We start from the raw sequence: 54,838 nt of genomic DNA on the forward strand, positions 1-54,838 counted from the left end.
CTCAAACGCCGGCGAGGCTGAAGGTGGACGGCGGGGGTTAGGGATTGAGCGCTGCCCCGGACCCGGGCCTCGCGCCTCAAACGCCGGCGAGGCTGGGGGTGGCCCGCAGGGTTTGGGGCGCCCTGGGGGACTCGGGGGGTGTCCCGTGGTGGGGGCTCCGGGGGTGGGGGGTTAGGGCCAGTGGGTGGGGTGGGTGAGGGTGGGGGGGAGGTGGGTGGATTGGTTGCCGCGGGCTGCGTTCAGTTGGGGTTGGGTGAGGAAGACGGCGGCGCGCAGGTCCGCGCCGCGGAGGTCGGCGTCGCGGAAGTCCGCGCCGATCAGGTCGGCCCAGCGCAGGTCGGCGCGGCTGAGGTCGGCGGCGATCAAGTAGGCGCCGCGGAGGTTCGCGCCGCGCAGGTCCGCGCCGGAGAGGCGGGCGCCCATCAGGTCGGCGCCGCGGTGGTTCTTCTTGCGGCCCGGCACCTTCGCCCGTACCAGCTCGCTCGTCTTGAGGAGCAGGGTGTTGATGTCCTGGCGCAGGGCGCCGATGTCGAGGTCCGCGAGCGCCTGTGCGTCGGCGCGGGTCCATGTCTCGGTCTCGGTGAGCGCGCGGCGCAGGTCCGGGTGGACCGGGGCGGCGGCCGGGAGGGTGAGCGCCTCGGTGATGTAGAAGAGCAGCTCGTGCAGCTGGCGCATGACGGGGAAGACGTCGTACATCCGGCGGGCCGTGCCGGGGTGTCGCCGCCAGTCCCGGCCGCCGAAGGTGACCTGCGAGACCTGTTGGCCCGCGCCGAAGCAGTCGAAGACGGTGCAGCCCTGGAACCCCTTGTCGCGCAGCGCGGTGTGGATGCCGCAGCCGAAGTCCTGCCGGAGGTTCTTGCAGGGGGTGCCGGCGGGCTTGTCCACCGCGAAGTCGTTGGACTTGGCGAACGGGAGCGCGACGCAGCACAGCGCGAAGCAGTTCTCGCAGTCGGCTCGCAGGACGGGGAGGGGGACGGGGGGAGAAGGGGACACGCCTCCCATTGTCACCGGTGGGGTGGGGTGGGTTGGGGTGAGGTGGTGTGCTCCTGCTGATGGGGCTCGCCGGCCGCTCCTTCGCGCCGGTCTCGGGGAGGCGCTCGGTACGGGCACGGCGCTGGGGGGCGGCAGGTGCGGATGCGGCCGGGCCGGGTTGATTCGGGGGCGGCCGGGGGTGAGCATCGCCGCATGACAGAAGTGATCGCGGTAGCCGTCATCACCCTTCTCGCGGTGATCAGTCCGGGCGCCGATTTCGCCATGGTGGTCCGCAACAGCTATCTCTACGGGCGGCCCACCGGGCTGTGCGCGGCGGCCGGGGTCGCGGCGGGGGTCCTGGTGCACGTCTCCTACACGATGTTCGGGGTCGGCCTGCTGATCGCCTCCTCCACCACCCTGTTCACCGTGATCAAGCTGGCGGGCGCGGCCTATCTGGTGTGGATCGGCGTACGGACCTTCCGGGCCCGCGCCGATCTGGTGGTGGACCTGGAGTCGAAGCGGCGGCTGACGGGGGCGGCGGCGATGCGGTCGGGCTTCCTGACCAACGTGCTCAATCCGAAGACGACCCTGTTCGTCGTGTCGACCTTCACCCAGGTGGTCAACCCGGGGACGCCGCTGTGGCAGCAGGCCGGGTACGGGCTGTTCATGTCGGCGGCGCACCTGGTGTGGTTCGGGGCGGTGGCGTTGTTCTTCTCCACGCCCCGGCTGCGGGAGCGGATGCTCAGGGCGCAGAAGACGTTGAACCGGGCCATCGGCTCGGTGCTGGTGGGTCTGGGGGTGGGCCTGGGGTTCGCGCGCTGAGGCCGGTCCGGGCGGGGTGCCGGGGCTGGTGAAGCCCGTTACCAGTCGGTAGCGTGCGGGGCATGGGCGCTGGCGAGGGGTTCTTCGAGCGGATCGACACGGGCCGGTTCCTGGCCACCGAGCACACGCGCGGGCCGTGGGACCCCGGTTCGCAGCACGCGGGCCCGCCGGCCGCGCTCCTCGGGCGGGCCGTCGAGGAGCGGCCGGGGGCGCGTACGGACATGCGGCTCGCCCGGATCACGTACGAGATCCTGCGCCCGGTGCCGATCGGCGAGCTGGAGGTGGCCGTCCACGTGGTGCGGGCCGGGCGGAGTACCGAGGTGGTCGAGGCCGCGCTCACGCCGGCCGGCGGGGCGGCGCCGGTGATGCTCGCGCGGGCCCTGCGGATCAGGGTGGCGGGGGAGGCCGTGCCGGCGGTGGTGCCGGGGCCGCAGCTGCCGCCGCCGGGGGAGGTGGAGGTGACGCCGTTCTTCCCGGTGCCGTGGGAGACGGGGTACCACGCGGCGATGGAGACCCGCTTCACGGAGGGCGCGTTCGTCGAGCTGGGGCCGGGGACCTGCTGGATGCGGATGAAGGTGCCGCTCGTGGCGGGGGACGAGCCGAGGGCGTTGGACCGGGTGCTGGTCGCGGCCGACTCGGGCAACGGCATCAGCGCGGCGGTGGACTTCGGCCGCTACGTGTTCGTGAACGGGGACCTCACCGTCCACCTGCACCGACACCCGGTGGGCGAGTGGGCGTGCGTGGAGGCCCGTACGAGCGTGGACGCGGCCGGGATCGGGCTGGCGGACGCGGTACTGCACGACGAGAAGGGGCCGATCGGCCGGAGCGCGCAGAGTCTCTTCGTCGCGCCGAGATAGCGGGCCGCCGGTCGGCGGCCCGCCGCGGCCGTCGCGGCCGTGCGTACGCGGTCGCTTTCGGGGCGGGCGGCCGTTCGCGGAGGGCCGGGGGGACTGGACGGTGTCTTGTGTCGCGTCGAGGATGGGTCCGGTACGTACGCGGGCATTGCCCGCGCCGGTTCGGCGTGGCGCACCGGGGGCGCGTAGCAAGTGGGCTAGTAGGACAGGCGACACGGGCAAATCGCGCCGGAAAGCCGTGGGGATGGGGGAGGGTTGACGGGTGCGCAGATTCTGGATGGCCGGCGGGATCGGGATCGGGCTCTGCTTGAGCTTCCTCCTGTTGCTCGTCGTGGGGACGTACTCGGCCGCGGCGGGTCTCGTGGGTGCGGGGGCCGGCGGCCGTGCGGTGGGGCTGGTGAAGGGGGCCGTGCCCGCCAAGTACCAGGCGCTGGTGGAGAAGTGGGGCAACCTGTGCCCGGCCATCAACCCGGCGCTGCTCGCCGCGCAGCTGTACTCGGAGAGCGGTTGGAACCCGAGCGCCGTCAGCCCGGCGGACGCGCGCGGCATCGCGCAGTTCATCCCCGGTACCTGGGCGGGCCACGGGATCGACGGGGACGGGGACGGGGACCGGGACATCTGGGACCCGAACGACGCGATCCCGTCGGCCGCCTCGTACGACTGCCTGCTGTCCAAGGACGTGGCGAGCGTGCCCGGGGACGCGACGGCGAACATGCTCGCCGCGTACAACGCGGGTGCCTACGCGGTCATCAAGTACGGCGGGGTGCCCCCGTACAAGGAGACCCAGGGCTATGTGAAGACCATCACGACGCTGGCGCGCAGTTTCGCGAAGCCGGTCGGGCGGGTCGCGCCGTCCCAACAGGCCGCGGGTGCCATCTACTTCGCGCAGAAGCAGCTCGGTACGCCCTATCTGTGGGGCGGCAACGGGACGCCCGACCAGGACGGCCGGTTCGACTGCTCGGGGTTGACCAAGGCGGCGTACGAGACGGTGGGGATCACGCTGCCGCGCGTGGCGAACGACCAGTACAACGCCGGGCCGCACCCCTCGCGCGATGAACTCCTGCCCGGAGACCTCGTGTTCTTCTCCGATGATCTGACGAACTCTCGGGACATCCGCCACGTCGGCCTGTACGTGGGCGGCGGTTACATGATCAACGCCCCGTTCACCGGCGCCGTGATCCGCTTCGACAGGATCGACACCCCGGACTACTTCGGGGCGACGCGGGTGACCAAGGACGGCGCGGAGGCGCTTCCGGAGCGCCCGGCGGGGGTCCCGGCCCCTTAGCAACTCTCTGTGAAGCCAAGGCCCTGAGCTGCGACGATGAGTCACTCTTCGATAACGTTGGAGTGATCATTCGGTGGAGAGTGGAACGTAGTCGCCAGAACGGGCGTTCCATGGACGGAGAGTGTGATCACGCAGGGGGTCAGGGGCGCACACCGGCGTGTGCCCGCAGGGGAATCACGGCAAGAGCAAGGGGCCGCATCACCATGGCTGGACTCACGAGTGGTGGGCCGAATGCGGATGTCAGCCTGCTGTACGGGATCAACGGACTGGCCCGGCAGGTCCCGCCGCTGGTGGACCGGGTCGTGGCCCTGATCGGTGAGTACGGGATCCTGCTGGCCCTGGTGCTCCTGGTCCTGTGGTGCTGGCGGGGCGCCCGCCGGCAGGACGAACCCACCGCCGTCGAGTCGTTCGCCGCGCTGGTCTGGGCTCCGCTGGCCGCCGCGCTGGCCCTCCTCGTGAACGTGCCGCTGCGCGAATTCGTCGGCCGGCCGCGGCCGTTCCACGCGCACGAGGGGCTGCGGGTCGTCGATCCCGGCTTCGGCGCGGGATTCGCCGAGACGGACTTCTCCTTCGTCAGCGACCACTCCACCCTCGCGATGGCCCTGGGCATCGGCCTGTTCGTGGCCGACCGCCGACTCGGCTTCATCGGGATCGGGCTGGCCCTCGCCGAAGGCTTCTCCCGCGTGTACCTGGGTGTCCACTACCCGACCGACGTGATCGGCGGCTTCGCCCTCGGCACCGCCGTCGTGCTGGTGCTGGCGCCGCTCGCGATGGCGCTGCTGACCCCGGTCGTACGGGCGGTGGCCCGCTCACCGCGCCTGGGATGCCTCGTGCGGGCCCGCGGGCGGGCGGTTCCGCTCCCGGTGGACCTGGCCCAGGCCCCGACGCCGCCGGCCGACCGGACCCGCGAGAGCGACCTCGCCGCCTAGCCCGTCCCGGGTGGTGGCGTCGTCAGGGGCGGGGCTGTCGTCAGGGGTGGGCGTACGAGTCCCAGAGCGTGAGCAGTACGGCCCCCAGCAGGCACAGCGCCGCCGCGCCGAAGCACAGGCGTACCGCCGGGGGGCGTGGGCGCGGGGTCAACGGTCGCCGCTCTCGGTGCCCCGGTTGTCCGCGGCCCCACGGCGGTAGCGGGAGCGCAGCCAGAAGCCGGTGGCGGCGGCCGCGGCCACGGTGAGACCGATGGCCAGGGCCACGTCCCCCGCGCCGTCCGCCGACCCCGCGGACCGGGCCCAGGCCGCGGCGGCCGGGGTGAAGGTGAGGAGCAGGGCCCAGAGGAGGGCGGTCAAGCGCGCTGCGGGTCCTGGCATGAGACAAGGGCACCCGCTGCACCGGACCCGGGCCAGCCGGGCCGTCCGATCGGGTGAGCGCCCCCGGGCCCGCCCCCGGGGGGCGGTCTGGTCAGTCCGCCGTGTGGCGGGCGGCGTCCCGGCGGGCCAGGTCGCGGGAGCGGCGGGCCGGGCCGGACCAGCCGCAGGAGCAGACGGCCAGGCAGAACGAGCCGCGTTCGGCGGTGGACGTGCTGTGGCCGATGCCGGTGTGCCCGATCCCGGCGTTGCCGATCCCGGGGTGTCCGACGCTGCCGTGCCCGACGCCGGCGCTGCCGTGGCCGATCCCGAAGTGCCCGTCCGGCGGCGCGGACTGCGGCCGGGGCGGCGGTCCGGCGGTGAGCGGAGGAAGCGGAGCGAGCGGGGTCGCTGCGGTGTGCGGTTCCACGCCTCCACGGTACCCGGGACGGGCACCGGCCGGGGAGGGTCCCGGACCGTGACGGGAAACCCCTGACCTCGTTAACCGGAGCGGGTGGGGCCTCGGGCAAACAGCGGTCACGCGTTGGGGGTTGGCAGGCGATGGTGGTGCACCAGCACAGGCGGCGGCGCGGGCGTGCGGGTGAGGCGGTGCTCGCCGCCGGCGTCGCGCTGGCGGTCACGGCGATGAGCGGGTGCGCGGGCACCGGCGGCGACGACCGGCCTCCCGCGGCGGACCCGGCGGCGGTGGTCCGCGGGGCCGCCGACGTCCTGTCGCGGACCGGCAGCGCCCGGGCCCGTACGGCCATGGAGATGGCCACGGGCGGGACCCGGGTCACGATCCGCGGCGAGGGCGGGGTCGACTTCAAGACCCGCATGGGACAGCTGCTGGTGATGCTGCCGGCCGATGTGACCGGCAAGCCCGGCCACCGGCCCATCACCGAGCTGCTCGCTCCCGGCGCGCTCTACATGAAGAACCGGGGCGCGGGGGTGCCCGCCGACAAGTGGGTGCGGGTGGACACGACCACCCTGGCCGACGGGAACCTGGTCACGGGCGGGGCGACCGACCCGATGACCGCGGCCGAGCTGCTGCGCGGCGCGCAGGAGGTGGTGTACGTCGGGGAGACCGAGGTGGCGGGCACCAAGGTGCGGCACTACCGGGGGACCACCGACATCGGGCGGGCCGCCCGGAGCGCCTCGGCGGAGGTGCGGGGGGCGCTGGAGGCGGCGGCGAAAGGGTTCAGCACGGACACCGTGCCGTTCGACGCGTACCTGGACGAGCAGGGGCGGCTGCGGAAGGTCCGGCATCGTTTCACCTACGTGAACAATGGCGTGATCGATGTCTCGTCCACGACGCTGCTGTACGGGTTCGGGACGCCGGTGACCGTCGTATTGCCCCCGAGCGGGGACATTTTCGCCGGAAAGATCGCCGAGTAGCCGTGCGCACGGAGGCGGAGGGGCGCCATCGGGCCACGGGCCGGTATCCGGAAATGGTCCATCCGTGTCATGCGCGGGGCGGGGGGCGCTCCCTACGCTGAGAGCGGAGTGGCGCGGGGTGGTCCGGACCGCGTCGGACGGCAGACCGGTGACGGCAGATCGAGGTGACACGCGTGACTCCCGCAGGCGGTACGACGGTGCAGGACCACGTGGCTCTCGCCGAGATCGAGCTGTGCGGTGAGCTGATCATCGCGGCTTCGGCGGCGGTGGAGGACCGGCTCAGCCAGGACCGGATCGACGAGGTGCTGATGGGCATCCGGTCCGGTTGACGCCCGCCGGCGCTCCGCGCCGCAGACCTGCGCCTACCTGCGATGAACCCGCCCCTACGTGCGCAGGAGGCGGGCGATGGCCTTGGTGGCCTCCTCGACCTTGGCGTCGATCCCGGTGCCGCCCTTGACCGCCGCGTCCGCGACGCAGTGGCGCAGGTGCTCCTCCAGGAGCTGGAGCGCGAAGGACTGGAGGGCCTTCGTGCTCGCGGAGACCTGGGTGAGTATGTCGATGCAGTAGACGTCCTCGTCGACGAGCCGCTGGAGGCCGCGGATCTGGCCCTCGATCCGGCGCAGCCGCTTGAGGTGCTCGGCCTTCTGGTGGTGGTAGCCGTGGACGGGGCCGGTCGGGGCGGCCTCGGTCGCGGGCGTGCCGGAGTCGGCTCCGGAGCCCTCGGCCTCGATGGTCGTCATGCGTCCTCCCGTGGTCCGGATCGAGGGATGCATACCCCTCGTGGGTATAGGGTACTGGGCTGAGTCGGGAGGGGCAGGGGTCCGTGGTCCCTCACCCTGCCCGATGGAGGACACTGGGGAACGGCCGGTTAGCCGTGGCCGGGGGATGCGCCTAGCATCAGCCTGACCGAATCCAATGCACCCCGAGGACCTCACGTGCGATTTCGTCTGACCCCCAGGGAGACGAGCTTCTACGACATGTTCGCCGCATCCGCGGACAACATCGTCACGGGCTCCAAACTCCTCATGGAACTGCTCGGAGCGGATCCCTCCGCCCGGGTCGAGATCGCGGAGCGGATGCGGGCGGCGGAGCACGCGGGAGACGACGCGACCCACGCGATCTTCCACCAGCTGAACTCCTCCTTCATCACGCCGTTCGACCGCGAGGACATCTACAACCTGGCCTCGTCGCTCGACGACATCATGGACTTCATGGAAGAGGCCGTCGACCTGGTCGTCCTCTACAACGTGGAGGAGCTCCCCAAGGGCGTCGAGCAGCAGATCGAGGTCCTGGCCCGGGCGGCCGAGCTGACCGCCGAGGCCATGCCGCACCTGCGGACGATGGACAACCTCACCGAGTACTGGATCGAGGTCAACCGCCTGGAGAACCAGGCCGACCAGATCCACCGCAAGCTGCTCGCCCAGCTCTTCAACGGCAAGTACGACGCCATGGAGGTGCTCAAGCTCAAGCAGATCGTCGACGTGCTCGAAGAGGCGGCCGACGCGTTCGAGCATGTCGCGAACACGGTGGAGACCATCGCGGTCAAGGAGTCCTGAACCTCGTGGACACCTTCGCTCTGATCGTGACCATCGGTGTCGCGCTCGGTTTCACGTACACCAACGGCTTCCACGACTCGGCGAACGCCATCGCGACCTCGGTCTCGACCCGCGCGCTGACCCCGCGCGCGGCGCTGGCGATGGCCGCGGTGATGAACCTCGCCGGCGCCTTCCTGGGCAGCGGGGTCGCCAAGACCGTCAGCAAGGGCCTGATCGAGACGCCCCACGGCAACCGGGGCATGTGGATCCTGTTCGCGGCGCTCGTCGGCGCGATCGTCTGGAACCTGATCACTTGGTACTTCGGCCTGCCCTCGTCCTCCTCGCACGCGCTGTTCGGCGGCATGGTGGGCGCGGCGCTGGCGGGCGGCATCGGCGTCCTGTGGGACGGCGTGGTCGACAAGGTCGTCATCCCGATGTTCATCTCGCCGGTCGTCGGCCTCGTGGCCGGCTACCTGGTGATGGTCGTCATCCTGTGGATGTTCCGCCGGGCCAACCCGCACAAGGCCAAGCGCGGTTTCCGTATCGCGCAGACGGTGTCGGCGGCGGCCATGGCGCTGGGCCACGGCCTCCAGGACGCGCAGAAGACCATGGGCATCGTGGTGATGGCTCTGGTCATCGCCGATGTGCAGTCGGCCGACGCGGCGATCCCGATCTGGGTCAAGGTCGCTTGCGCGGTGATGCTGTCGCTGGGTACGTACGCGGGCGGCTGGCGCATCATGCGCACCCTCGGCCGCAAGATCATCGAGTTGGACCCGCCGCAGGGTTTCGCGGCCGAGACCACCGGTGCCTCGATCATGTTCGGCTCGGCGTTCCTCTTCCACGCGCCGATCTCCACCACCCACGTGATCACCTCGGCGATCATGGGCGTGGGCGCCACGAAGCGGGTGAACGCGGTCCGCTGGGGCGTGGCGAAGAACATCATCCTCGGCTGGTTCATCACGATGCCGGCCGCGGCCCTGGTGGCCGCGATCAGCTTCTGGATCGTGAACCTCGCGTTCGTGAGCTGACGGGCGTACGGATACGGAAACGGGCCGGCTCCCCCCACCCAGGGGGAGCCGGCCCTTCTTTTTCCGCCGTGCGGTGGCACCGCCATGCAGCACCGCAGGACGTCCTGCTCACGCGGCGGGGCCGCGTGACGTCGTATCCGGCCCGGGCCGACAGGATCCGGGAGGCAGGGCCTAGCCGAAGCGGCCGGAGATGTAGTCCTCGGTCGCCTGCACGGACGGGTTGGAGAAGATCCGGTCCGTGTCGTCGATCTCGACGAGCTTGCCGGGCTGGCCGACGGCCGAGAGGTTGAAGAAGGCGGTGCGGTCCGAGACGCGGGCCGCCTGCTGCATGTTGTGCGTCACGATGACGATCGTGAAGCGCTCCTTGAGCTCGCCGATCAGGTCCTCGATGGCGAGGGTGGAGATCGGGTCGAGGGCCGAGCAGGGCTCGTCCATCAGCAGGACCTGGGGCTCGACCGCGATGGCGCGGGCGATGCACAGGCGCTGCTGCTGGCCGCCGGAGAGGCCGGAGCCCGGCTTGTTCAGGCGGTCCTTGACCTCGTTCCAGAGGTTGGCGCCCTGGAGGGACTTCTCCACGATGTCGGCCAGCTCGGACTTCTTGAAGCTGCCGTTCAGGCGCAGTCCCGCCGCCACGTTGTCGAAGATCGACATGGTGGGGAAGGGGTTGGGGCGCTGGAAGACCATGCCGACGGTGCGGCGGACCGCGACCGGGTCCACGCCGGCGCCGTACAGGTTCTCGTCGTCCAGCAGCACCTTGCCCTCGACGCGGCCGCCGGGGGTGACCTCGTGCATGCGGTTGAGGGTGCGCAGGAAGGTGGACTTGCCGCAGCCGGACGGGCCGATGAAGGCGGTCACGGAGCGGGGCTCGACGGTCATGGAGATGTCGTCGATCGCCTTGTGGGCGCCGTAGAAGGCGGAAAGGCCGCTGACGTCGATTCGCTTGGCCATGGGGGTCACTTCTCTTTCATACAAGTCTCACGCGGCCGGAGCCGCACGTCGATGCTCTAGCGACCGGTCTTCGGAGCCTTCCAGCGGGCGATGCCGCGGGCCACCAGATTGAGGATCATCACGAAGGCGATCAGGACGAGCGCCGCGGCCCAGGCCCGGTCGTAGGAGGCTTCACTGCCGACCTTGTACTGCTCCCAGATGTAGAGGGGGAGCGAGGACTGGGCGCCTTCGAAGGGGTTGCCGTTGATCAGCTGCGAGCCGAAGACCAGCAGCATGATCGGCGCGGTCTCGCCGGCGATGCGGGCCACGGCCAGCATGACGCCGGTGGAGATGCCGCCGATGGCGGTGGGGAGCACGACCTTGAGGATCATGCGCCACTTCGGCACGCCGAGGGCCAGGGCGGCCTCGCGCAGCTCGTTCGGGACGAGCTTGAGCATCTCCTCGGTGGAGCGGACCACGACCGGCATCATCAGGATCGACAGGGCCATCGCGCCGGCGAAGCCGGAGGGCCCGAAGCCGAGCATCAGGTTCCACGTGGTCAGGATGAACAGGCCCGCGACGATGGACGGGATGCCCGTCATGACGTCGACGAAGAAGGTGACGGCCCGGGAGAGCGAGCCCGTGCCGTACTCGACGAGGTAGACGGCGGTCAGCAGGCCGATGGGCGCCGCGATGAGGGTGGCGAGGGCGACCTGCTCGATGGTGCCGAGCAGCGCGTGGTAGACGCCGCCGCCCTGCTCGAAGCTGGTCACGCCGTTCATCGAGTGGCTGAGGAAGTCCCCGTCGAGGGCCTCCATGCCGCGGCTGATCGTGGTCCACATCAGCGAGAGCAGCGGGATGACCGCGAGGACGAAGCAGACCCATACGACGGAGGTCGCGACCCGGTCCTTGGCCTGCCGGCGGTTCTCGACGACCGCGCTCGCGGTGTAGGTGACGGCGATGAAGAGCAGGGCGGCGATCAGGCCCCACTGGACCTTGCTGTCGAGGTCGAACAGGAGGCCGAGAGCGCAGCCGAGGGCGGTCGAGAGGACCGCGATACCGGCGGGCGCCCAGCGGGGCAGGCCGCCCCGGGTGAGGCCGGCGGGGGCGGCGGACCGGGTGGCCCGGGTGGGCCGCTGGTCCTGGAGTGCGTGGCTCATCAGGCGTTCGCCCCCGAGAAGTCCTTGCGGCGAGCGATGATCAGCCGAGCCGCACCGTTGACCAGCAGGGTGAGAAGGAAGAGGACCAGACCGGAGGCGATCAGCGCGTCCCGGCCGAACTCGTTGGCCTCGTCGAACTTCGCGGCGATGTTCTGCGCGAAGGTCCCGCCGCCGGGGTTCAGGACGTGGAGCGAGATCAGGAAGCTCGGGGAGAGGACGGTGGCGACGGCCATGGTCTCGCCGAGGGCGCGGCCGAGGCCGAGCATCGAGGCGGAGATGACGCCGGAGCGGCCGAAGGGCAGGACCGACATGCGGATGACCTCCCAGCGGGTCGCGCCGAGGGCCAGGGCGGCCTCCTCGTTCATGCGCGGGACCTGGAGGAAGACCTCGCGGCTGACGCTGGTCACGATCGGGAGGATCATGATCGCGAGCAGGATGCCGACGGTGAAGAGCGAGCGGGCGACGCCGATCTGGGTCTTCTCGAAGAGGTAGGTCCAGCCCAGGTACTCGTCCAGCCAGAGGTTCAGGCCGTTCAGCTGCGGGACGAGGAAGAGGGCGCCCCAGATGCCGTAGATGATCGACGGCACGGCGGCCAGCAGGTCGACCACGTAGGCGAGGGGCGCGGCCAGCTTGCGCGGCGCGTAGTGGGAGATGAAGAGGGCGATGCCGACGGCGATCGGAACCGCGATGGCCATCGCGATGATCGAGCTGACGACGGTGCCGAAGAGCAGGACGGCGATGCCGAAGACGGGCGGGTCGGCCGAGGCGTTCCAGTCGAAGGTGGTGAGGAAGTTGCCCTCGTTCTTCGACAGCGCGATGGCCGCACGGTAGGTGAGGAAGGCGGCGATCGACGCCATGATCACCAGGAGCAGGATGCCGGAGCCCTTGGAGAGCCCGGCGAAGATCTTGTCACCGGCGCGGCCGGTGGACCTCGCGCTCTTGGAGACAGGCGGAGCCGTGTCCGTCTGGGTGGGTGTGGTGGTAACCATGGTCTTTCCGGTCTGAGTGGGGGCGGGCCCCCGGGCGGCGGTGCACCGGATGTTCCCCCGGGTGGAGGGGGAGGGGTCCCGGGCCGGTCCGCCCCGGACGGGGGGCGGACCGGACCACGGTCGGGACTCAGGCCAGCGAGGCGACGACCTCGCGGACCTTGGCGTTGATCTCGGCGGGGATCGGCGCGTAGCCGTTGTCCAGGAGGACCTTCTGGCCCGCGTCCGAGGCGGTGTAGGTGAGGAAGGACTTCACGGTGCCGAGGGTGTCGGCCTTGTTGCCCTTGTCGCAGACGACCTCGTAGGTCACCAGGACCAGCGGGTACGCGCCCTCGGCCTTGGTGGCGTAGTCGAGCTTGAGCGCCAGGTCGTTGCCGGTACCGGCGATCTTGGCGGCGCCGATGGCCTTGGAGGCGTTCTCGCCGGTGGCCTTGACCGGGGCGGCGGCGCCCGTGTTCAGGTCGACGGTCTTGATGCTCTGCGAGCTGGCGAAGGAGAGCTCGAAGTAGCCGATGGCTCCGTCGACGGCCTTGACCTGGGTGGCGACACCGGCGGAGCCGGAGGCGGCCTGACCGCCGGGGGCGGCCCACTTCTTGGCGGCCTCGTGCGGCCAGGCGTCGGGGGCGGCGGCCTTGAGGTACTTGGTGACGTTCTCGGTGGTGCCCGAGTCGTCGGAGCGGTGGAAGGCCTGGATGGGGGTGGGGGGAAGCGTGACGCCCGGGTTGAGCTTCTTGATCGCCTCGTCGTCCCACTTCTTGATCTTGTCGTTGAAGATGTTGGCGACGGTGGCGGCGTCGAGCGTCAGCTTGTCCACGCCGGCGACGTTGAAGCCGAGGGCGACGGGGCCGCCGACCATCGGCAGGTTGATGCCCTGGCCGCCGGTGCAGATCTTCTTCGACTCCTCGACCTGCTCCGGCTTCAGCGCCGAGTCGGAGCCGGCGAAACCGACGGTGCCCTGGTTGAAGGCGACGATGCCCTCACCGGAGGAGGACGACTTGTAGTTGACCTCGACGCCCGAGCAGGCGGCCATGTAGTTCTTCACCCACAGGTCGACCGCGTTCTTCTGTGCGGAGGAGCCGGAGGCCAGGAGCTTGCCCTTGGCGCCGTCGCACTTGATGTCGCCCGCGGCGGCCGCGGAGGGCTTGGCCGAACCGTCGGCGCCCTGGGTGTTGTCGTCCGAGCCGCACGCCGTGAGGACCAGGGCACCGGATGCGACGAGGGCCCCGAGGGCCGAGGCACGAAGCCGGTTCTTGCGCTGAAGCTTCACTTTCGGGTGTTCCTTCCAGAAGCCGCCGGCCGCTTTCTGCATCGGGGCGGCGTGCGAAGAGGACTACGTCGGTGTGCGCGGGAGCGGCTCGTCCTGCGGGGCGACTCGCACCGTGCACTACCGAAATTAGGCAGAACAGGTGAAGCGGCCGACCGGGAAGGGTGAACGGACGGTGAACCGTGGCGGACGGCCTGGTGCGGTCACCTGGACGCATGCCCGGTTGTCGGCTTCTGTTATCCGGCCGTTATCGGAGCGTGATGTCGGCGCGCCATCCGGGCCGATCGTTTCTCGCCAGGGGTGGGGCGGTGACGGGGCGGGGCGGCCGCGGGCGCGCCGCGGGTGTGTCCCGTGCGCCGCGCCCGCCTGCCGCGCCCGGCCGCCGTCAGCCCGTCGTCGCCGCCGGCTCCGGGAGCCACAGCAGCTGGAAGGCGTACCGAGCCGCCTCGACCTCGTGGCGCTGGTCGGCGTGCAGCACGCCGAGGGCGTACGCCGTCGCCGGGGCGATGCGCGGGGTGCGCGCGGCCGTCGCCGACGCGGCGGCGGCCTCGGCGGCGTCCCGGTGGCGGTCCAGGGCCCGGCCCGCCGCCGCGAGCCGGGTCACGTCCTCGCCCAGCACCTCCCGCGCGTACCGGTGCACCCGCAGCAGGCGGCGCACCTCGTGCCAGCGCCCGTCGTGCTCCGCGTTGTACGGGTGGGCGTCCTCAGCATCCGGCAGCGCCGCGACCGATGCCGACAGGCGGGTTTCGGCCATCGCGGCCAGGGGGACCAGTACGTCCGCGGTCTTCCCCCGCGCCGCGACCCGATTCAGCGGCACCTCGGAGGCCAGCACCGCCACCGCGTCCGCCACCGCGTGGAAGCGGGCGGAGCCCAGGGCCTGGAGGGTGGCCGAGTGGGCGCGTGTACGGGCCAGGGTCAGCTGGCGCTCCAGCAGTGCGCCGGCGCGCGCCGCGCCCACCGCGAGCGAGCCCCCCGCCGCGCCCCGGGGCGAGGGCACCTCCGGGGCCCCGGACAGCCGGTGCAGGGCGTCCATGAGCCGGGCGAGCCGGTCGGCGTACGCGTGCTCGTCGGCCAGGGTGGAGGACAGCCACACCAGCTCGGTGCGCAGCCCGTCGGCCCAGGAGGACTCGGTCACCCCCCGGAAGGTGGCCAGCGATCCGCTGATGCGGCGGGCCGCCCCCCGCAGGCCGCGCGCCGCCTCGCCGGCTCCGGCCGCGTCCGCCCCGCTCGCTGCGCCGGCCGCGCTCGCCTCGTGCAGGCGCAGCCCGCGCAGGAAAGCGGTGGCCTGGGAGCGCAGGTACGTGCCGAGCACGTCGCCGGCTTCCGCCGTCGGGTCATGGTTTGGCTGAGCCACGCCGGCGCCTCCGGGCGTCTATGAGCATCTCCTGCACGTGCCGCAGCGGCTGGCCTTCCTGGTCCGTGCTGTGCCGGGTCCATTCGCCGTCCGGGCCCAGGTGCCAGGAGGACGTGGCGTCGGACATGCCCGTCTCCAGCATCCGGTCCAGTGCCGCGCGGTGGGCCGGGTCGGCGACCCTGACCAGTGCTTCGATACGGCGGTCGAGGTTGCGGTGCATCATGTCGGCGCTGCCGATCCACACCTCGGGCTCGCCGCCGTTGCCGAAGGCGAAGACCCGGGAGTGCTCCAGGAAGCGGCCCAGGATCGAGCGGACCCGGATGTTGTCCGACAGTCCGGCGACCCCGGGGCGCACCGCGCAGATCCCGCGGACCCAGATGTCGACGGGGACGCCCGCGCGGGAGGCCCGGTAGAGGGCGTCGATCAGGGCCTCGTCGACGATCGAGTTCATCTTCAGGCGCACGTACGCGGGGCGTCCGGCCTGGTGGTGGGCGGTCTCCTTGTCGATCCGCGCGATCAGGCCGTCGCGCAGCGAGCGGGGAGCCACCATGAGCCGGCGGTAGGTCTCGCGCCGCGAGTAGCCGGACAGCCGGTTGAAGAGGTCGGAGAGGTCCGCGCCGACCTGCGGGTCGGCGGTGAGCAGGCCGAGGTCCTCGTAGAGCCGGGCGGTCTTGGGGTGGTAGTTGCCCGTGCCGACGTGCGAGTAGCGGCGCAGTTGGTCGCCCTCCTGGCGGACGACGAGGGACAGCTTGCAGTGGGTCTTGAGGCCGACCAGCCCGTAGACGACGTGGCAGCCGGACTCCTCCAGCTTGCGCGCCCACTTGATGTTGGCCCGCTCGTCGAACCGGGCCTTGATCTCGACGAGGACGAGGACCTGCTTGCCGGATTCGGCGGCGTCGGTCAGGGCGTCCACGATCGGGGAGTCGCCGGAGGTGCGGTAGAGCGTCTGCTTGATGGCGAGGACGTCCGGGTCGGCGGCGGCCTGCTCCAGGAAGGCCTGCACGGAGGTGGAGAAGGAGTCGTACGGGTGGTGCAGCAGGACGTCGCGCTCGCGCAGGGCCGCGAAGATGTCCGGCGCGGACGCGGACTCGACCTCGGCCAGGTCACGGTGGGTGCCGGCGATGAACTTGGGGTACTTCAGCTCCGGCCGGTCCAGGGAGGCGATCCCGAACAGGGCGGTCAGGTCCAGGGGGCCGGGCAGCGGGTAGACCTCGGAGGCGTCGATGTTGAGCTCCTGCACCAGCAGGTCCAGTACGCCCGGATCGATGGACTCCTCGACCTCCAGGCGGACGGGCGGCCCGAAGCGGCGCCGCATGAGCTCCTTCTCCAGGGCCTGGAGCAGGTTCTCGGCGTCGTCCTCCTCCACCTCCAGGTCCTCGTTGCGGGTCACCCGGAACATGTGGTGCGCGAGCACCTCCATGCCGGGGAACAGCTCCTCCAGGTGCGCGGCGATGACGTCCTCCAGCGGGACGTAGCGCTGCGGGGAGGCCTCCAGGAAGCGGGAGAGGAGCGGCGGGACCTTGACCCGGGCGAAGTGGCGGTGGCCGCTGACCGGGTTGCGGACGACCACGGCGAGGTTGAGCGAGAGCCCCGAGATGTACGGGAACGGGTGCGCGGGGTCCACGGCCAGCGGGGTCAGCACCGGGAAGATCTGGTTCCGGAACAGGGTGAAGAGGCGGGCCTGCTCCTTCTCCGTGAGGTCCGGCCAGCGGATGAGGTGGACGCCCTCCTCGGCCAGCGCCGGGCAGATGTCCTGCTGGAAGCAGGCGGCGTGGCGGGCCATGAGCTCGCGCGAGCGCGTCCAGATGAGGTCGAGCACCTCGCGGGGCTGCAGGCCTGAGGCCGAACGGGTGGCGACGCCGGTCGCGATACGCCGTTTGAGGCCGGCCACGCGGACCATGAAGAACTCGTCCAGGTTGCTCGCGAAGATCGCCAGGAAGTTCGCGCGCTCCAGCAGCGGGGTCGTGGGGTCCTCGGCGAGTTCCAGCACGCGCTCGTTGAAGGCGAGCCAGCTGCGCTCCCGGTCGAGGAAGCGGCCGGGCGGGAGCTCGCCGCCGCCGCCGTCCTTGTCGTCGTAGGCGTCCAGGTCGGCGTCGAGATCCGGTTCGAGGTCGACGTGCGGGCGGTGCGCGGAGATGGAACCTATCCGCGCGTGCGATCCGGTGACGGCGCGGGACGCGGACGTGGGGGACGGGTGCTGGGCCGGGACCTCGCTGGGGCCCGCGCTGGGCTGGTGGCTCATGACTCCATTCTTCCGCGCGCGCGGAAGAACAGGCGCGTCGGAAGTGTCGGCGGTCAGCCGCAGTCGCGGGTGCATGGGGGGAGCGTCGCAAGCGGTTCTGAATGCCTGGTTAATGGCGTGTGGCTTCCCGGGTGTGCGGGGCGGCTGCGCCGGGCTCGGTGGGGGTGCGGGGGCGGTGCCGCCGGGCCCTCTCCTCGGGGTCGCGCCTCAGGCGCCGGCGGGGCTGGGGGGCTCCGCCCCCGGGCCCCCGCGCCTCAACCGCCGGCGGGGCTGGAGTGGCGGTTGGGGTGGGGGGGCTGGTCAGCTTTCGGTGCGGTACATGAGGTCGACCTCGTGGGTGGTGAAGCCGAGGCCCTCGTACACGGCCAGGGCCGCCGGGTTGTCGGCGTCCACGTAGAGCATGGCGGTCGGCATGCCCCGGTCGGCGAGGTGGTGGAGGCCGATGGAGGTGAGCGCCTTGCCGAGGCCGCCGCCCTGGGCGCCCGGGCGGACGCCCACCACGTACACCTCGCCGAGCTGCTCCGCCGCGTGCACCTTGGTCCAGTGGAAGCCGACGAGCTCCCCCGCGCGCTCGGCGAGGAAGAACCCCCGCGGGTCGAACCACGGCTGCGCGATCCGGTCGTCGAGGTCCCGCTGCGTCAGCGCCCCCTGCTCGGGGTGGTGGGCGAAGGCGGCCGCGTTCGCCGCGAGCCAGGCCGCGTCGTCGGCGCCGGGGACGAAGGTGCGCACCGACACCCCGGCCGGGAGCGCCGCGTCCGGCAGCGGGTCGGCCCCCGCGCCCAGCGGTCGGCGCAGCTGGCGCAGCTCGCGGAAGAGGGTCAGCCCGAGGACCTGCGCCAGGTGCCGCGCCGCGGACTTCCCGCCGTGGGCCCACACCCGCAGCCGCTTCCCGGAGGCTGCCAGCAGCGCCGATCCCAGGGCCCGGCCGTGGCCGCGTCCGCGCAGCGAGGGGTGGACGACGAGCTCGGCGGCCGGGGCCTCCACCGGGTCGGTGTCCTCCAGTTGCCCGTAGCCGGCGAGCCTGCCCTTCTCGGTGAGCAGGAAGTGCCGGATGCCCTCGCGCGGGCCGCCCCGCAGCTGGAGGCGTCCCTGCTCGGAGACGGCGGTGGTGCCGTCCGTGCGCGCGGCCTCCGCGATCAGGCCGAGGACCGCTTCGGCCTGTTCCTCCGTCAGCTCGTCGAGGGTCTGAATCTGCCGTCCGGGCTCCAGGGCCGCTGCTGCGTCAGTCATGGCACGAGCCTACGACCGCCGCGGGCGTGCGGCGGAGCGCTGCTCCGCGTCGTCCCGTCTTCCGCGCGTAACCACCTCGATACCCGTTACCCCCTGTCGTGCTACGCGCGTTGACAATAGGCTGCGGCGGACCTCCCACGTTGTTCCGTAGTCCACAAAGGGGAATAGATGTCTGCGACGCCACAACGGCACCGCCGAGCCCGCCGGTTGGCCCTCACCGCCCTCGCCGCCACCGCCGGCGCCGGCGCGATGGTCGCCGCCGCCCTCCCGGCCGGCGCCGCGAGTGGTGGCGGTGCGGCCAAGAGCCGGACCGTCGACGTGCAGATGCTGTCGCTCAACGACTTCCACGGCACGCTGGAGCCCCCGCAGGGGTCCTCCGGTTCGGTGGCCGAGCGGCAGCCCGACGGCACCACCAAATCCATACCGGCGGGCGGGGTCGAGTACCTCGCGACCAGCCTGCGCGAGGCCCGCAAGGGCCACCAGTACTCCGTCACCGCCGCCGCCGGTGACATGATCGGCGGCAGCCCGATGCTGTCCGGGCTCTTCCACGACGAGCCGACCATCGAGGCGCTGAACAAGATCGGCCTGGACGTGTCCAGCGTCGGCAACCACGAGTTCGACGAGGGCCGGGCCGAGCTGCGCCGCATGCAGTACGGCGGCTGCCACCCGGTCGAGGGCTGCTACGAGTACGGCAAGGAATTCACCGGGTCCGAGTTCCAGTACCTCGCCGCCAACGTCACGGACGAGAAGACCAAGCGTCCGATGATGTCGCCCACCTTCGTGTGGAAGAAGGGCGACGTGAAGATCGGCTTCATCGGCGTCACCCTGGAGGGCACCCCGGACGTCGTGACCGCCGAGGGCGTCAAGGGCCTGAAGTTCGGCGACGAGGTCGAGACGATCAACAAGTACGCGGCCGAGCTGAACAAGCAGGGCGTGAAGTCGATCGTCGCGCTGATCCACGAGGGCGGCCTGCCCGCCAACGGCGCGTACAACTACGACTGCGACGTCCCCGGTGCGGGCGCCGGCATCTCGGGCGCCATCGTCGACATCGCCAAGAACGTCGACGCCAAGGTGGACGCGCTGGTCACGGGCCACACGCACCAGGCCTACGCCTGCAACATCCCCGACCCGGCGGGCAACCCGCGCTCGGTCACCTCGGCCGCCTCGATCGGCCGGCTGTACACGGAGACCACCCTCACGTACGACCGCGCCACCAAGGACATCGTCCGTACGGCGGCCCAGTCGCCGAAGCCGGTGAACAAGCTCGTCACCCGTGACCAGCCCAAGGCCGCGGACATGACCGAGCTGCTCGGGCGCTGGAACGAGCTGGCGGCCCCGATCGCCAACCGCCCGCAGGGCTTCATCTCGGCGGACATCCCCGGCCGCGGCTCGCCGGAGTTCGAGAAGCCGCTGGGCAGCCTGATCGCCGACGCGCAGCTGGCGGCCCTGGCCCCGGCCGACAAGGGCGGCGCGCAGCTGGCCCTCATGAACCCGGGCGGCATCCGTTCGGACCTGGCCCACAAGGCGTCCGGCGCCGAGGGCGACGGTGTGGTGACGTACGGGGAGTCCTTCACCGTGCAGCCGTTCAACAACATGATGAACGTGGTGGACCTGACGGGCGCCCAGCTGGTCACGGCGCTCCAGCAGCAGGTGAGCGGGCCGGTCAACGGCGCGAGCCCGAAGATCCTCCAGGTGTCCAAGGGCTTCACCTACACCCTGGACATGACGAAGGCGGGCGCGGACCGCATCGTCGTGGACTCGGTGAAGCTGGACGGCGCGGCCATCGACCCCGCCCGGACCTACCGGGTCGCGATGAACGAGTTCCTCGCGGGCGGCGGTGACGGCTTCACCGTCCTGAAGGAGCACAAGAACAAGCTGGTGGGCGCGTCCGACCTGGACTGCTTCAACGCCTACCTGACGGCGAACTCCTCGCAGAGCTCCCCGCTCGCCCCGCCCGCGGGCGGACGGATCACCGTCGTCAAGTAGACGTCGCGGTGCCCCTGGAGGGGGCGGTGGGCCTGCGGGCCCGCCGCCCCCTCCGGCGTTCACGGGCCGGGCGCGGCCGACGGCCGGCGCGGGGGCTCCAGGCCGGAACAGGCCGGGCGGCAACTCGCCCAAGGCCTGCGCACCGGCGTCGAGTTGCTCGGAAACTGACGCCTACCGACGGGTAGTAAAGGCGGGTCCGGCACGCCATAATCCGGCCCATCACCGGGTCGGCGAAGGGGCGGGCATGGGCATGGCTGGTATGGGCACGGCGGGTACGGGAACGGGTGCCGCGGGCAGTGGAACGGCCCTCGCGGGTACGGGCGGCACGGGCGCGGGCGGCGCCGGCGCGGACGGCGCGGGCCCGGCCCTGGACCGCCGCCGGTTCCTGTCCGCCGCCCTGGCGGTGGGCGCGACGGCGGCCGTGGGACTGGGGGCGGCCGGCACGGCCTCGGCACGGACCCTCGGCACCCAGGACTGGATGGCGGGCCTGCCCGACTCCACCGCCCTCCAGCGGATGACCATCCCCGGTACCCACGACTCGGGCGCCCGCCAGGGCGGGCTGTACGTCGCCTGCCAGAACACCTCGATCGCCCAGCAGCTCGACTCCGGCATCCGCTTCCTCGACGTCCGCTGCCGGGTCACTGGAGGGTCCTTCGCCATCCACCACGGCTCGTTCTTCCAGAACCTGATGTTCGGGGACGTCCTCGTGGCCTGCGCGGGCTTCCTTGCCGCGCACCCCTCCGAGACCGTCCTGATGCGGGTCAAGCAGGAGTACTCCGAGGACAGCGACGCCACCTTCCGCGCCGTCTTCGACGACTACCTCGACCACCGCGGCTGGCGCCCGCTGTTCCGGATCGCCGACACCCTGCCCGCGCTGGGCCAGGCCCGGGGCAAGGTCGTGCTGCTCGCCGACAACGGGGGCCTGCCCGGTCTGCGGTACGGGGACGGGAACGTCTTCGACATCCAGGACGACTACATGGCCGAGCCCTTCGCCAAGCGCGGCAGGATCGAGAACCACTTCCGGCGCGCCGTCCAGCAGCCCGGCAAGCTCTTCGTGAACTACACCAGCACCTCCGCCTACCTGCCGCCGCGGTGGAACTCCGACCGCCTCAACCCCCAGGCGCACGCCTTCGTCGACGGGGCCGAACTCGCCGGCCGGACCGGGCTCGGCATCGTCCCGATGGACTTCCCGAACACCCGCTCCGGCCTGGTCGCCTCACTGATCCGGCACAACTGAGGGCCCGGGCGGCGGCGGGGTGGGCGCCCCCGGGATCCGGAGCACCGCCTCCGTGCCCGGGCCGCCGGGCGCCGCCCGCAGCTCGGCGGTGCCGCCCGCCCGGTGCGCCGTACGGGCCACGATCGACAGGCCCAGTCCGCTGCCGGGCAGGGCGCGCGCCGAGGGCGAGCGCCAGAACCGCTCGAAGACGTACGGCAGGTCCTCGGCCGGGATGCCCGGCCCGTGGTCCCGTACGGTCAGCTCGCCCGCCCGCAGCGTCACCTCGACCGAGCCGCCCGGCGGGCTGAACTTCACCGCGTTGTCCAGGATGTTGACGACCGCGCGCTCCAGGGCGGCCGGCTCGCCCCGTACGTACCAGGGCTCCAGGTGCGAGGTGAAGCCGAGCTCGGGCCCGCGCAGCCGGGCCCGCGACAGCGCCGTCCCGGTGATCTCGTGCAGGGCCACCACCCCGAGCGGGCCGGGGGACACCGCGTCCGGGCGGGACAGCTCCTGGAGGTCCCCGATCAGCGCCGCCAGTTCCGTCATCTGCGCCTTGACCGAGGCCAGCAGCTCCCTGCGGTCCTCCGGCGGGATGGCGCGCCCGGTGTCCTCGCTGCGCGCCAGCAGCTCGATGTTCGTCCGGAGCGAGGTGAGCGGGGTGCGCAGCTCGTGCCCGGCGTCCGCGATCAGCTGGGCCTGCCGCGCCTGCGAGGAGGCGAGCGCGACCGTCAGGGAGTTGAAGGACCGCGACAGCCGGGCGATCTCGTCGTCGCCCGTGTCGGGGATCCGCACGGTGAGGTCCTCGGTCCGGGCGATGTGCTCCACGGCTCCGGTCAGCTCGTCGACCGGCCGCAGCCCCGTACGGGCCACCCACAGCCCGGCCGCGCCGGCGCCGACCACGCCGATGCCGCAGACCAGCAGCAGGACCCAGGCCAGGGTGGACAGCGGCCGGTCGATGTCGGCGAGCGGCTTGGCCACGGTCAGCGCGGCGGCCTGCCCGCCCAGCAGGGCCGGCTGGGTGTAGACCCGCACGGCGATCCCGTCGGAGGTGGTGGCGTCGTACAGCGCGGCCCCGCGCCGGCGCTGCGCGACCTCCAGGTCGGTGCCGCTGACCCGCAGGGTGCTCCTGCCGTCGACCCAGCAGTGGCCGCCGTCCGGCAGCACGATCTGCACCTGGGCGCTGAGGTTATTGGCGGGGCGCTCCGGCAGGGCACTGTCCGAGACGCAGCCGAGCGCCCGGTACACCTGGTTGGCCTGCGCCTCCGCGTTGGTGGCGCGCAGGTTGCTGTCGAGCTGGTCCCGCAGCTGGGTCCGCACCATCACCCACGACACCGCGGCGACGCCCGCCACCGCGAGGGCCACGGCCACCGTGACCAGCAGGGCGAGGCGGGAACGCAGCGGCAGGGCGCGGAACCTGGCCGCCGGGCTCACTCGGGCCCGCCCTCGCCGGCCCGCAGGACGTAGCCGACCCCGCGCACGGTGTGGACCAGGCGGGGCTCGCCGCCCGCCTCGGTCTTGCGGCGCAGGTACATCACGTACACGTCCAGGGAGTTGGAGCTGGGCTCGAAGTCGAAGCCCCAGACGGTCTTGAGGATCTGCTCGCGGGTCAGCACCTGGCGGGGGTGGGCGAGGAACATCTCCAGCAGCGTGAACTCGGTACGGGTCAGCTCCACCGGGCGTCCGCCGCGGGTGACCTCGCGGGTGGCGACGTCCATCCGGAGGTCGGCGAAGGCCAGCGCGTCCTCGGGCTCCCCGCCGCCGGGGCGGGGGGCCGCGTACGCGCTGCGGCGCAGCAGGGCCCGGACCCGGGCGAAGAGCTCGTCGAGCTCGAAGGGTTTGACGAGGTAGTCGTCGGCTCCCGCGTCGAGGCCGGTGACGCGGTCGCCGACGGTGTCGCGGGCGGTGAGCATCAGGATCGGCGTGACGCTGCCGGCGGCCCGCAGCCGGCGGGCCGCCGTCAGACCGTCCATCCGGGGCATCTGGATGTCGAGGACGATCAGGTCGGGCTCGTAGGAGGCCGCCTTGTCGAGGGCGTCGAGGCCGTCGACGGCGGTCTGCGCGGCGTATCCCTCGAAGGCGAGGCTGCGGCGCAGGGCCTCGCGTACGGCCGGCTCGTCGTCCACGACGAGGATGCGCGCTTCGCCTTCGGCGGGATTCATCTCGGTCCCCAGGGGTGGTGGTCGGTACTCGGCGGCGCCTCCCAGCCTCGCACGGGCGGGCCGGTGCCGTGGCCCTAGAAGGAGGTGCCGAAGCCGCTGCCGGCGCCGGAGCCGCCTCGGTCGGAGGCGGAGCCGTCGCCCGCGCCGCCGGGACCGCCCTTGCGCAGGGAGTCGAGGTCGGCCTTGATCGTGTCGACCGGGATGGCGAAGCCGAGGCCGACGCTGCCCGCCTCGGAGCCGTCGCTCGCGGGGGAGTAGATGGCGGAGGGCATGCCGACGATCTCGCCGTTCATGTCGACCAGCGCGCCGCCGGAGTTGCCCGGGTTCAGGGAGGCGTCCGTCTGGATCGCCTTGTACGAGGTGGTGACCGATCCGGTGTCGCCGTTGAACTGCCGGCCGTCGAAGGAGAACGGCCAGCCGCCGTCCTGCTGCCGCTGGGGCGACCGCTGCTCCGACTTCGGTACGTTCACCTCGCGGTCGAGCGCGGAGACGATGCCGCTGGTGACCGTGCCGGTCAGCCGGTCGGGGGAGCCGATCGCCACGACCTCCTCGCCGACCTTGAGGCCGCCGGAGTCGCCGAGCACGGCGGGCTTGAGTCCGGTGGCGCCCTGGAGCTTGATGAGCGCCAGGTCCTTGTCGGGATCGGTGCCGACGATCCGCGCGGCGTACTTCCTGCCGTCGCTCATGGTCACCTGGATCTCGGAAGCGCCGCTGATCACATGGTTGTTGGTGGCGATCTCGCCGTCGGAGGTGAGGACGATGCCGGATCCGGTGCCCTGGCCGGAGCCGGTGCGGGTGTCGATGCGAACCACGGACGGGCTGACCTGCTCGGCGACGCCGGAGACGGTGCCGGAGCCGGTCCGCGAGACGTTGGTGCCGTTGACCGCGCCACCCGCGGCGCCGGGGGCGCCCACCAGCTGCTGGACGGCGGCGGCGGTGCCGCCGCCGACCAGGGCCGCGGCGAGCGCGACGGCCGCGAGCAGCGCGACCGGCTTCTTGGCACGTACCGGCGGGGCGGCATGCGCGGGACCGGCGTACGCGGGACCGGCGTGCGCGGTTCCGGCGCCGGGGGCGGGCACGGTCTCGCCGCGGATGACCGACGGCAGGTGCGCCTCGTGCCAGCCGGGCGGCGCGGCGGGCGGGTAGGAGGGCGGCGGCGGGTAGGCCCCGGCGGCGGGGTCGTGTGCGAGACGGTCACGTGCCCGCTGCCCGTCCGCGCCGAAGGGCGCGTCCTGGGCGGGGCGGTTCTCCTGCGGGTACTCGCCTTCGCGGCGGGGGCTCTCGGTCATGACTCCGACTGTGGCGGCCGATCATGAGAGCTTCCTGAGCCTGGGCTGAGAAGCCCGACAGAACCGTGTATGCCCGATATAAACATCAGGCTCCGGCGGTGCCGCCGCGGGCGCCCCTGCTCCCGCAGGCAGGGTCGAACGGGACGCCTAGCGGCAGCCGCAGGAGCGCCGGATCACCAGCGCCGACGGGAACTGCTTCAGCCGCTCGCGGCGCGACCCGGCCACCCGGAGCCCGTCGTCCAGGACCAGGTCCACCGCCGCGCGGGCCATCGCCGGGCGGTCCGAGGCGATGGTGGTCAGGGGCGGGTCCGTGAGGGCCGCCTCCTTCACGTCGTCGAAGCCGGCGACCGCCAGCTCCCCGGGCACGTCGATCCGAAGCTCCCGCGCCGCGCGCAGCACCCCGATGGCCTGGTCGTCCGTGGCGCAGAAGATGGCAGGGGGGCGGTCCGGCCCGGCGAGGACCTCCAGGGCGACCTTGTACGCGTCGTAGCGGTTGTACGGCGCCTCGAAGAGCCGACCCTCCACCGAGCGCCCGGCCTCCTGCATGGCCCGCCGCCAGCCCTCCACGTGGTCGGCGACCGGGTCGCCGACGGACGGGGTGTTCTCCACCCCGCCGATGCAGGCGACGTACGGGTGCCCGTGCTCCAGCAGGTGCCGGGTGGCGAGCTGGGCGCCGCCGACGTCGTCCGTGACGACGGCGACGTCGTCGATCGCCTCCGGGCGCTCGTGCAGCAGCACGACCCGCGCGTCCCACGCCTCGATCTCCGAGGCCGCGCGCTCGCTCATGCCCTGGCTGACCAGGATCAGCCCCGAGACCCGCATGCCGAGGAACGCCCTCAGGTAGTGGACCTCGCGCTCGTCGCGGTAGTCGGAGTTGCCGACGAGCACCATCTTCCCGCGCTCGGCGGCGGCCTGCTCGACCGCGTGCGCCATCTCCGCGAAGAACGGCTGCCGGGCGTCGGGGACGATCATGCCTATGAGGTCGGTGCGCCGCGACGCCATCGCCTGCGCGACCCGGTCCGGGCGGTAGCCCAGATCCTTGATCGCGGCGAGGACACGCTCGCGCGTGGCCGGGGCAACCGGCCGGGGTCCGTTGTTGATGACGTAGCTCACGACGGCGGTAGAGGTACCCGCAAGTCGCGCCACGTCATCCCGCGTCACCTTGGCCACGCGCGGCAGTCTACGCGGGGTGACCTACCTCTGGGCAGGGCGTCCTGCGGAATGGACGCCCGCCGTGTCCTCCGCCGACCGGGTGACGGCCGCGTCCGCCCGGGGGGCGGCCTGCGCGGCCGCTTGGGCGGCCGCCTGCGCCGCCGCTTCCGCCGCCGCCCGCTCGACCTTCTCCGGCGTGACGAAGCGGTAGCCGACGTTGCGGACGGTGCCGATCAGCGACTCGTGCTCGGGGCCGAGCTTCGCGCGCAGCCGCCGTACGTGCACGTCGACGGTCCGGGTGCCGCCGAAGTAGTCGTAGCCCCAGACCTCCTGCAGCAGCTGGGCGCGGGTGAAGACCCGGCCCGGGTGCTGCGCGAGGTACTTGAGCAGCTCGAACTCCTTGAAGGTGAGGTCCAGCACCCGCCCCTTGAGCTTCGCGGAGTACGTGGCCTCGTCCACCGACAGGTCGCCGTTGCGGATCTCCATCGGGGAGTCGTCCGAGCCCAGCTGCTGCCGGCCGGTGGCCAGCCTCAGCCGCGCCTCGACCTCGGCGGGGCCGGCGGTGTCCAGGAGGACGTCGTCGATGCCCCAGTCCGCGGTGACCGCCGCCAGGCCGCCCTCCGTGACCACGAGGATCAGCGGGCAGCCGGGCCCGGTGGAGCGCAGCAGCTGGCACAGGGAGCGCACCTGCGGCAGGTCGCGCCGGCCGTCCACGAGGATGACGTCGGCGCCCGGGGTGTCCACGAGGGCCGGGCCCTCGGCCGGGGCCACCCGGACGTTGTGCAGCAGCAGGCCGAGGGCGGGCAGCACCTCGGTGGACGGCTGCAGGGCGTTGGTCAGGAGCAGGAGAGAGCTCATGCCCCACCACCCGGCCCGGTCGCGGTCGGCCGGTCCCGCTCGGTTCGCTGGTCCATCACGTCGGTTCCTCCTCGGTCCCGTCGAGGACATGCGCGGTACTGCTTCGTACGGTGTCGCTGGGCGGCGGCCGTCCGTCCCCGCGCCCTGGGGCCGGGCGGTCACCGATGTTCTCGGTCCGTTCAACGTGCTGAAAGCACAAAAGGACCCGGGGGCAACATTGCCCGGATCCTCTCGCCAGCAGAATAGCCCACCCGTCCTCTCGGGGCCGAGGCCCCGTCCGCTTCGATCTCTGTGGCTCCCGCCACGCCCGCGGCCCTCTTATGCCCCCTTTTCGCCGGATCAACAGGCCCGATTCACGGTCGTTGCCGCCCCGCGGCGGGCTCCGACGGCCTTCCGGTCGCACACGGGGCGCGCGGAGGCACGCCGGGGCAACGGGCGGGAGGGGCCATCATGGAGGCCGACGGTAGAGGGCCGACGAGAGGAGCTGCAGTGGCAACCGGAACCATCCGCTACTGGGCGGCGGCCAAGGCCGCGGCCAAGACGGCGGAGGAGCCGTACTCGGCGCGGACACTGGCCGAGGCGCTCGACGCCGTGCGGGAACGCCACCCCGGGGAACTGACCCGGGTCCTGCTGCGGTGCTCCTTCCTCGTGAACGAAGAACCCGTGGGCAAGCGCCCGCACGATGCCGTACCGCTGACCGAGGGGGGCACCGTCGAGGTGCTCCCGCCGTTCGCGGGCGGGTGAGCGGAAGCCGATGAGCACGCCTGAGGAACAGCAGCGCCGGCACCAGGAGGCGCGGCAGCAGGACTACCGGGGCCACCAGGACCTCCCGGGCCACCAGGACCCGCCGGGCCGGCAGGACTACCAGGACTACCCGGACTACCAGGGGGCCCAGGGGCCTGCGGGCGAGCAGGGCCACCAGGGTGTGCAGGGCCACCAGGGCGAGTCCGGCCACCAGGATCCCTACGGGACGCAGACCTGGCAGGCCCAGACCTGGGACACCAGCCACCAGCCGGTGCATCCGCCGCTGGGCGGGGTGCCGGGGCAGCCGGCCGCGCCGGACGGGTGGTTCCGGGACGAGGCGCAGGCCCCGGTCCCGGCCCAGGACTGGTACCCCGGCCCCGCTGCGCAGCAGTCCCCGCCGCAGCAGTCCACCCCGCAGCAGTCCACCCCGCAGCAGTCCCCGCCGCCGCAGGTCGCGGCCCCGGACGGCTGGTTCCGCGAGGAGGCCCCGGCGCAGGCCCCGGCCCCGGGGCAGGACTGGTCCCACGGCGCCGGAGCGCCGGTCTCGGCGGACGAGACGGCGTACCTGCCCCCGTACCCCGGCCCGGCGCAGCAGGAGGCCGCGTACCAGGCCCCGTACCCGGGCTCCGCGCAGCAGGAGGCTGCCGCATACCAGCCTCCGTACACGGGCCCCGGCAGCGCTCAGCAGGAGCCGGCGGGCCGGGCCGAGGAGAGCGCGTACCTGCCGCCGTTCCCCGGTCCCGCGGAGCCGCGGCAGGCAGCCGCGCCCGAGGGCTGGTTCCGCGACGAGGCCCCGGCCCCGGCGCAGGCCCCGGACCCGGGGCAGGACTGGTCCCACGGCGGTACGGGCGCCCCCTGGCCGGGGGCCGCGCCGGACCCGGCCGAGCAGACCGCCTACCTCCCGCCCCAGGCGGCGGCCCCGGAGTCCGTCGAGCAGACCGCGTACCTGCCGCCCTACCCGGGCCCGGACGCCGAGGCCGCGGCGGCCCCCGTCGCGGACGCGTCCCCCGGCGGGCCCGCGGGCGGCGGGCCCGCGCCCGTCCCCGCGCCCGGCGAGGAGCCCGCGTACTCCCCTCCGACGCTCGCCGGGAACACCGTGCGCGCCGTCGATCCCGCCCAGGCCCGCGCCGAGGGCCGCTCGCCGGTGATCGACCCCGGTCCGCAGTCGGCCGTCCTGACCGCCGTCCTCGGCGTGCTGCTGGCCGTGGCAGCCCTGCTCGGGGACCTCGCCCTGCTGCTGCCGCTCATCGCCCTCCAGGGCCTCACCGCGGCGGGCTGGTTCCGCCTCAACGGGATGTGGCCCGCCCGGCAGGGCATCGCCCTCGCCTTCGCCGGCGCGCTGGTGGCCGACGCGGCCGTGCTCGCCGTGGACCCGACCCACGGCCCGGGCGCGATCGTCGGCACCCTCGGCGCCTGGGTGCTGCTCACGCTCGTCCTCCAGCTGCGCAGCCACGCCGACCCCGACGAGCGGATGTCCGGCCTGATGGCCTCCGTGGCCTCGGCCGCGCTGGCCGTGGTCTGCGCCGGCTACCTGGCGGCCGACGCGAAGGCCGTCACGGTCGGCGCGGCCGCCGTCGCGGTCGCCGTCTTCGCCCGCGCGCTGCCGCTGCCGACGGCGCCGTCCGTCGGGGTCTCGCTGGGCGCCGCGGCCGGCGCCGGCATCGCGCTCGGCGGGCTGACCGGGATCGGCGCGGGCGGGGCGCTGCTCGGTCTCGCCGCCGGGGTGTGCGCGCTGATCGGCCTGCGGGTGGCGGCGTACGACTACCCGTCGAAGTTCGTCCACATGACGGCCGGTGTCGCGATGCCGCTGGCGGTCGCCGCGCCCGCCGTGTACCTGATCGGCCGGGTGGTGGCCTGAGCGGCGGCCGGCTCCGGCCCCGGCCGCCGTCCCGGCCGCTGCCCCCGCCGCCGCTCCGTCGGGCCGTCGCTGACGGTGCCTTGACGACCGGTCATGTTCCACTGGGACGCACGTACCGACTAGTAGGGGGAGGGCACGTGCGTGCTCTGCGCGTCGTTGTGATCATCGGAGTGGTGCTGGGCGCCCTGCTCGTCGGCGTGGACCGGTGGGCGGTGGGATACGCCGAGAACCGCCTGGCCGAGCGCATACAGGCCCGGCAGGGGTCGGCCGGCACCTCCGAGGTGGAGATCCACGGCTTCCCCTTCCTGACCCAGGCGCTCAGCCGCGACCTGGACCGGGTCGACCTGCGGCTCCGGGGCGTCGAGGCGACGGCGGACGGGCGCAGGACGCGGCTCGCGGAGCTCGACGCGCACTTCTACGACGTGGCCCTGGACAGCGACTACAGCGGGGGCACGGCCCGGCGCGCCGACGGCACCGCGCTGATCACGTACGCCGACCTGACGGCCGCCTCGCAGACCGGCGCGACCCTCACCTACGGCGGGTCGCCGGGCAAGGTGAAGGTCACCGCGGGGGTGGAGGTGCTCGGCAGGACGCTGACGCGCAGCGTGGTGTCGACCGTCACCCTGGAGGACGCGCAGGACGGCCAGGGGGGCAAGATCGTCCGGGTGCGGGCGGACGAGGTGCCGGGCGAGGGCATCCCGGGCATCGAGAAGCTGGTCCGCAAGAAGACCGACTTCGACCGCCGTCTCGACAGCGGCCTGCCCACGGGCCTCCAGTTGTCGGCGCTGACCTCGGACGAGGGCGGCGTGCACCTCACCCTGAGCGGTTCGAACGTGGTGGTGGCCGGATCCTGAGACGGCGCGGTCCGATCCGCAGATGGAGCGGGCGCGCGAAGGGCTCCCGGGGCGCCGCGGCGGCGGCCGGCGCGGTCCGCATCCCAGTATTCGGACGATCCTGTCTCGGTATATGACACACCGGTGACAGGGCGGCCGATTCGTCCCTACGATCCATGGCTATGAAGCATCAGCAGGCGGATCTCACGAAGCGGCGGGCAGTAGACCTGTGTCGCGTCGCCGCCATGCTCTGTCGATCCATGTGACGTGTGAGCGCATCCGCTCCACCCGCCGGACGACAGCCCTTCCCGCGTGACCGTAACCGCCTCCTGACCCCTGCCGCCTCCCCGCGCAGGACCCCCTGAGCGCACCCGGACGGACGCACGCACGCAGCACCACCCGCGCAGCCCGCCGGTCAGCCGGCAGGTGCGCGGCCGTACCAGCACAGCCCCGCCGCACACTGCCCCGGAGGAGAACACCATGAGCCGCAGCGACGTCCTTGTAGACGCCGACTGGGTCGAGGCCCACCTGAACGACGCGAACGTCGTCGTCGTCGAGGTGGACGAGGACACGTCCGCGTACGACAAGAACCACATCACCAACGCCGTCCGGATCGACTGGAAGAGCGACCTCCAGGACCCGGTCCGCCGCGACTTCGTGGACCAGGAGGGCTTCGAGAAGCTCCTCTCCGCCAAGGGCATCTCCAACGACGACACCGTCGTCCTCTACGGCGGCAACAACAACTGGTTCGCCTCCTACGCGTACTGGTACTTCAAGCTCTACGGCCACCAGGACGTCCGCCTGCTCGACGGCGGCCGCAAGAAGTGGGAGCTCGACTCCCGCGACCTGGTCGACGGCACCGAGGTCCCGAACCGCCCGGCCACCCAGTACAAGGCCAAGGCCCAGGACGCCTCCATCCGCGCCTTCCGCGACGACGTCCTGGCCGCGATCGGCACCCAGAACCTGGTCGACGTCCGCTCGCCCGACGAGTTCTCCGGCAAGCTGCTCGCCCCGGCGCACCTCCCGCAGGAGCAGTCGCAGCGTCCCGGCCACGTGCCGAGCGCCCGCAACATCCCGTGGTCGAAGAACGCCAACGACGACGGCACCTTCAAGTCGGACGACGAGCTCAAGGCCCTCTACGAGGCGGAGCAGGTCGAGCTGGACACCAAGGACACCATCGCCTACTGCCGCATCGGTGAGCGCTCCGCGCTCACGTGGTTCGTGCTGCACGAGCTCCTGGGCCAGGAGAACGTCAAGAACTACGACGGCTCGTGGACCGAGTACGGCTCGCTGGTCGGCGTGCCGATCGAGCTCGGCCCCAACAAGTAGTTCGTTCCGGGCACCGCGGCGGACAGACGCGGCCGCCGCGACGCAGTACCCGTAAGACCTCTCTAGGACAGGACAGAGAACATGTGTGGAGCACAGATCGGCGGGCCCGACCTCGCGACGCTGAAGCCCGGTGAGACCGCCATCCAGGGCCAGGTGACCAAGGACGGCGAGCCCGTGTCCGGCTACGTCCGGCTGCTGGACTCGACCGGCGAGTTCACCGCGGAGGTCCCGACCTCGGCGACCGGCCAGTTCCGCTTCTACGCCGCCACCGGCTCCTGGACGCTGCGGGCGCTCGTCCCCGGTGCCCAGGCGGACCGTGCCGTCGTGGTCGCCGAGGCCGGCGGCGTGACGGACGTGGCGATCGCGGTCTAGCACCGCCGTGTGATCGCCCGATCGATCGGCCGGAGGGCCGCACCCCAGGGGTTGGACGCCACTGGAACGGGGTGCGGTCCTTCGTGCCGTCCGGGCCCGGCGCCCCTTGTGCGGGCGGGCGGCGGACCTACGCTGGAAGCATGTACGCCCGGCGCCGGCGCGCCTACTTCCTGCTCATGGGCGGATGCCTGGTCCTCTTCGTCTCCGCCTGGTCCTTCGTGCGCCTGTTCTCGGTGGAGGCGGCGGTGGCCCTGTGCGTGGTCGCCATGGTCATCCCGCCGGTCGCGGCGGTGGTCGCGAACCGGCGCGGGCCGGAAGACCGCTGGTGGGACGACCCCTCGGGGGACGCGAAGTCCGACGAGTGGTGGGACGAACTGGACGGAAAGCGGCGTCGCGAGGATTGAAACGCCGTGAGATAAAAATGTAATAAGGGTTCGTACAACCAGTCCTCGCCAGGGCGGGTCATGGGTACGCGCGGGTAAACGAACCCGCGCCTCAAGGCCTGTGGGGGGACTTCCTTGGACCACGAACACACCCTTCCCGAGCAGCGGAGGGAAGGGGAGCCGGAGCCCGCGCCGGACGCCGCTCCCGCTTCCCCGCCGGATGCCGCTTCCGCGCCCGTGCCGGATGCCGCTTCCGCTCCCGCGCCGGATGCCGCTCCCGCGCAGGCGGGTGCACCGCGCCGCCGCCGGGGCCGGACGGTGCTGCTGATCGCGGGCGCGGCCGTCCTCGGCGTGCTCGCCGGCACGATCACCGGCTACACCGTCCAGTACCACCGGGACCCGACCCCGCTGCCGCCGCTTGCGCAGCAGGACGTGGCCGTGCGGCCGCCCGTCGCGCCGAACGACGCGACCACCCGCCGCTCCGTCAACGCCCACCGGTGGGACAAGGCGGAGGAGGACCTCGCAAAGAAGCTGCTGGAGGCGCCGGGCGGCGCGAAGGACGGCTACTCCGGTTACGAGTCGCTGGGCACGTTCGCGGCGGACTACTTCGAGTTCCCCGACCGGGGCTTCGACTCCATCGCCCAGGAGGTGCGGCGGATCGCCACGGCGGGCTGGCAGCAGGGCGAGCACGACTTCGTCGAGATCCGGCTGCTCCAGTTCCAGGACCAGCACGCGGCCCAGAAGTACCAGGAGGGGCAGTCCTCGTACCAGGACGAGGAGAAGCGGGCGGGCAACGACGGCTTCGCGCTGCCCGGCGTACCCGACGCCTACGGCCGCGCCTGGCTCTACAAGGCGAAGACGAAGGCGGGGTACCACCCGCTGCGCCAGGCCCGGGCCATCCTCCGGCGCGGGGACATCGTCATGGACGTCGAGCTCACGAACAACCGGGGCGACGTCTCCCAGGGCGAGATCACCGATCTGGCCAAGCGACAGATGGAGCGGCTGTGACCGAGCAGCAGAACGACGCCGTGACCGGTCCGGCGGCGGAACAGGCGGCACAGGTCGGGCACGTGGAGCCGGCCGAGCGCGCGGAGCAGGACGCGCCGGCTTCCGGGCGCCCGCCGCGCAAGGTGAACCGCGGCACGCTGGCCCTGGTCGCGGGCGGGCTCGGCCTGGCCGTCCTCGCGGGCGGCGGCTTCTGGGCCTCCGGCAGGATCGACCGGGCCGACCGGACCTCCCCGACGCGCTACTGGGTACCGGAAGGGCCCCGGCCGACCGCCTCGGCGGCCCCGGTGCCGACGGTGCCGCCCAACGCGCTCACGGGCAAGCTGCTGCCGGTCCCGTCGAGCTACGAGCTGGGACCCGACCTGGAGGACGAGGGCAACGACTACTACGTGTCGGGCGAGCGCGCGGTGCAGGCCGTGAAGGACTCCCGTACGGGGCTGTCCGCCGCGGACCGCGCCGAGCGGGACAAGGCCGTGGCCGAGCTGAAGCTCAAGGGCGTGGCCGGCCGCAGCTACACCCTCTCGTACGCCGGCCCGATCATCGAGATCGAGCTCATGCAGGCGGACCCGCAGGCACTCGTCAAGTTCGCGGACCTCAACAAGAAGCTCCTCGACGTCCTCGTGGCGCTGGGTGGGAAGAAGAACGAGGCGCCCGCCGTCGAAGGGTTCCCGCAGGCCAAGTGCGTGCTGCTGGACCTCGTCGATGAGCGGCCCGGCTCGGCGAAGCCCGAGACGATCGAATCCCTCGACTGCGTGGCCGTCGAGGGCGACGTGCTGGTGACCTTCCGTTCGTACGGTCCCCGGCCCCGGTTCGACGTGAAGAGCGCCACCGACCTGTTGACGCGGCAGCTGAACCACCTGAAGTCCCCCGGGGAGTCCGTGTGACCGAGCAGAACACCACCGCCGCCGCACCGGCCGCCGACGCCGCACCCACGGCCGACGCCGCACCCGCGGCCGGGTCGGCCATGGTGGCGGTACCCGCCCCCGAACCGGGTCCTGCCCCCGAGCCGGGTCCCGCCCCCGAGGCGGGTCCCGCCCCCGAGCCCGTACCCGCCGCGCCCAAGGACCGCCGGAAGCTGTTCGCCGCGCTGCGGTGGACCGCCGCCGTCCTCGTCTTCGCCGCTGTCGGCGCCGGCACCGCGTACGGGGTCGTCCAGCCCGAGCGGACCGAGATCCCCGGGCTGTCCACCCGGCCCGACGGCCGCTGGACCTACCCGGATCTGGCCAAGCCCGAGCTGCCGGCCGGAGCCCCGCTGCCCGGCGCCACGGACAACCCGGACCGCACGCACTACGCCGCCCTGAGCAGCCTGCTGCTCCCCGCCCCCCAGGGGGCCCGGCCCGACGACTCCGTCACGGCGGACAAGGACGGCAAGGTGGCGCCGGACGCCTTCCTGGAGGAGTACGCCCCCGACGACCGGCCCAAGCTCAAGGAGTCCTTCGAGTACGAGGGGCTGCGGCAGATCACCGGCCGGTCCTGGACCATGCCCGACGGCACCCGGACCCGCGTCTACCTGCTGCGCTTCCACTCCTCCAGCTTCGTGGACACCTTCCTCGGCTGCGGCACCAACACCCGGCTGACCGGCGCCGACTCGCTCTCCGTCGACCTGGTGTGGAGCAGGGCCAAGGCGGAGCAGTCCAGCACGGCCGGGACGGCCGCCGCCACCCTGGACTCCGGCGACACCAGCGTCTACGAGGAGCCCGAGCCCTCCGGGGACGAGCAGGTCCGCATCGGCTGCCTCCAGGCGGGTGACGTCCAGGGCGTGGTCATCCAGTCCCGCAAGGGCGGGACGCCCGCCGTCCCGTTCCACCAGACGGTGATCCTCCAGGGACAGCTGCTGAGCTGAGGGCCGTACGGTCCACCTCGCAGAGTGCGCCGGTCCCCGGGCCAGTAGGCTTGGGGACCGGCCCCGTACAGCCACCACCGATTCCGAGGAGCACCCCGTGCTTGAGGCAGTCTTCACCTCCCTGCTGGTCCTGGTCTGCGTCGGCGTTCTCGCCTTCACCGGACTGGCCGTGAAGAAGCTGTACCAGGGCCAGCGCTGATCGTCTGATCACCTGATCAGCCGCCGTCGCCCGCCCCGGATACCGGAACCCCTCCCACAGAGCCTGAGCAGCCATCCATGATCCAGATTCCGTCCGACCTGAACCCGGGCCTCGTCCCCCTCGCCTTCCTCCTCGGTACCTGGGAGGGCGCGGGCGTCTTCGACTTCCCCGGTGAGGAGAAGTGCAACTTCGGGCAGGAGGTCACCTTCAGCCACGACGGCAGGGACTTCCTGGAGTACACCTCCCGCACCTGGGTCCTCGACTCCGAGGGCGGCAAGGTGCGCCCGCTGGAGTCCGAGGCGGGCTACTGGCGCATCGACAAGGACCGCAACGTCGAGGTCGTCATGGTCCGCGACCAGGGCGTCATCGAGGTCTGGTACGGCGAGCTCGCCGACCAGAAGCCCCAGATCGACCTGGCCACGGACGCCGTCGCCCGCACCGCGGCCTCCGGCCCGTACACCGGCGGCAAGCGGCTCTACGGGTACGTGAAGAGCGACCTGATGTGGGTCGGCGAGAAGGCCACCCCGGACGTCGAGCTGCGCCCGTACATGTCCGCGCAGCTCAAGAAGGTCGTCACGCCCGAGGAGGTCGCCGAGATGGCGCGCAACCTCCCGGACATGCCCGACGACGGCATCGCCTTCTTCCGCTGACCGCGGGCCGTACGAAGAAGGGGATCGGGGCAGGCTCCCGGTCCCCTTCGCGCGCTTACACTGGCCGCGTGGTGAGCACCGACAGCACCGGCAGCGGCGAGAGCGCCGCCAGCGGCGACAGCGCCGAGGGTCCCGAAGGCGGCGACTGGAAGACCGACCTGCGCCGGCGCGGCTACCGGCTGACCCCGCAGCGCCAGCTCGTGCTGGAGGCGGTCGACGCACTGGAGCACGCCAGCCCGGACGAGATCCTCGCGCAGGTGCGCAGGACGGCCTCCGGGGTCAACATCTCCACCGTCTACCGGACGCTGGAGCTGCTGGAGGAGCTCGGGCTCGTCTCCCACGCCCACCTCGGGCACGGCGCTCCCACGTACCACCTCGCGGACCGGCACCACCACATCCACCTGGTCTGCCGCGACTGCTCCGACGTCATCGAGGCGGACGTGGACATCGCCGCCGACTTCACCTCGAAGCTCCGCACCACCTTCGGGTTCGAGACCGACATGAAGCACTTCGCGATCTTCGGGCTGTGCGCGAGGTGTTCGGCGAAGCGCCGTGCCGCTCAGGCGTAGCCGGGTCGTAGGCTTGTTTCCATGACCAGCCCCTTGCTCCATCTTCCCGGCGCCGTGCAGGCCGAAGGCCGTGACGAGGGCGTCGCCGCCCACTACGGAGAGCTGTACGGCGAACAGCGCGCCCTCGCGGACGGCCGAGGCTTCGTCGACCTCTCGCACCGGGGGGTCGTCACCGTCACCGGACCGGAGCGGCTGAGCTGGCTCCACCTGCTGATCACCCAGCACGTCACCGAGCTGCCGGCCGGGCAGGCCACTGAGGCACTGATCCTCTCGGCCAACGGCCACATCGAGCACGCGCTCTACCTCGTCGACGACGGCGAGACCACGTGGGCGCACGTGGAGCCCGGCACCCAGGGGGAGTTGATCGGCTACCTGGAGTCCATGAAGTTCTTCTACCGGGTCGAGGTCGCGGACCGCACCGGGGAGTTCGCGGTCGTCCACCTGCCGGCCGGCTCCATCGGTGAGGTCCCCGGGAAGCACGCCGTGCGCGAGACCGCGCACGGCCGCGACGTCTTCCTGCCGCGCGCCGAGCTGGAGGCGTTCGCCGCCTCGCACGGCCCGGCCGCGGGCCTCCTCGCGTACGAGGCCCTGCGCGTCGAGGCGCACCGGCCGCGCCTCGGCCTGGAGACGGACCACCGCACCATCCCGCACGAGCTGGGCTGGATCGGTACCGCCGTGCACCTGCAGAAGGGCTGCTACCGGGGCCAGGAGACCGTCGCCCGCGTCCACAACCTGGGGAAGCCCCCGCGCCGCCTCGTCTTCCTGCACCTGGACGGATCCGAGGTGCTCCTCCCGGCCCACGGCGCCCCGGTCCGGCTCGCCGCCGACGGGGAGGAGGGCCGCCAACTGGGCTTCGTGACCACGGCCGTCCGCCATCACGAGCTCGGTCCGATCGCGCTCGCGCTGGTCAAGCGGAACGTGCCCGTCGACGCGCCGCTGCTGGCCGGGGGGACGGCCGCCGCGCAGGAGGTCGTCGTAGCGCCGTAGCGGTGGTGCCCGTCGGCCCGTCGGCCCGCCGGCGGCCGGGGGACGCCGGTTCAGATGTCGATGACGAGGGTGAACGGGCCGTGGTTGGTGAGCGAGACCCGCATGTCCGCCCCGAAACGGCCCGTCTCCACCGTCGCGCCCAGCGCGCGCAGCCGCGCCACCACCTCGTCGACCAGCGGCTCGGCGACCTCCCCGGGAGCGGCCGCGTTCCAGGTGGGGCGCCGGCCCTTGCGGGCGTCGCCGTAGAGCGTGAACTGGGAGATCACCAGCAGCGGTGCGCCGTTGTCACTGCAGGACTTCTCGCCCTCCAGCAGCCGTACGGACCAGAGTTTGCGCGCCAGTTGCGCCGCCTTCTCCGGGGTGTCGTCGTGGGTCACGCCCACCAGTACGCACAGCCCCTCGCCGACGACCTCGCCCACGGTCTCGCCGCCCACGACGACGCGCGCCCCGTCCACCCTCTGCACCACTGCTCGCATACCACCTGTGTACCAGGCGTGCACCCGTCCGGGGCCGATCGGGTGCTCCGGGACTGCGTCGGGCACGCGGACAGTGGCACGATGCAGGAAGGCGGTGCGGGTGCGCCGCACCGGTCGAGGGGACGGACTCGTTCGTATGAATACTTCTGGTACCTCCGTACCTGCATCACCCGCTTCCATGTCCGCTGCCGCGGTACGACCGCCCGCGCAGCGCACCGCCGAGCCGCAGGAGCCGGCGGCCCCGCAGAGCAACGCCCTCGGGCTGCCGGAGCTGCGCGCGCTGCGCCGCGACGCCCAGCGCGACGAGGCCGATCTGAGCTACGTACGCCGCCTGTTGCAGGGCCGCATCGACATCCTGCGGGCCGAGCTGGCACGCCGCTCCGACCCCGAGACGCCGGTGGTGGACCGGCTCTCGGAGATCCTCGCCGACGCCCCGTCCAGCCGCAGTGCCTCCGCCCGGCACGTCACGCTCGGCACCCCGCACAGCGAGGAGTACCGGCTGCTGGCGGCGGAGATGCTGTCCGACGTGGAGCTGTCGGACCTGACGGCCAGAACGGACGCGGAGCTGTACGAGGGGTTGGGCCGGCTGGTGCGGTACGAGCAGCAGGTCTCACGGCGCCGGCAGCAGCTCCAGCGCACGGTGGACGACTGCATCGCGGAGATCACCCGCCGGTACCGGGACGGCGAGGCGCAGGTGGACGACCTGCTGGCCTGATCCGCGGGGGTTGGGAGGGCGGGGGCGGGAGGTGCGGCGCGGAGGCGCGGGGCGGAGGTACGGCGCGAGACGCGGCGCGGTGCGCTGGCCCGAGGTGGCCCCACCGGGCGGAAATCCGGGCGACCGGGGTCGCCCTGGGGATTAGCGTGACCGGTTATGAGCGCTGATGTGCGGCCGATCGCCGAGCACGAACTCCCCGAGTGGCTCCACACCCTCAACCGGGGGTTCCTGACCCCGGAGCGCCCGACGGAGTCCGACGCCGCCCAACGGGCCGAGCACTGCGACCTCTCCCGGATCCAGGGTGCTTTCGACACCGGCACCGGCCGCTGCGTGGCGGCCTTCCGTTCCTTCGCGCAGGAGTTGACCGTCCCCGGTGGCGCGGCCGTCACCGCCGACGCCGTCTCGAACGTGGCCGTGCTGCCCACCCACCGCCGCCAGGGACTGCTCAGCCGGATGATGGCGGCCGAGCTGGCCGCCGCCCACGCACGCGGCGACGTCCTGTCCACCCTGATCGCGGCCGAGTACCCGATCTACGAGCGGTACGGGTACGGGCCCGCGACGCACATCTCGGAATGGGAGATCGACGTCCCGCGGGCCGGGCTGGACCCGCGCGGTTCGGTCCCGGCCGGCGGCGGGCGGATCGACCTGGTCGACGCGGCCGAGGTCCGGCGGGTGGGCCCGGAGCTGCACGAGCGGCTGCGGGCGGTCACGCCCGGGGCGGTGAACCGCGACGCGCGCTGGTGGAGTCTGGCGACCGGCCTGGAGGAGTGGTCGTACCGGCCCCACAAGGAACACTTCTACGCCGTGTACCGGACGGCGGCGGGCGAGGTGCGGGGTCTGGCCGCGTACAGGACCGACGGCCACTGGGCGGACGCGAAGCTTCCGCAGGCCACGCTGCAGGTCAAGGACTTGATCGCGGTCGACCCGGACGCGCAGCGCTCGCTGTGGCACTTCCTGTGCTCCGTCGACTGGGTGACCGCCGTCCGCACCGGCTACCGGGCCCCCGACGACCTCGTCACCGGGCTGCTGCCCGACCCGCGCTCCGCCAGGGTCCTCACGGCCGCCGACTTCCTGTGGGTGCGGCTGCTGGACGTCGTACAGGCGCTCGGCGCGCGGACGTACGCCGTGCCCGGGGTGCTCGTGCTGGAGGTGGGCGACGCGGGGGGACCGGCCGGCGGCCGCTACCGGCTGGACGCGGGGGCGGGCGTGTGCGAGCGGACGCGGGAGCCGGCGGACCTGCGGATGGACGTGTCCGCCCTCGGCTCCCTCTACCTCGGCGACGAGTCGGCGCTGCGGCTGGCGGCGCTCGGCCGGGTGACGCAGGAGCGTGCGGGGGCGCTGGAGTTGGCCGACGCGGTGTTCCGTACGGCGCGCCGCCCGTGGTGCCCGGACATCTTCTGAGGGCCGGTCCCCGGACCGTCCCCCGACTCGGCAAGGAACCGATGAACTGGAACGGAGTCGCGTGAGGCATTCGATGTCCCCTTCCCTGGTGGAGAGCCTGCGTGCCGCGGGCTGTGTCTTCGCGGAGGAGGAGGCGGACCTGCTGGTCGGCGCCGCGACCGACGACGGCCACCTGGCGGAGCTGCTGGCCCGCAGGGTGGGCGGTGAGCCGCTGGAACACGTGGTGGGCTGGGCGGAGTTCTGCGGCCTGCGGGTGGAGGTGGGTACGGGGGCCTTCGTACCGCGCCGGCGCACCGAGTTCCTCGTGGCGGAGGCGGTGGCGCCGGCCCGGCCGGGCGCGGTGGTGCTGGACCTGTGCTGCGGGGTCGGGGCGCTGGGCGCGGCCGTCGCGGCGGGCGTACCGGGCGGGGTGGAGCTGCACGCGGCGGACATCGATCCGGCGGCGCTGGCGTACGCGCGGCGCAACGTGGCCCCGTACGGCGGCCGGGTGTGGGAGGGCGACCTGTACGGGCCGCTGCCCGCGTCCCTGCGGGGACGGGTCGACGTGCTGGTGGTCAACGCCCCCTACGTGCCCACGGAGGAGATCGGCCTGATGCCGCCGGAGGCCCGGGACCACGAACCGCGGGTCTCCCTGGACGGCGGCGCCGACGGCCTGGACGTCCACCGCCGGATCGCCGCGGGCGCCCCCGACTGGCTGGCCCCCGGCGGCCGCCTCCTCATCGAGACCAGCGCCCGCCAGTCCCCGGTGACGGCCTCCGCCCTGATCTCGGCGGGCCTGACCGTCCGGACGGTCACCTCGCGGGAGCTGTACGCGACGGTCGTGATCGGCACGGTCTAGGGCCGCGGGCCCTGGGCGCCGGGTGGGAGGTGTTGCAAGCAAGCTGCTTGCAATAGTTAGCGCAGTGGTGCAGGATCGGGGCATGGCATCGCTCAACGTCGGAAATCTCGGCGAGTACCTCCGTGAGCAGCGCCGGCAGGCTCAGCTCTCGCTGCGGCAGCTGGCAGAGGCGGCGGGGGTGTCGAATCCGTACCTGAGCCAGATCGAGCGCGGGCTGCGCAAGCCGAGCGCGGACATCCTGCAGCAGTTGGCCAAGGCGCTGCGGATCTCCGCGGAGACGCTGTACGTGCAGGCCGGGATCCTGGATGAGCGGGACCGGGACGAGGTGGAGACGCGCGCCGTCATCCTCGCCGACCCGTCCATCAACGAGGGGCAGAAGCAGGTGCTGCTCCAGATCTACGAGTCGTTCCGCAAGGAGAACGCGCTCGACTCGACGGCCGGCGCGGCCCCCGCGGCCGACGGGCCCAGCGGGCCCGGCGACGACGCCGGCGCGAACGGCGTGAACGGCACGAAGGGCCCGAACGGCCCGAGCGGCACCGACGAGCAGATGCCGTCGAAAACGAACTGAACCTGATCCGGGAGGACCACCGCATGGCCATCGCCGATGACCTGAAGAAGACCCTCACCGACCCGACCCCCCTCTACTTCGCCGCCGGCACCGCCGACCTCGCCGTGCAGCAGGCCAAGAAGGTGCCGGGGCTCATCGAGCAGCTGCGCGCCGAGGCGCCGGCCCGCATCGAGGCCGTGAAGAACACCGACCCGAAGGTCGTGCAGGAGAAGGCCAAGGAAGCGGCCAAGGAGGCCCAGGGGGCGGTCGCCGCCAAGGTCGCCGAGGTGTTCGGCGCGATCGACGCGATCGACCCGAAGAAGTTCGGGGAGACCGCCCAGGACCTGGCGCTGCGCGGGGTCGGCGTGGCCGCCGAGTACGCGGTGCGGGCCAAGGAGACCTACGACAAGGTCGCCGAGCACGGCGAGCAGGCCGTACGGGCTTGGCGGGGCGAGGTCTCCGAGGAGATCGTCGAGATCGCCGTGGCCGTCGAGCCCGCGTCCGAGGCGGAGACGAAGTCGAAGTCGGAGTCGACGGCCGGGACCGGGACCGGGACCGAGCCGGTCGCCGCCGACGCCGCGGCCGACGAGGTCGCCGCCGACGAGGAGAAGCCGGCCGCGAAGAGGACCGCCACGCGCAAGAACACGGCGAAGAAGGCCGCCGCGGTGGCGGCCGACGAGAGCTGAACCGCATGAACGTCGGCGGGCCGGGCACCCAGAGGGTGTCCGGCCCGTTGTCGTTCGTGAAGGCCCCCGTGCCGGTAGCGTGGACGCGCTGGGCATCGGAGTGCGAAGCAGAGGCATGAGAAGGCGGTCGGAACGATGTTGATGGACGGGTTCGATCGAGGGGTGGTCCCGATGCTCGGGCTCGCCATGCTGGTGCTCGCCGTCGTGGCCTTCGTGCTCGCGCTGGTGGCGCGCGAGGACGCGTACCGGGCAGCCGGGAAGCAGACCAAGACCTTCTGGCTGGTCATCCTGGGCATCACGGTCCTGGTGGACTTCTTCCTCGGCATGCTGTTCCTGCAGATCGCCGGCCTGGTCGCGACCATCGTGTTCTTCGTCGATGTCCGCCCGGCCCTGAAGCAGGTCTCGGGCGGCGGCGGCCGGCGCAGCGGGGGCAGCAGCAGCGACGGACCGTACGGGCCCTACAACGGCGGACGCTAGCCGACCGGCACGGCGGTGGGGCCGGGCCGCGGACAGCTGGGCGGGGCGTAGAGCGGGCCGTTGCGCCGGGCCGGGCCGCCGCGGCCGGCCCGCCCCCTGGCTCAGCCCTCGTCGCGGGAGAGCAGGACCACGGCCACGTCGTCCGTGAGCTCGCCGCCGTTGAGGCGGCGGGCCTCCGTGACGGAGGCTTCCAGCAGGCTCTCGCCGCTCAGCCCGCATTCCAGGTGCCGGTTGATCATCTCGACCATGCCGTCCTGCCCGAGCCGCTCCCTGCCCTCGCCGATCCGGCCCTCGATGAGGCCGTCGGTGTAGAGCATCAGGCTCCACGTGCCCCCCAGCTCGACCTGCCGGCGCGGCCAGCGGGCGCGCGGCAGCAGACCCAGTGCCGGGCCGCTGCTCTCGTACGGCAGGAGCTTCGCCGGGCGGCCCGGCCGCGCGATCAGGGGGCTGGGGTGCCCCGCGAGGCACAGGCCCGCGCGGCGGCCGTCCGGCGCGATGTCGACCGTGCACAGCGTCGCGAAGATCTCCTCCGACGGGCGCTCCACCTCCAGGACCTGCTGGAGCGTGGCGAGCAGGTCGTCGCCGCACAGTCCGGCCAGGGTCAGGGCGCGCCAGGCGATGCGCAGCTCGACGCCGAGGGCGGCTTCGTCGGGGCCGTGGCCGCACACGTCGCCGATCATGGCGTGGACGGTGCCGTCGGGGGTGCGGACGGTGTCGTAGAAGTCACCGCCGAGCAGCGCCCGGCTGCGGCCGGGGCGGTAGCGGGCGGCGAAGCGGAGGTCGGAGCCCTCCAGGAGGGGGTTGGGGAGCAGTCCGCGTTCCAGGCGGGCGTTCTCCTGGGCGCGCAGTTTCGATTCTGCAAGCTTGTACTGGGCGATGTCGGCCCGTTTTCTCTCCACCGCGTAGCGGATGGCGCGGCTCAGCAGCCGGCCGTCGAGCTCGTCCCGGAAGAGGAAGTCCTGGGCGCCGACCCGGACGGCTTCGGCGGCCCGGTCGGCGTCGTCCTCGGCGGTCAGGACGAGGACGGCGTGGCGGGGCGCGATACGGAGCACGTGGCGCAGGGCCGCCAGGTCGTCCGCGGGGGCGGCGCCGGTGGCGGCCGTCCCGGCGGGGGAGGGTGGGGCGGAGGTGCGCGGGCCGGTGTCCGTGAGGGCGAGGTCGAGCAGGATGCAGTGCACGTCCGGCGTGAGCAGCCGCTGCGCCTCGGTGAGGTTGCGGGCGGTACGGAGCCGGATGCGGTGGCCGTCGGAGTCCAGGATCTCCGGGACGGTGAGGCCGCCCGCGGGGTCGTCCTCGATGACGAGGAGGGTCAGCGCGGTCGCGTGCGGGTTCGCCTGCGCGGCGCCCGGTGCCGGGGTGACCGGCGGTGCGGTGACCGGCGGTGCGGCGGTCCGGGGCGCGGCTGCGGTGTGCGCGGCGGCCGGTACGGCTGCTGCTGTGGGCAGAACGGCCTGACCGCTCTCCGTGGCCGGGGTGTCCCTCTGCCGCGGTACGGGTACGGGCATCGTCTCCGGTTCCTTCCCTCCCCCCGAGGGTGCGCTCGTCCGGGCGACCCTAGCGGTCCCGGCCCGACAAACGGAATGCGTTACGGGGCAGGGCCGCAGTCATATGCCGTTATCGCGGGGGAAAATCGGCTCACTGGATGACAAACGTCACGGAGGGGCGGCGTTTCGTCCCGTGCAGCGAGACGTCGTCCCCGCCCGATTGGTTGCCTGCCCGCCCCCCTTCCCCCACCCTTTCACCCACCCGGCCCCCCTGCCGCCCCCCGGGCCCCGGCAGTCCGGTCCGCGGCCCCGGCCCCCGGCCCCGGCCCCCGGCCCCGGCCCCGGCCCCCGGCCCCGGCCCCCGGCCCTCGGCGCCCGGCCTCGGGCCGGGGATCTCCCGGGGCCAGGGGGTGGCTTGGCCCGGGGGCCTATCGGGCCGAAGGGCGGCGGGGTTGACGGTCTCCCGGGGCTGGCGATGCCGCCGGGCCTCAGCGGAACCGCCGCGGGCGCGTCGCGGTTCGGCACCGCGCGGCGTGCGGCGGCGCCTGCCGGGGGCCCGCGCGGCGTTCACGCGTTCGGCAGCCGGGCCCGGGCTGCTGCCGGGGGCCTGCGCAGGCGCGCGCCGGGCCCCACCCTGGCACTCGGTCCGCCAGCAGGGATCGGCGTCGCGTCCGCCGCCAGCCCGCCCCGGCACCTGCGTGTCCCGTAGCCGGGCCCGGGGTGCCACCCGGGGTCTGCGACACGGTCGCTGGCGGTCCGCTGCGGGCGCCTGCGCGACCGCTGGCAGTGCCCGCCCGCGCAGCGCCGGGTCCCGGCCGGATGTCCGCACCCCCCAGTAGCCAGGTCTGGGCGGCCGTCGGGACCACGCGCCCGGTGCCGTGCGTCTCGTAGCTGGGTGGGGGAGTCGCTAGGGCCTCGTCCGGGAGCCCGCGTAACCGGTAGCCGTGCCCGCGCCTGCGCCCCATCGAGCCGGGTCCGGGCGGCCCTCGGGACCCCGAGCCCGGTGCCGTGCGGACCCTAGCCGGCCGGGGAGTTGCTGAGGTCTCGCCCCCGCGCCCGCGCACCGGTGGCCGTGCCCCGGAGCCCGGAGCCATACGTCCGCCCCCGTACCCCCGGGGCCTGCGGTCGTACCTGCGGCCCCATGCCCCCCGGCCCCGCGGCGGCGGTTACGCGGGAGCCCGGGCCCGAGGCCGTACCTCCGACCCCGTACCCCTCGGGGCCCCGAGGCCGTGCCTCCGACCCCTACCCCCCGGGCCGGCGGCCGTACCTCCGGCCCCGTACGCACGGGAACGCGGCCGTACCGGCGGCCCCGTACCCCCCGGCCCGCGGCGGCGGTTACGCGTCCGGGCGGACGATCGCCTTGATCGGCATCGAGCCCGCGCCCGCCATCGTCACGTTCCGGCCGGGGCGCGGGGCGTGCACCATCGCGCCGTCGCCCACGTACATCGCGACGTGGCTGGCGTCGTCGAAGTAGATGATCAGATCGCCCGGCCGCATGTCCTTGATCTCGACCTTCGGCAGCAGCCGCAGCTGCTCCTGCGAGGTGCGCGGGATGCCCTTGCCCGCCGCCCGCCACGCCTGCGAGGTGAGGCCGGAGCAGTCGAACGAACCCGGGCCCTCGGCGCCCCAGATGTAGGGCTTGCCGATCTGGGCGGTGGCGAACTGCACGGCCCGCTTCCCGGCGTCCGTCGCGGAGCCCTTGACGTCCGTCATCGCGCCCGTCGACAGCCACGCCTTCTGCGCCTTGTACTGGGCTTCCTGCTCCAGCTGGATCAGCCGGGCCTTCTCCTCGGCCTCCAGCTTGTTCTCCAGCTCCTCCGCCGCCTTGATCTTCTCCTCGACCTGCTTCTTCGACTGCTCCTGCTTGATCCGGTTGGCCTCCAGCGTCGACCAGTGCGCGGCGGCGTCCTGCGCGTACCGCTTCAGATCGGCCTGGGTGCGGTCCAGTTCGGTGAGCAGGTCGGAGGCGGCCTTCTCCCCCTGGCGCAGGCGGTCCTTGCCGTCGAGGAAGTGGTTCGGGTCCTCGCTCAGCACGAGTTTCGCGCCCGGCGGCAGTCCGCCCGACCGGTACTGGGCGCGGGCGGCGGCGCCCGCGCGGCCCTTCAGGGAGCTGATCCGCTCCTGGCCCGCGACGACGAGGTTGGCGATCTCGACGATCTTCTCGGACTGGGCCTTGGTCTCCGCCTCGGCCAGGTTGTACGCGTCCGTGGCGGTGCCGGCCTGCCGGTAGAGCTGCTCGATCTCCGTGCGGACCTGCTCCAGCGTCTTGACGCCCGGTTCGGGCGCGGGAGCCGCCGGAGCGGAGGGCGCCGCCGGCGCCGCGTGAGCGGTCCCCGCCGCGAGGCCGGGTGCGGTCAGTACCGCCACCGTCATCGCGCACAGCAGTACGAGAGCGCTCGCGCCCCGCCGTCGCCTTACGGCCACCATGGTCCCCCCAGGCACCCCGCGTCAGACCTCGTATCAGATCTGACTGTTCATCAGTAACTTGTTACTGCCTTCGGGATGGTGCCACGACTCGGTGAATTCCAACACCCTCGGGGGCATCTCCCGATCTTGTCCACCCCACCGGACGCCCCCACCGGACGTCCCGCACACCGCCCCTGCCCCGCCACCCCGTCCACTCAACGGCCCGCCCCCGCCCCCGGTTCCCCACCGCGCCCCCTTCACCCCACCGGGCGCAACGCCTCCCACCGCACCGTCAGTTCCCCCTGCCGCCACCGCACCGGCCCGTCCGCCAGCGGCCAGTCGCCGGAGAGGGCCCGCGCCGTCCGGATCCAGCGCTGCCGCGCCCCGTACGAGGCGTACGGGGCCGCCGCCGCCCACGCCCGGTCGAAGTCGCGCAGGAACGCGTGCACCGGCTCGCCCGGCACATTGCGGTGGATCAGCGCCTTCGGCAGCCGCTCCGCGAGGTCCGACGGGCGCTCCAGGGAACCGAGCCGCGTCGCGAACGTCACCGTGCGCGGCCCCTCCGGCCCCAGCGCGACCCACACGTGCCGCCGCCCGATCTCGTCGCACGTCCCCTCCACCAGCAGCCCCTCCGGGGCCAGCCGGGAGCACAGCCGCGCCCACACCTCGGCGACCCGCTCCTCGTCGTACTGGCGCAATACGTTCGCCGCGCGGATCAGCGCCGGCCGCTCCCCGCCGCCCGGCCCGTCCAGCGGCACCTCGAAGCCCCCGTGCCGAAAGCTCAGCCCGTCCCGCTCGTACGGCTTCGCCCCGGCCACCCGGGCCGGCTCGATCTCGATGCCCACCACGCGCACCCCGGGCGCCACCGCGCGGAGCCGCGCCAGCAGCTCGACCGCCGTCCACGGGGCGGCCCCGTAGCCGAGGTCCACCGCCACCGGCGCCTGCGCGCGCCGCAGCGCGGCCCCGTGCGTCGCCGCGATCCAGCGGTCCATCCGGCGCAGCCGGTTCGGGTTCGTCGTCCCGCGCGTCACCGAGCCCACGGGGCGGCCGGGGGCTCGGCTGGAGGGCGGGGTACCGCGGGAGGCCATGGGGCGAGAGTAAGCGGAGGGCAGGTCCCGGATAAAAATCCGGCAAACCGAGCAGGAAAACCGGGCCCCCCGGAATGCGGGGGACGGCCGTCGGGGTTGCACTCCCTGCAGGGCGCCGAGCGCGCTGCTGCCGTCATGCCGTTCGTCCCTGGGGCGTCATGCCGTCCCAGGGGTGCCCCCGCGGCGCCCGCGGTCGCGCCCCGTGCGGCAGCAAGCCCGTCCGAGCGTCGTCCGAGCCGAGAGGAACTGCTCCCTTGAGCCAGTACGTGTCCCGCCTCGGCGGCAGCCTCAGCGGACGTCTCGCCGCCGCCCGCGCCGCCCGCCACGAACCTCCCCGGCTGCGCCGGCCGGCCGGCGGCCACCACCGCAAACCCCGCCGCGTGGCCATGCTCAGCGTGCACACCTCCCCGCTCCACCAGCCCGGCACGGGCGACGCCGGCGGTATGAACGTGTACATCGTGGAGCTGGCCAAGCGGCTCGCCGCGATCAACATCGAGGTCGAGATCTTCACCCGGGCCACGGCGGGCGGGCTGGCCCCCGTCGTCGAGCTGGCTCCCGGGGTCCTGGTGCGGCATGTGGACGCCGGCCCGTACGAGGGCCTGGCCAAGGAGGAGCTCCCGGCCCAGCTGTGCGCCTTCACCCACGGAGTGATGCAGGCCTGGGCCGGCCACCGCCCCGGCTACTACGACCTCGTGCACTCGCACTACTGGCTTTCCGGCCACGTCGGCTGGCTCGCCGCCGAGCGCTGGGGCGTGCCCCTCGTGCACGCGATGCACACCATGGCGAAGGTCAAGAACGCGGCGCTGGCCGAGGGCGACGCCCCCGAGCCCGCGGCCCGCGTGATCGGCGAGACCCAGATCGTGGCCGCCGCCGACCGGCTCATCGCGAACACGGCCGAGGAGGCCGACGAACTCGTCCGGTACTACGGGGCCGACCCCGCCAAGGTGGCCGTCGTCCATCCCGGCGTGAACCTGGAGCGCTTCGCCGTGGCCGACGGCCGGGCCGCCGCCCGCGCCCGCCTCGGGCTGCCCCAGGATGCCGTCATCCCGCTCTTCGCGGGCCGGATCCAGCCCCTCAAGGCCCCCGACATCCTGCTGCGCGCCGTCGCCGAACTCGTGGACCGCGACCCCTCGCTGCGCCGCCGCCTCCACGTCCCCGTCGTCGGCGGCCCCAGCGGCAGCGGCCTCGCCAAGCCGGAGGGCCTGCAGAAGCTCGCCGCGAGGCTCGGCATCACCGACCTCGTGCACTTCCACCCGCCGGTCGGCCAGGACCGGCTCGCGGACTGGTTCCGGGCGGCGTCCGTGCTGGTCATGCCCTCCTACAGCGAATCCTTCGGGCTCGTCGCCATAGAGGCCCAGGCCACCGGCACCCCGGTGCTCGCCGCCGCCGTGGGCGGGCTGCCCGTCGCCGTCGACGCGGGGGTCACGGGGATCCTCGTACCCGGGCACGACCCGGTGGACTACGCGCGGGAGCTGCGGCGCTTCATCGACGAGCCCGGGCTGGCGGACCGCATGGGCGCCGACGCCGCCCGGCACGCGCAGTTCTTCGGCTGGGACACGGCGGCGAGCGGCACGGCCGAGGTGTACACCGCTGCCATGCATGATCATCGCCGTCGCGTACGCTCCCACCATGGCTGACACCGGCGCGATCATCGAGGGCGCCCTGAACGGCGCCGAACTGAGCTGGGAGAGCCCCGAACCGGGCACGTACGTCGTCCAGCTCCCCGGCACGCGCAAGCTGAGCACCACCTGCTCGCTGCGCGTCGGCCGCCACTCGCTGTCCGTGAACGCCTTCGTGATCCGGCACCCGGACGAGAACGAGGCGGGCGTCCACCGCTGGCTGCTGGAGCGCAACCTCAAGCTGTACGGGATGAGCTACGCGGTGGACCGGCTCGGCGACGTCTACCTGACGGCCCGCCTCCCGCTGTCGGTCGTCACCCCCGAGGACCTGGACCACCTGCTCGGCACGGTCCTGGAGGCGGCGGACGGCGCGTTCAACACGCTGCTGGAACTGGGCTTCGCGACCGCCATCCGGCGCGAGTACGACTGGCGCGTCTCACGGGGCGAACCCACGCACAACCTGGACGCCTTCAAACACCTCACCCAACCGTCCTGACCGCCCCCGGTCTTGCCCTGCTGTACCGGCGTACGGCGGCCGGACACCAGCCTCGCCGGCGTTTGAGGCGCGGGGTACGGGGCGGAGCCCCGGGTCTGTGAGCCGCGCCGGCGATTGAGGCGCGGGGGTACGGGACCGGGGAGCCCCGGCTACGCCTCGGTCCGCGCCGGCAGCGGCACACCGGCCGCAACGGGAGCCACCCCGGCGGGAGCCACCGCGCCAGGAGCGACCCCCGCCGGAGCGACCCCCGCCGGAGCGACCCCGGCGGCGCCACCCCCCGCGCCCGCACCAGCCGCCGGCAGCCCCCGCATCAGCAGCCAGTACCCCGCCCCCGCCACCGTGCCCAGCACACCCGTGGCGGCCCACAGCCACCCCGCCCCGTACCGGTCGATCACGAGGCCCGCCATCAGCGGCGCGACCAGCGAGGCCACCGCCCAGGACATCGTGTACATCCCCTGGTACCGCCCGCGCCCGTGCACCGGCGAGAGCCGCACGACCAGGCTCATCTGGGTCGGCGAGTTCACGATCTCGGCCATCGTCCACACGCACACCGTCAGCGCCCACGTCCACAGCGGCCCGGCGAAGGCCGTCAGCGCGAACCCGTACCCGGCCAGCAGCGCGGACACCACCAGCAGCCGCTGCGGGTCGCGGTGCTCGATGAACCGCGTCACGGGGATCTGGAGCAGCACGATCAGCAGCCCGTTCACGGCGACGACCAGGCCGTAGTCGCCCGGCGAGAACCCGGCCGCCCCCATCGCCACCGGCAGTCCCACCGACCCCTGGGTGAAGATCAGGGAGATCAGGAACGACAGCCCGACCACTCCCATGAACCGCCCGTCGCGCAGCACGGTCCCCAGCCGGACCTCCGCCGCGCCACCGCCCTTGCCCGCCTCGGCCCCGCTCCCCGTACCCGAGCCCGTACCCGCCGCGGACATCTCCGGCCGGGACTCCGGCAGCTTGACGTACACGAGCACCGCGCACGTCAGCGTCAGCACCGCCTCGCCCAGGAAGCCGGCCAGGTAGCTGTGCTCCGCGATCAGCCCCGCCGCGGTCGCGCTGACGGCGAAGCCGAGGTTGATGGCCCAGTAGTTGAGCGCGAAGGCCCGTACGCGGTCCTCGGGGCGCACGATGTCCGCCATCATCGCCGCGACCGCCGGCCGCGACGCGTTCGAGGCCATGCCGACCAGCAGCGCCACCGCGGCGATCGCCGCCGGGTGCTCCATGAAGCCGAGCAGCGCCACCGAGAACGCGGTCGAGGCCTGCGCGGCCAGCAGCGTGGGGCGCCGCCCCAGCCGGTCGGTCATCACCCCGGCGGCGAGGGAGGAGAGCACACCGCCGAGCCCGTGCAGCGCCACCACGAGCCCCGCGAACGAGGCCGAGTAGCCCCGGTCCAGGGTCAGGTACAAGGTCATGAACGTGGCGACGAAGGCCCCGAGCCGGTTGACGAGCGTGCTCGTCCACAGCCACCAGAACGCGGGCGGCAACCCCGACACGCTCTCCCGGAGGGCCCGTCTCGCACTGGCAACGGACATAAGGAATCCCCCCGGGTGATGTAAGTGCCTCTCAGGCAGTCGGAACATTACGAGGAGGGTGCCGGGGGGCGCCACCCGATTGACGGGCGGCCGCCCGTCGGCGGGAATGGACACGCGCACGGGGGAGCCGGTGCGTCCATTAGGCTCGTACGCATGGCCGACGCACCGTACAAGCTGATCCTCCTCCGCCACGGCGAGAGCGAGTGGAACGCGAAGAACCTGTTCACCGGCTGGGTGGACGTCAACCTCAACGAGAAGGGCGAGAAGGAGGCGGTCCGCGGCGGTGAGCTGCTCAAGGACGCCGGCCTGCTCCCCGACGTCGTGCACACCTCGCTCCAGAAGCGCGCGATCCGCACCGCGCAGATGGCGCTTGAGGCAGCCGACCGCCACTGGATCCCCGTCCACCGCTCCTGGCGCCTGAACGAGCGCCACTACGGCGCCCTCCAGGGCAAGGACAAGGCCCAGACCCTCGCCGAGTTCGGCGAGGAGCAGTTCATGCTGTGGCGCCGCTCGTACGACACCCCGCCGCCGGCCCTTGAGGACGGCACGGAGTACTCGCAGTCCGGGGACCCGCGCTACGCGACGATCCCGCCGGAGCTGCGCCCGCGGACGGAGTGCCTCAAGGACGTCGTCGTCCGCATGCTGCCGTACTGGTACGACGGCATCGTCCCCGACCTGCTGGCCGGCCGCACGGTCCTGGTCGCCGCGCACGGCAACTCCCTGCGCGCGCTGGTCAAGCACCTGGACGGCATCTCCGACGCCGACATCGCGGGCCTGAACATCCCGACGGGCATCCCGCTCGCGTACGAGCTGGACGCCGACTTCAAGCCGCTGAAGCCGGGCGGCACCTACCTCGACCCGGCCGCGGCCGCGGCGGCGATCGAGGCCGTGAAGAACCAGGGCAAGAAGAAGTAGCCCCGACGCGCGAGGACAGCCCCCCACCGGCCGGTACATGGCGGGTGGGGGGCTTCTTGCCGGTCGGGGGTGGTTGTGCGGGGCCGGGACCGCGTCAGGGCCCCGGGCCGACCGGGGGTCGGGCGGGGCCCTGACGGGGCTCGGGTGGGCGGGGTCAGCCGCCGCACTGGCACGGGGCGCCGGACTGGCAGCCGCAGCCGCAGCCCGAGCCGCAGCCGCAGGCCGCGAGCAGCGGGAGGCGGAGCGGCTCCGACCTCGGTGGCTGCTCCTGCTCCGGCGTGATGGGGACGGGGGAATCGGGCATGGTTCCTCCTCGCGGGCGGTGTACGGGGCCTTCGCCTCATTCATGCCCAGCCGCACCGGCGCGTCAACGGCGCATTGGGGTACGGCCGTTGGGCCGCCCAGCCGCCCAGCCGCCCAGCCCTCCGGCCCCCGGACCTCGCCCCCCGTCGCTCAGGCGCCCTCGACCGGGGTCGGGGGCTGGAGTTCGTCCGCGTGCTCGCCCGTCACCAGGTAGACCACGCGCTTGGCGACCGATACCGCGTGGTCCGCGAAGCGCTCGTAGTACCGGCCCAGCAGCGTCACGTCCACGGCCGTCTCGATGCCGTGCTTCCAGCGGTCGTCCATCAGGTGCTGGAACAGCGTCCGGTGCAGCTGGTCCATCTCGTCGTCGTCCTGCTCCAGCTGGAGCGCCAGGTCGACGTCCTTCGTGATGATGACCTCGGCCGCCTTCGCCATCAGCCGCTGCGCCAGCTGCCCCATCTCCAGGATGGTGGCGTGCAGGTCCCGCGGCACCGCCGTGTCCGGGAAGCGCAGCCGGGCGAGCTTCGCCACGTGCTGGGCCAGGTCGCCGCTGCGCTCCAGGTCCGCGCTCATGCGCAGGGAGGTCACGACGATGCGCAGGTCCGTGGCCACGGGCTGCTGGCGGGCCAGCAGCGCGATGGCGCGCGCCTCCAGGTCGTGCTGGAGGTCGTCGACCTTCTGGTCGGCGGCGATGACGCTCTCGGCGAGCTTGAGGTCGGCGTCGAGCATGGACGTCGTGGCCCGCCCGATCGCGGAACCGACGAGCCGGGCCATCTCGACCAGGCTCTCTCCGATCGAGTCCAGTTCCTCGTGGTACGCGTCGCGCATGTCTCGTGTCCCTCTCTCGACCTACTGCCTACTGCCTGTACTGCTCTGCGGCCCGGTCGGGCCGGGGCGGTCACGGCCCCACGGTGACACGGTGGGCCGCGAACGCGTCCGACTCCGGCACCACAAGTGAATCAACCCCGTCGCCAGAGTGAACTCTGGGCGACGACTGTTCGAGGTGCCACCCGAACGGCTGTGGAAGTGTCGTCGTGCCTGCTTAACCTGGATGCATGGACGTGAACGCGGCGGTCGCCGCAGCTGCAGCGATCGCCGGTCTTTGCACCGGCGTCATCGCGATGCTGGCGTTCCGCTGGAGCGAGCGCGACCAGGCCCGCCCCACCCGGAGCTCCATGCGCCCCGACATCAACGCGGTCCTGCCGCCCGGCGTGGACACGGTGCTCTCCGTACTCCGCTCGTCCGCCGTCGTACTCGACGAGGGCGACGCGGTCGTCAAGGCCAGCTCGGCGGCGTACGCCCTCGGGCTGGTCCGCGGCGGGAAGCTGGCCGTGGAGCCCATGCTGCACATGGCCCGCGACACCCGCCGCGACGGGGAGATACGGCAGGTCGAGCTCGACCTGCCCCGGCGCGGCACCGGCCGCGGCGAGGCCCTCGCGGTCTCGGCGCGCGTCGCCCCGCTCGGTTCCCGGCTGGTCCTGCTCCTGGTCGAGGACCTCACCGAGGCCCGCCGCATCGAGGCGGTGCGCCGCGACTTCGTGGCCAACGTCTCCCACGAGCTCAAGACGCCGGTCGGAGCGATCTCCCTGCTGTCCGAGGCCGTGATGGACGCGGCCGACGACCCCGAGGCGGTCACCCGCTTCGCCGGCCGCATGCAGATCGAGTCCACCCGGCTGATCAACCTCGTGCAGGAGCTCATCGACCTCTCCCGGGTCCAGAACGACGACCCGCTGGAGGACGCGGAGCCCGTACGGGTGGACACGCTGGTGGCGGAGGCCATGGACCGCTGCCGGCACACGGCGTCCTCGAAGCAGATCACCATGGCGGCGGGCGGCACTGCCGATCTGCGCGTCTGGGGCAACCGCGGCCAGCTCGCGGCCGCCCTGGGAAACCTGGTCGAGAACGCCGTCAACTACAGCCCCGCCCGCACCCGCGTCGGCATAGCCGGACGCAGGGTCGCGGCACCCGGGGGAGAATTGATCGAGATCGCCGTGACCGACCAGGGCATCGGCATCCCGGAAAAGGACCGCGAGCGCATCTTCGAGCGCTTCTACCGCGTGGACCCGGCCCGCTCCCGCGCCACGGG

At 72.9% G+C, this 54,838-nt stretch carries 56 protein-coding genes (1 of these 56 cut by a window edge); 33 read left to right on the top strand and 23 right to left on the bottom strand.

What is annotated here, in order from left to right:
• Positions 1-171: 171 nt before the first annotated feature.
• Positions 172-1,002: a pentapeptide repeat-containing protein gene (locus tag ACFWUQ_RS11670; RefSeq protein ID WP_384536203.1), complete on the bottom strand. Its 831-nt coding sequence runs from the start codon at positions 1,000-1,002 to the stop codon at positions 172-174.
• Between the two features lie 183 nt (positions 1,003-1,185).
• Between ACFWUQ_RS11670 and ACFWUQ_RS11675 the strand changes: the two genes are divergently transcribed.
• From ACFWUQ_RS11675 to ACFWUQ_RS11690, 4 genes are all read left to right on the top strand, one after another.
• Positions 1,186-1,794 carry a LysE family translocator gene (locus ACFWUQ_RS11675; RefSeq protein WP_384536205.1) on the top strand — a complete coding sequence of 203 codons (609 nt, stop codon included), beginning with the start codon at positions 1,186-1,188 and terminating at the stop codon, positions 1,792-1,794.
• Between the two features lie 62 nt (positions 1,795-1,856).
• Positions 1,857-2,651, top strand: a complete 795-nt coding sequence (locus ACFWUQ_RS11680; RefSeq protein WP_384536208.1) for a thioesterase family protein — start codon at positions 1,857-1,859, stop codon at positions 2,649-2,651.
• A gap of 274 nt (positions 2,652-2,925) precedes the next feature.
• Positions 2,926-3,933, top strand: coding sequence for an NlpC/P60 family protein (locus ACFWUQ_RS11685; RefSeq protein WP_384536382.1), 1,008 nt, complete (start codon positions 2,926-2,928; stop codon positions 3,931-3,933).
• Between the two features lie 203 nt (positions 3,934-4,136).
• The gene (locus tag ACFWUQ_RS11690) at positions 4,137-4,862 is read left to right on the top strand and encodes a phosphatase PAP2 family protein (protein ID WP_384536211.1); all 726 of its coding nucleotides are present in this window, start codon (positions 4,137-4,139) and stop codon (positions 4,860-4,862) included.
• 147 nt (positions 4,863-5,009) lie between these two features.
• On the opposite strand, the gene ACFWUQ_RS11695 is transcribed toward ACFWUQ_RS11690, so the two are convergent.
• Both ACFWUQ_RS11695 and ACFWUQ_RS11700 read right to left on the bottom strand, forming a co-directional pair.
• Positions 5,010-5,240 (bottom strand): hypothetical protein, encoded by a 231-nt coding sequence (locus ACFWUQ_RS11695; protein WP_384536214.1) that lies wholly within the window; start codon positions 5,238-5,240, stop codon positions 5,010-5,012.
• Between the two features lie 91 nt (positions 5,241-5,331).
• Positions 5,332-5,646, bottom strand: coding sequence for a hypothetical protein (locus ACFWUQ_RS11700; protein ID WP_384536216.1), 315 nt, complete (start codon positions 5,644-5,646; stop codon positions 5,332-5,334).
• A 131-nt stretch (positions 5,647-5,777) separates the two neighbouring features.
• Here ACFWUQ_RS11700 and ACFWUQ_RS11705 point away from each other — a divergent pair, with 131 nt between their 5' ends.
• Entirely contained in the window at positions 5,778-6,611 is an 834-nt protein-coding gene (locus ACFWUQ_RS11705) for a hypothetical protein (protein ID WP_384536218.1), read from the top strand.
• A gap of 173 nt (positions 6,612-6,784) precedes the next feature.
• Positions 6,785-6,940, top strand: coding sequence for a hypothetical protein (locus tag ACFWUQ_RS11710; protein WP_384536393.1), 156 nt, complete (start codon positions 6,785-6,787; stop codon positions 6,938-6,940).
• A gap of 54 nt (positions 6,941-6,994) precedes the next feature.
• Here the strand turns inward: ACFWUQ_RS11710 and ACFWUQ_RS11715 are convergent, their stop codons facing one another.
• Positions 6,995-7,351, bottom strand: coding sequence for a metal-sensitive transcriptional regulator (locus ACFWUQ_RS11715; protein WP_384536221.1), 357 nt, complete (start codon positions 7,349-7,351; stop codon positions 6,995-6,997).
• 195 nt (positions 7,352-7,546) lie between these two features.
• Between ACFWUQ_RS11715 and ACFWUQ_RS11720 the strand changes: the two genes are divergently transcribed.
• Complete coding sequence (locus ACFWUQ_RS11720) at positions 7,547-8,167, top strand: DUF47 domain-containing protein (protein WP_384536223.1); 621 nt, start codon at positions 7,547-7,549, stop codon at positions 8,165-8,167.
• A gap of 5 nt (positions 8,168-8,172) precedes the next feature.
• Entirely contained in the window at positions 8,173-9,174 is a 1,002-nt protein-coding gene (locus ACFWUQ_RS11725; RefSeq protein WP_384536225.1) for an anion permease, read from the top strand.
• Positions 9,175-9,345: 171 nt separating this feature from the next.
• On the opposite strand, the gene pstB is transcribed toward ACFWUQ_RS11725, so the two are convergent.
• The 7 genes from pstB to mshD form a co-directional block, all read right to left on the bottom strand.
• Positions 9,346-10,122, bottom strand: coding sequence for a phosphate ABC transporter ATP-binding protein PstB (pstB, locus tag ACFWUQ_RS11730; protein WP_384536228.1), 777 nt, complete (start codon positions 10,120-10,122; stop codon positions 9,346-9,348).
• Positions 10,123-10,178: 56 nt separating this feature from the next.
• Positions 10,179-11,261, bottom strand: coding sequence for a phosphate ABC transporter permease PstA (gene pstA, locus ACFWUQ_RS11735; protein WP_384536230.1), 1,083 nt, complete (start codon positions 11,259-11,261; stop codon positions 10,179-10,181).
• Positions 11,261-12,250 (bottom strand): phosphate ABC transporter permease subunit PstC, encoded by a 990-nt coding sequence (pstC, locus tag ACFWUQ_RS11740; protein WP_384536232.1) that lies wholly within the window; start codon positions 12,248-12,250, stop codon positions 11,261-11,263. The genes pstA and pstC overlap by 1 nt, the downstream gene beginning before the upstream one ends.
• 127 nt (positions 12,251-12,377) lie before the next feature.
• Positions 12,378-13,514: a phosphate ABC transporter substrate-binding protein PstS gene (pstS, locus tag ACFWUQ_RS11745; protein WP_384536235.1), complete on the bottom strand. Its 1,137-nt coding sequence runs from the start codon at positions 13,512-13,514 to the stop codon at positions 12,378-12,380.
• 382 nt (positions 13,515-13,896) lie between these two features.
• Complete coding sequence (locus ACFWUQ_RS11750; protein ID WP_384536238.1) at positions 13,897-14,865, bottom strand: CHAD domain-containing protein; 969 nt, start codon at positions 14,863-14,865, stop codon at positions 13,897-13,899.
• Positions 14,846-17,107, bottom strand: coding sequence for an RNA degradosome polyphosphate kinase (locus ACFWUQ_RS11755; RefSeq protein WP_384536241.1), 2,262 nt, complete (start codon positions 17,105-17,107; stop codon positions 14,846-14,848). The genes ACFWUQ_RS11750 and ACFWUQ_RS11755 overlap by 20 nt, the downstream gene beginning before the upstream one ends.
• Before the next feature lie 300 nt (positions 17,108-17,407).
• Positions 17,408-18,337, bottom strand: coding sequence for a mycothiol synthase (gene mshD / locus ACFWUQ_RS11760; RefSeq protein WP_384536243.1), 930 nt, complete (start codon positions 18,335-18,337; stop codon positions 17,408-17,410).
• Positions 18,338-18,505: 168 nt separating this feature from the next.
• Here mshD and ACFWUQ_RS11765 point away from each other — a divergent pair, with 168 nt between their 5' ends.
• A complete protein-coding gene (locus tag ACFWUQ_RS11765; RefSeq protein ID WP_384536246.1) occupies positions 18,506-20,323 on the top strand; it encodes a bifunctional metallophosphatase/5'-nucleotidase in 1,818 nt (605 codons plus the stop codon).
• A gap of 244 nt (positions 20,324-20,567) precedes the next feature.
• Positions 20,568-21,560 (top strand): phosphatidylinositol-specific phospholipase C, encoded by a 993-nt coding sequence (locus ACFWUQ_RS11770; protein ID WP_384536249.1) that lies wholly within the window; start codon positions 20,568-20,570, stop codon positions 21,558-21,560.
• On the opposite strand, the gene ACFWUQ_RS11775 is transcribed toward ACFWUQ_RS11770, so the two are convergent.
• From ACFWUQ_RS11775 to ACFWUQ_RS11795, 5 genes are all read right to left on the bottom strand, one after another.
• Positions 21,540-22,970, bottom strand: a complete 1,431-nt coding sequence (locus ACFWUQ_RS11775) for a sensor histidine kinase (RefSeq protein WP_384536252.1) — start codon at positions 22,968-22,970, stop codon at positions 21,540-21,542. The two genes, ACFWUQ_RS11770 and ACFWUQ_RS11775, sit on opposite strands and share 21 nt — an antisense overlap.
• Positions 22,967-23,698: a response regulator transcription factor gene (locus tag ACFWUQ_RS11780; RefSeq protein WP_384536255.1), complete on the bottom strand. Its 732-nt coding sequence runs from the start codon at positions 23,696-23,698 to the stop codon at positions 22,967-22,969. The genes ACFWUQ_RS11775 and ACFWUQ_RS11780 overlap by 4 nt, the downstream gene beginning before the upstream one ends.
• Positions 23,699-23,772: 74 nt before the next feature.
• Complete coding sequence (locus ACFWUQ_RS11785) at positions 23,773-24,987, bottom strand: S1C family serine protease (RefSeq protein ID WP_384536256.1); 1,215 nt, start codon at positions 24,985-24,987, stop codon at positions 23,773-23,775.
• 147 nt (positions 24,988-25,134) lie between these two features.
• On the bottom strand, positions 25,135-26,157 hold the full coding sequence (locus ACFWUQ_RS11790; protein ID WP_384536259.1) for a LacI family DNA-binding transcriptional regulator: 1,023 nt from the start codon (positions 26,155-26,157) through the stop codon (positions 25,135-25,137).
• Between the two features lie 24 nt (positions 26,158-26,181).
• A complete protein-coding gene (locus tag ACFWUQ_RS11795; protein ID WP_384536262.1) occupies positions 26,182-26,997 on the bottom strand; it encodes a response regulator transcription factor in 816 nt (271 codons plus the stop codon).
• Positions 26,998-27,486: 489 nt separating this feature from the next.
• On the opposite strand from ACFWUQ_RS11795, the gene ACFWUQ_RS11800 reads away from it, so the two are divergent.
• From ACFWUQ_RS11800 to ACFWUQ_RS11860, 13 genes are all read left to right on the top strand, one after another.
• A complete protein-coding gene (locus ACFWUQ_RS11800) occupies positions 27,487-27,741 on the top strand; it encodes a MoaD/ThiS family protein (protein ID WP_384536265.1) in 255 nt (84 codons plus the stop codon).
• Between the two features lie 10 nt (positions 27,742-27,751).
• Positions 27,752-29,599 carry a hypothetical protein gene (locus ACFWUQ_RS11805; protein WP_384536268.1) on the top strand — a complete coding sequence of 616 codons (1,848 nt, stop codon included), beginning with the start codon at positions 27,752-27,754 and terminating at the stop codon, positions 29,597-29,599.
• Between the two features lie 137 nt (positions 29,600-29,736).
• Positions 29,737-30,453 carry a DUF2993 domain-containing protein gene (locus tag ACFWUQ_RS11810; protein WP_384536271.1) on the top strand — a complete coding sequence of 239 codons (717 nt, stop codon included), beginning with the start codon at positions 29,737-29,739 and terminating at the stop codon, positions 30,451-30,453.
• Positions 30,454-30,614: 161 nt separating this feature from the next.
• Positions 30,615-30,698 carry a putative leader peptide gene (locus tag ACFWUQ_RS11815; protein WP_350206375.1) on the top strand — a complete coding sequence of 28 codons (84 nt, stop codon included), beginning with the start codon at positions 30,615-30,617 and terminating at the stop codon, positions 30,696-30,698.
• A 214-nt stretch (positions 30,699-30,912) separates the two neighbouring features.
• Positions 30,913-31,761, top strand: coding sequence for a sulfurtransferase (locus ACFWUQ_RS11820; protein WP_384536273.1), 849 nt, complete (start codon positions 30,913-30,915; stop codon positions 31,759-31,761).
• 81 nt (positions 31,762-31,842) lie between these two features.
• Positions 31,843-32,133 carry a DUF1416 domain-containing protein gene (locus tag ACFWUQ_RS11825; protein ID WP_030030422.1) on the top strand — a complete coding sequence of 97 codons (291 nt, stop codon included), beginning with the start codon at positions 31,843-31,845 and terminating at the stop codon, positions 32,131-32,133.
• A gap of 140 nt (positions 32,134-32,273) precedes the next feature.
• Positions 32,274-32,537, top strand: coding sequence for a DUF3099 domain-containing protein (locus tag ACFWUQ_RS11830; RefSeq protein ID WP_384536277.1), 264 nt, complete (start codon positions 32,274-32,276; stop codon positions 32,535-32,537).
• Positions 32,538-32,834: 297 nt separating this feature from the next.
• The gene (locus ACFWUQ_RS11835) at positions 32,835-33,524 is read left to right on the top strand and encodes a hypothetical protein (protein ID WP_384536279.1); all 690 of its coding nucleotides are present in this window, start codon (positions 32,835-32,837) and stop codon (positions 33,522-33,524) included.
• Complete coding sequence (locus tag ACFWUQ_RS11840; RefSeq protein WP_384536282.1) at positions 33,521-34,405, top strand: hypothetical protein; 885 nt, start codon at positions 33,521-33,523, stop codon at positions 34,403-34,405. The genes ACFWUQ_RS11835 and ACFWUQ_RS11840 overlap by 4 nt, the downstream gene beginning before the upstream one ends.
• A complete protein-coding gene (locus tag ACFWUQ_RS11845; protein WP_384536284.1) occupies positions 34,402-35,364 on the top strand; it encodes a hypothetical protein in 963 nt (320 codons plus the stop codon). Before ACFWUQ_RS11840 ends, ACFWUQ_RS11845 begins: the two co-directional genes overlap by 4 nt.
• A 276-nt stretch (positions 35,365-35,640) precedes the next feature.
• Positions 35,641-36,213 carry an FABP family protein gene (locus ACFWUQ_RS11850; protein ID WP_384536287.1) on the top strand — a complete coding sequence of 191 codons (573 nt, stop codon included), beginning with the start codon at positions 35,641-35,643 and terminating at the stop codon, positions 36,211-36,213.
• A 158-nt stretch (positions 36,214-36,371) separates the two neighbouring features.
• Positions 36,372-36,782 (top strand): Fur family transcriptional regulator, encoded by a 411-nt coding sequence (locus ACFWUQ_RS11855; RefSeq protein ID WP_384536385.1) that lies wholly within the window; start codon positions 36,372-36,374, stop codon positions 36,780-36,782.
• Between the two features lie 21 nt (positions 36,783-36,803).
• The gene (locus ACFWUQ_RS11860) at positions 36,804-37,769 is read left to right on the top strand and encodes a YgfZ/GcvT domain-containing protein (RefSeq protein WP_384536289.1); all 966 of its coding nucleotides are present in this window, start codon (positions 36,804-36,806) and stop codon (positions 37,767-37,769) included.
• Positions 37,770-37,819: 50 nt separating this feature from the next.
• Here the strand turns inward: ACFWUQ_RS11860 and dtd are convergent, their stop codons facing one another.
• On the bottom strand, positions 37,820-38,245 hold the full coding sequence (dtd, locus tag ACFWUQ_RS11865; protein WP_384536291.1) for a D-aminoacyl-tRNA deacylase: 426 nt from the start codon (positions 38,243-38,245) through the stop codon (positions 37,820-37,822).
• Positions 38,246-38,381: 136 nt separating this feature from the next.
• On the opposite strand from dtd, the gene ACFWUQ_RS11870 reads away from it, so the two are divergent.
• The 6 genes from ACFWUQ_RS11870 (at position 38,382) to ACFWUQ_RS11895 (ending at position 42,909) form a co-directional block, all read left to right on the top strand.
• Positions 38,382-38,960, top strand: coding sequence for an AmfC protein (locus tag ACFWUQ_RS11870; RefSeq protein ID WP_384536294.1), 579 nt, complete (start codon positions 38,382-38,384; stop codon positions 38,958-38,960).
• A 156-nt stretch (positions 38,961-39,116) separates the two neighbouring features.
• Positions 39,117-40,361, top strand: a complete 1,245-nt coding sequence (locus tag ACFWUQ_RS11875; protein WP_384536296.1) for a GNAT family N-acetyltransferase — start codon at positions 39,117-39,119, stop codon at positions 40,359-40,361.
• A gap of 73 nt (positions 40,362-40,434) precedes the next feature.
• Positions 40,435-41,199 (top strand): putative protein N(5)-glutamine methyltransferase, encoded by a 765-nt coding sequence (locus ACFWUQ_RS11880; RefSeq protein WP_384536299.1) that lies wholly within the window; start codon positions 40,435-40,437, stop codon positions 41,197-41,199.
• Positions 41,200-41,281: 82 nt separating this feature from the next.
• Entirely contained in the window at positions 41,282-41,767 is a 486-nt protein-coding gene (locus ACFWUQ_RS11885) for a helix-turn-helix domain-containing protein (RefSeq protein WP_384536302.1), read from the top strand.
• Between the two features lie 23 nt (positions 41,768-41,790).
• Positions 41,791-42,432, top strand: a complete 642-nt coding sequence (locus ACFWUQ_RS11890) for a hypothetical protein (protein WP_384536305.1) — start codon at positions 41,791-41,793, stop codon at positions 42,430-42,432.
• Between the two features lie 135 nt (positions 42,433-42,567).
• A complete protein-coding gene (locus ACFWUQ_RS11895; RefSeq protein WP_384536308.1) occupies positions 42,568-42,909 on the top strand; it encodes a DUF2516 family protein in 342 nt (113 codons plus the stop codon).
• 101 nt (positions 42,910-43,010) lie between these two features.
• Here the strand turns inward: ACFWUQ_RS11895 and ACFWUQ_RS11900 are convergent, their stop codons facing one another.
• From ACFWUQ_RS11900 to ACFWUQ_RS11910, 3 genes are all read right to left on the bottom strand, one after another.
• A complete protein-coding gene (locus ACFWUQ_RS11900; protein WP_384536311.1) occupies positions 43,011-44,414 on the bottom strand; it encodes a PP2C family protein-serine/threonine phosphatase in 1,404 nt (467 codons plus the stop codon).
• Positions 44,415-45,728: 1,314 nt separating this feature from the next.
• Positions 45,729-46,820, bottom strand: coding sequence for an NlpC/P60 family protein (locus ACFWUQ_RS11905; protein ID WP_384536314.1), 1,092 nt, complete (start codon positions 46,818-46,820; stop codon positions 45,729-45,731).
• A gap of 236 nt (positions 46,821-47,056) precedes the next feature.
• The gene (locus ACFWUQ_RS11910) at positions 47,057-47,887 is read right to left on the bottom strand and encodes a class I SAM-dependent methyltransferase (RefSeq protein ID WP_384536317.1); all 831 of its coding nucleotides are present in this window, start codon (positions 47,885-47,887) and stop codon (positions 47,057-47,059) included.
• 254 nt (positions 47,888-48,141) lie between these two features.
• Between ACFWUQ_RS11910 and mshA the strand changes: the two genes are divergently transcribed.
• A complete protein-coding gene (mshA, locus tag ACFWUQ_RS11915) occupies positions 48,142-49,524 on the top strand; it encodes a D-inositol-3-phosphate glycosyltransferase (protein ID WP_384536319.1) in 1,383 nt (460 codons plus the stop codon).
• Positions 49,517-50,002, top strand: a complete 486-nt coding sequence (locus ACFWUQ_RS11920) for a YbjN domain-containing protein (RefSeq protein WP_384536322.1) — start codon at positions 49,517-49,519, stop codon at positions 50,000-50,002. The genes mshA and ACFWUQ_RS11920 overlap by 8 nt, the downstream gene beginning before the upstream one ends.
• A 149-nt stretch (positions 50,003-50,151) precedes the next feature.
• Here the strand turns inward: ACFWUQ_RS11920 and ACFWUQ_RS11925 are convergent, their stop codons facing one another.
• Positions 50,152-51,534, bottom strand: a complete 1,383-nt coding sequence (locus tag ACFWUQ_RS11925; protein ID WP_384536325.1) for an MDR family MFS transporter — start codon at positions 51,532-51,534, stop codon at positions 50,152-50,154.
• A 153-nt stretch (positions 51,535-51,687) separates the two neighbouring features.
• Between ACFWUQ_RS11925 and ACFWUQ_RS11930 the strand changes: the two genes are divergently transcribed.
• Entirely contained in the window at positions 51,688-52,449 is a 762-nt protein-coding gene (locus ACFWUQ_RS11930) for a phosphoglyceromutase (protein ID WP_384536328.1), read from the top strand.
• Positions 52,450-52,603: 154 nt separating this feature from the next.
• On the opposite strand, the gene ACFWUQ_RS11935 is transcribed toward ACFWUQ_RS11930, so the two are convergent.
• Both ACFWUQ_RS11935 and phoU read right to left on the bottom strand, forming a co-directional pair.
• Entirely contained in the window at positions 52,604-52,753 is a 150-nt protein-coding gene (locus ACFWUQ_RS11935; protein WP_384536331.1) for a hypothetical protein, read from the bottom strand.
• A gap of 149 nt (positions 52,754-52,902) precedes the next feature.
• A complete protein-coding gene (gene phoU / locus ACFWUQ_RS11940) occupies positions 52,903-53,580 on the bottom strand; it encodes a phosphate signaling complex protein PhoU (protein WP_384536334.1) in 678 nt (225 codons plus the stop codon).
• Positions 53,581-53,807: 227 nt separating this feature from the next.
• Between phoU and ACFWUQ_RS11945 the strand changes: the two genes are divergently transcribed.
• A protein-coding gene (locus ACFWUQ_RS11945) for a sensor histidine kinase (protein WP_384536337.1) crosses the window boundary here: on the top strand, positions 53,808-54,838 show its 5' portion. It continues 211 nt past the right edge of the window; the window shows 1,031 of its 1,242 coding nt (coding positions 1-1,031); the start codon lies at positions 53,808-53,810; its stop codon lies off the right edge, out of view.

The organism is Streptomyces sp. NPDC058662 (assembly GCF_042716255.1).
In the GTDB taxonomy this organism is placed as follows: Bacteria; Actinomycetota; Actinomycetes; order Streptomycetales; family Streptomycetaceae; genus Streptomyces.

What these genes read in the sequence shown, in the direction of transcription:
- ACFWUQ_RS11670 (WP_384536203.1), bottom strand. Translation starts at nt 1,002, where the DNA reads ATGGGAGGCGTGTCCCCTTCTCCCCCCGTCCCCCTCCCCGTCCTGCGA.
- ACFWUQ_RS11675 (WP_384536205.1), top strand. Translation starts at nt 1,186, where the DNA reads ATGACAGAAGTGATCGCGGTAGCCGTCATCACCCTTCTCGCGGTGATC.
- ACFWUQ_RS11680 (WP_384536208.1), top strand. Translation starts at nt 1,857, where the DNA reads ATGGGCGCTGGCGAGGGGTTCTTCGAGCGGATCGACACGGGCCGGTTC.
- ACFWUQ_RS11685 (WP_384536382.1), top strand. Translation starts at nt 2,926, where the DNA reads ATGGCCGGCGGGATCGGGATCGGGCTCTGCTTGAGCTTCCTCCTGTTG.
- ACFWUQ_RS11690 (WP_384536211.1), top strand. Translation starts at nt 4,137, where the DNA reads ATGGCTGGACTCACGAGTGGTGGGCCGAATGCGGATGTCAGCCTGCTG.
- ACFWUQ_RS11695 (WP_384536214.1), bottom strand. Translation starts at nt 5,240, where the DNA reads ATGCCAGGACCCGCAGCGCGCTTGACCGCCCTCCTCTGGGCCCTGCTC.
- ACFWUQ_RS11705 (WP_384536218.1), top strand. Translation starts at nt 5,778, where the DNA reads ATGGTGGTGCACCAGCACAGGCGGCGGCGCGGGCGTGCGGGTGAGGCG.
- ACFWUQ_RS11715 (WP_384536221.1), bottom strand. Translation starts at nt 7,351, where the DNA reads ATGACGACCATCGAGGCCGAGGGCTCCGGAGCCGACTCCGGCACGCCC.
- pstB (WP_384536228.1), bottom strand. Translation starts at nt 10,122, where the DNA reads ATGGCCAAGCGAATCGACGTCAGCGGCCTTTCCGCCTTCTACGGCGCC.
- pstA (WP_384536230.1), bottom strand. Translation starts at nt 11,261, where the DNA reads ATGAGCCACGCACTCCAGGACCAGCGGCCCACCCGGGCCACCCGGTCC.
- pstC (WP_384536232.1), bottom strand. Translation starts at nt 12,250, where the DNA reads ATGGTTACCACCACACCCACCCAGACGGACACGGCTCCGCCTGTCTCC.
- ACFWUQ_RS11755 (WP_384536241.1), bottom strand. Translation starts at nt 17,107, where the DNA reads ATGAGCCACCAGCCCAGCGCGGGCCCCAGCGAGGTCCCGGCCCAGCAC.
- mshD (WP_384536243.1), bottom strand. Translation starts at nt 18,337, where the DNA reads ATGACTGACGCAGCAGCGGCCCTGGAGCCCGGACGGCAGATTCAGACC.
- ACFWUQ_RS11765 (WP_384536246.1), top strand. Translation starts at nt 18,506, where the DNA reads ATGTCTGCGACGCCACAACGGCACCGCCGAGCCCGCCGGTTGGCCCTC.
- ACFWUQ_RS11770 (WP_384536249.1), top strand. Translation starts at nt 20,568, where the DNA reads ATGGGCATGGCTGGTATGGGCACGGCGGGTACGGGAACGGGTGCCGCG.
- ACFWUQ_RS11780 (WP_384536255.1), bottom strand. Translation starts at nt 23,698, where the DNA reads ATGAATCCCGCCGAAGGCGAAGCGCGCATCCTCGTCGTGGACGACGAG.
- ACFWUQ_RS11785 (WP_384536256.1), bottom strand. Translation starts at nt 24,987, where the DNA reads ATGACCGAGAGCCCCCGCCGCGAAGGCGAGTACCCGCAGGAGAACCGC.
- ACFWUQ_RS11795 (WP_384536262.1), bottom strand. Translation starts at nt 26,997, where the DNA reads ATGAGCTCTCTCCTGCTCCTGACCAACGCCCTGCAGCCGTCCACCGAG.
- ACFWUQ_RS11805 (WP_384536268.1), top strand. Translation starts at nt 27,752, where the DNA reads ATGAGCACGCCTGAGGAACAGCAGCGCCGGCACCAGGAGGCGCGGCAG.
- ACFWUQ_RS11815 (WP_350206375.1), top strand. Translation starts at nt 30,615, where the DNA reads ATGAAGCATCAGCAGGCGGATCTCACGAAGCGGCGGGCAGTAGACCTG.
- ACFWUQ_RS11820 (WP_384536273.1), top strand. Translation starts at nt 30,913, where the DNA reads ATGAGCCGCAGCGACGTCCTTGTAGACGCCGACTGGGTCGAGGCCCAC.
- ACFWUQ_RS11825 (WP_030030422.1), top strand. Translation starts at nt 31,843, where the DNA reads ATGTGTGGAGCACAGATCGGCGGGCCCGACCTCGCGACGCTGAAGCCC.
- ACFWUQ_RS11830 (WP_384536277.1), top strand. Translation starts at nt 32,274, where the DNA reads ATGTACGCCCGGCGCCGGCGCGCCTACTTCCTGCTCATGGGCGGATGC.
- ACFWUQ_RS11850 (WP_384536287.1), top strand. Translation starts at nt 35,641, where the DNA reads ATGATCCAGATTCCGTCCGACCTGAACCCGGGCCTCGTCCCCCTCGCC.
- ACFWUQ_RS11860 (WP_384536289.1), top strand. Translation starts at nt 36,804, where the DNA reads ATGACCAGCCCCTTGCTCCATCTTCCCGGCGCCGTGCAGGCCGAAGGC.
- dtd (WP_384536291.1), bottom strand. Translation starts at nt 38,245, where the DNA reads ATGCGAGCAGTGGTGCAGAGGGTGGACGGGGCGCGCGTCGTCGTGGGC.
- ACFWUQ_RS11870 (WP_384536294.1), top strand. Translation starts at nt 38,382, where the DNA reads ATGAATACTTCTGGTACCTCCGTACCTGCATCACCCGCTTCCATGTCC.
- ACFWUQ_RS11875 (WP_384536296.1), top strand. Translation starts at nt 39,117, where the DNA reads ATGAGCGCTGATGTGCGGCCGATCGCCGAGCACGAACTCCCCGAGTGG.
- ACFWUQ_RS11880 (WP_384536299.1), top strand. Translation starts at nt 40,435, where the DNA reads ATGTCCCCTTCCCTGGTGGAGAGCCTGCGTGCCGCGGGCTGTGTCTTC.
- ACFWUQ_RS11885 (WP_384536302.1), top strand. Translation starts at nt 41,282, where the DNA reads ATGGCATCGCTCAACGTCGGAAATCTCGGCGAGTACCTCCGTGAGCAG.
- ACFWUQ_RS11890 (WP_384536305.1), top strand. Translation starts at nt 41,791, where the DNA reads ATGGCCATCGCCGATGACCTGAAGAAGACCCTCACCGACCCGACCCCC.
- ACFWUQ_RS11895 (WP_384536308.1), top strand. Translation starts at nt 42,568, where the DNA reads ATGTTGATGGACGGGTTCGATCGAGGGGTGGTCCCGATGCTCGGGCTC.
- ACFWUQ_RS11900 (WP_384536311.1), bottom strand. Translation starts at nt 44,414, where the DNA reads ATGCCCGTACCCGTACCGCGGCAGAGGGACACCCCGGCCACGGAGAGC.
- ACFWUQ_RS11905 (WP_384536314.1), bottom strand. Translation starts at nt 46,820, where the DNA reads ATGGTGGCCGTAAGGCGACGGCGGGGCGCGAGCGCTCTCGTACTGCTG.
- ACFWUQ_RS11910 (WP_384536317.1), bottom strand. Translation starts at nt 47,887, where the DNA reads ATGGCCTCCCGCGGTACCCCGCCCTCCAGCCGAGCCCCCGGCCGCCCC.
- ACFWUQ_RS11920 (WP_384536322.1), top strand. Translation starts at nt 49,517, where the DNA reads ATGGCTGACACCGGCGCGATCATCGAGGGCGCCCTGAACGGCGCCGAA.
- ACFWUQ_RS11925 (WP_384536325.1), bottom strand. Translation starts at nt 51,534, where the DNA reads ATGTCCGTTGCCAGTGCGAGACGGGCCCTCCGGGAGAGCGTGTCGGGG.
- ACFWUQ_RS11930 (WP_384536328.1), top strand. Translation starts at nt 51,688, where the DNA reads ATGGCCGACGCACCGTACAAGCTGATCCTCCTCCGCCACGGCGAGAGC.
- ACFWUQ_RS11935 (WP_384536331.1), bottom strand. Translation starts at nt 52,753, where the DNA reads ATGCCCGATTCCCCCGTCCCCATCACGCCGGAGCAGGAGCAGCCACCG.
- phoU (WP_384536334.1), bottom strand. Translation starts at nt 53,580, where the DNA reads ATGCGCGACGCGTACCACGAGGAACTGGACTCGATCGGAGAGAGCCTG.